Genomic DNA, 48,278 nt, shown 5'->3' on the forward strand with positions numbered 1-48,278 from the left:
CCAAGACTGCCTCCCAAAAAGAAGCCTTGAATCTGATTTGCGCCTAAAAGGGAATCCTTAGAGTCCACACCACCTAGGGCGCAGGCCGGGACCCATACGCCGTGACGTCAATGGCTTAAGCAAACTGCTTGTGGCCTGTCCTTCGCTTCACTAGAACCGCCTGTGGTTATGGGTCCCGGCTCAAGGCCGGGACGACAGCGAATTCGTGGTGATCACCTTGAACACAACCAACGCACTCAAAAACGTCCACGGCACCATCGCGCTCGCGGGCGCCGGCAAGATGGGCGGCGCGATGCTGACCGGCTGGCTGGCGCAGGGGCTCGATCCCCGGCGCGTCGTGGTGATCGAGCCGCATCCTTCCCAAGAGATCAACGCGCTGGCGGCGCAGGGCATTCGGCTCAATCCGACGGCCAAGGATGTCGGCGAGGTCGACACGCTGGTGGTCGCGGTGAAGCCGCAATCCTTTCGCGAGGCCGGTGCGGCGCTGAAGGCTTTCACGGGATCGTCGACGCTGGTGGTCTCGATCATGGCGGGCACGCCGATTGCTGTGCTCGAAGCGGTCGTCGGCGGCAGTGTGGTTCGCGCCATGCCGAACACGCCGGCCGCGATCGGCCGCGGCATCACGGTTGCGGTCGCGGCGAAAAAAGTCAGCGCCGCGCAGCGCGCGATCGCCGACGCGCTGCTGCGCGCGACGGGCTCGGTCGAATGGGTCGACAAGGAAAGCCTGATGGACGCGGTGACGGCGGTGTCCGGCTCGGGGCCGGCCTACGTGTTCCTGCTCGCCGAAGAACTCGCACGCGCCGGTGTCGCGGCTGGCCTGCCGGAGGAGCTTGCGACCAAGCTCGCCCGCGAAACCGTCGCCGGCTCCGGCGAGCTGCTGCATCGCTCGGACCTGTCGTCGGCGACCTTGCGCCAGAACGTCACCTCGCCCGGCGGCACCACCGCGGCCGCGCTCGAAGTGCTGATGGGTTCGGACGGAATGCAGAAGCTGATGACGCGCGCGGTGGCCGCGGCAACGCAGCGCTCGAAGGACCTGGCGAAGTAGTTTTTCGATCTCTCCGTCATCCTGAGGTGCTCGCCGGCTTCGGCGAGCCTCGAAGGATGATTACCGCCCGTGGCCCATCCTTCGAGGCTCGCTAACGCTCGCACCTCCAGCGACAATGGCGAAGCCATTGCGCGGGGATGACGGTTGAGTGCTTAGCTACTTCGCGCCCAAGCGTTTGTTAAACATCTCGACATTGACGAGGCCGCGGGCGTGGCGGCCGTCGCCGATCTTGCGCTCGCCCTCAAAGGCCTCGACCTCGAAGCGGATCACGCGGCGTTCCACCGCGACCACTTTTGCCGTGGTCCGCACGGTCGAGCCGACCAGCGAAGCGCCGATATGGCGGATATCGACCTCAGTGCCGACGGTGATCCAGCCCGGCTGAAGATGGTCCCGGACGGCATCACCCGATGCCATCTCCATTTCCAGGATCATCATCGGCGTCGCATAGACCATCGGCATATCAGGCACGAAATGCCCGACCGTGCGCTCCGGCGGCACCACCAGCGTGCGCTCGGCGCTCATACCGATTTTTATGATTCCGCGTGCGTCCATGGGTGGCCCCGCTAAAACAACAAGCCGTCGTCCCGGACAAGCGAAGCGCGATCCGGGACCCATAACCACCGAACGTTGTTGCTGCGGAAGGTGTCAGCCACCTTGCTCCAACCGAGAGCACAACGCGGTATGGGTCCCGGCCTTCGCCGGGACGACAGGCGCCCTACTTCTTCGCAGCAGCTGCGCGTTCGACAAACGTCTTGCCGCCCTTCATCTTGTGGGCGAGCGGCGCTTCGTTGATCTGGATCACGACCGCATCGGCATCGACGCCGAGGTTCTTGACCAGCGCCTGGGTGATGTCGCGCATCATGCCGGCCTTCTGCTCGTCGGTGCGGCCGGCGGCCATGCTCACGGTAATCTCGGGCATTTTTTCTTCTCCCTCTTTATTTTCGTCATGGCCGGGCTTCTCCCGATCATCCACGATCTTTTCCATCAAACAAGACGTGGATGCCCGGCACAAGGCCGGGCATGACGCCGGAAATGAATGGCTATCCCCACTTCACGTCATGGCGCGCCAACACTTCGCGTACGGCGTCGACGAGCTTGCTTGCATCGACCTCATATTGGGCCTCGGACTGCTTCTTCAGATATTCCTCGCGGTCCTTGATCTCGGTCAGGCCCGCTCCGAGGATGAGATCCTTGAGTTGAACCTTGCCGTTTGCCCGCTCGTCCGAGCCCTGGATGATCGCGCAGGGCGCGTTGCGGCGGTCGGCATATTTCATCTGTTGGCCGAGGCTGTGCTTCGGGTTTCCAAGATAGAGTTCCGCGCGGATACCGGCGTTGCGCAGCGTCGCGACCATTTTCTGGTAATCGGCGATTTCGCCGCCGAACACGGTGACGACAACAGGCCCGACGGCAGGCTTGGTATCGACCTTGCCGATCAGTGTCAGCGCCGCCTGCAGCCGAGACACGCCGATGGAGAAGCCGGTTGCAGGAACGGGTTCGCCGCGGAACCGTGAGACCAGCCCATCGTAACGTCCGCCGCCGCCGACCGAGCCGAAACGCACGGGACGGCCCTTTTCGTCTTTGGTCTCCAGCAGCAGCTCAACTTCGTAGACTGCACCGGTGTAATATTCGAGACCGCGGACAACGGAAGGATCGATACGGATGCGATCCGATGCGTAACCGGATGCTGTGACTAATTTGGCAATCTCTTCCAATTCGCTGACGCCGGCCTGACCCACGTCGCTCTTGGCGAGATAAACATCGGCGGCGGCAATTGCCTCTTTCCAGTCGTCGCGTTTTTGCGTGACGGCCAACACGATGTCGGCGTCCGCGGCGCTTAGGCCGGCTCCGTTTGTGAAGTCGCCCTTGCCTTCTTCGCCTCCATCCCATCGTCCGGGACCGAGCAACTTGCGAACTTCGTCGGCGGAAAATTTGTCGAGCTTGTCGATGGCGCGCAGCACCGTGAGCCGGCGTCCGGCATTCTCCTCGCCGCCGAGACCGATCGCCTCTAACGCCCCGTCGAGCACCTTGCGGTTGTTGACCTTCACCACATAGCTGCCGCGGGGAATGCCGAGCGCTTCCATGGTGTCTGCCGCCATCATGCACATCTCGGCATCGGCGGCCGGCGTCGGCGCGCCGACGGTGTCGGCGTCGAACTGCATGAATTGGCGGAAGCGCCCCGGACCCGGCTTCTCGTTACGGAACACCCACCCGAAACGATAGGAACGATAGGGCTTCGGCAACGAGTCAAAATTTTCCGCGACATAGCGCGCCAGCGGCGCGGTCAAATCGTAGCGCAGGCTGATCCACTGCTCGTCGTCGTCCTGGAACGAGAACACGCCTTCGTTCGGCCGGTCCTGGTCGGGCAGGAATTTGCCGAGCGCGTCGGTGTATTCCATCGCCGGGGTTTCCACCGGCTCAAAGCCGTAGCGCTCATAGACTTCGCGGATTTTCTCGACCATCTGCCGCGTCGCCGAGATCGCGGCGGGACCGCGATCCTCCAGCCCGCGCGGCAGGCGCGCCTTCAGCTTCTGGGGTTTCTTGGATTTGTCGGCCATGGGCGGCGTTGCAACTTGTGTAGGGTGGGCAAAGCCGCTTCGGGCGCCGCGCTCACCGGGAAAAACAGGGTGGGCTCGTTTCGCTCGGCCCATCCCACGCACTTAGCCCACCGGGCCGGTTTTGGCCAGAACGTCCTGCCCGGCGTCTAAGGGGTTTCCATCCTGGCGCGCAGCGCGTCGGCGTCGGCCTTCGACATCTTTTTCAGCATCGGCCGGATGGTCTCGCCGCCGACGATCTTGCCGTTCCGCAAGAACATCCAATCCGAGATGTCGGCCTCCCTGAACTCGGCCAGGTCGCCGGCCCGCTTGCCGGGTAAATGGCGCGGCGCATTGGCGAACCTGCCCGAATAGCGGCCGTCTCCAATCTTCTTCACCTCGGCCATCCAGATGTGTTCGCCGCTGTTGTTCGGATATGGAAAACGCGCCTTGAGAGAGTGACCGGTCTCCGACGGTTTTGGCGCGTCGTAGGAGGCCCAGAATTTCGGCAGCGTGGAACGCGCCTGCGCGATCGCGGCATTGATCTCCGGGTCGCCGTTGCGAAAGTCGATCACGGGGGAGCGGTCTTCGGCCCTGACACTCGTGGTGGGGGAGCCGAGAAGCGCAAGCGCCGCCGCGAAGGCGGCCGCCACGACGCATTTCGAGCATGTTGAGAGGGTTGAGGTCATTTTCACCATTCCACGAACCGCTATCCGCAAATCCGGGAATTGGTCGCGCAAGCGGGCGAAACAGTTCACTTCCCTTCTCCCCTTGTGGGAGAAGGTGGCATAGGCGGCCTTCGGCCGCCGTTCTTAGAGCGCCGATGCTTTGCATCGGCTATGGCGCCGGATGAGGGGCCTGTATCCCCGGCGTGAAATCTTACCGTGAGGAGAGAACCCCTCACCCGTCACGAACGCTTCGCGTTCGTGCCACCCTCTCCCACAAGGGGAGAGGGGAAGAGCTTACGCCGCGACGGCCTTGCTCTTGGGCTGCACTTCGGCCGTAAAGTCCGCCATCAGCTGTTCCGAAATCTTGCCGGGCGTGAACTTCCACTCGGCGATGTCAGCCACCGGGGTGATTTCGGCGGCGGTGCCGGTGATGAAGCACTCGGTGAAACCAGAGAGTTCGTCCGGCATGATGCGGCGTTCGATCACTTCGATGCCGCGACGCTGCGCGAGATCGATCGCGGTGGCGCGGGTGATGCCGGCGAGGAAGCAGTCGGCGATCGGGGTGTGGATCTTGCCATCGGCGATGAAGAAGATGTTGGCGCCGGTGCATTCGGCGACCCGCCCCTGCCAGTCCAGCATCATGGCGTCGGCATAGCCGGCACGCTCCGCTCTGTGCTTTGAGATGGTGCAGATCATGTAGAGACCGGAGGCCTTGGCCATCGCCGGAATCGTCATCGGATCGGGGCGCCTGTATTCGGCAAGGCACATGCGGATGCCCTTCATCTTGGTGGCCGGATCGAAATAGCTCGGCCAATCCCAGGCGGCGATCGCCAGATGAATGGTGTTTGATGACGCCGACACGCCCATCATCTCCGAACCGCGCCAGGCGATCGGGCGAAGATAAGCGTCAGGCAGATTGTTGCTGTCGATCACGAGTTGCTTGGCGGCATCGATCTCGGCGACCGAATATGGAATCTCGAAATCGAGGATGTTGGCCGAGTTCTTCAGCCGCTCGGAATGTTCCGTGCTCTTGAACACCCTGCCGCCATAGGCGCGCTCGCCCTCGAACACGCAACTCGCGTAATGCAGCCCGTGGGTCAGCACATGGACGTTGGCGTCAGCCCACGGCACGAGCTTGCCATCGTACCAGATGACGCCATCGATCTTGTCGAAGGAAATTCCCATGGCCTCTCTCCCAGTTTGACCGCGCACGCGCCGCGACTCCGCGAGGCGCGCGCGGCCCCGTGCTCAGGTCGAAAAAAAATTGCTTGTCTCAGAGGCGGCGGATTCCGCCGCCGGTTACAGGACCTTTCGGATCCACTCGTGCGGGTCTTCCGCACGGCCGTACTGGATGTCGACCAGCTTCTTGCGCATCCCCATCGCGACGGGGCCGGCAGCGCCGCCGCCGATGAGGAAATCGCCGCTCGCCGAACATACCTTGCCGATCGGCGAGATCACCGCCGCGGTGCCGCAGGCAAAGGCTTCTTTCAGCTTTCCGCTGGCGGCGTCGCTGCGCCATTGGTCGATCGTGTAGAGCTCCTCCCGCACGCGCGTGCCGGAATCCTTTGCCAGCGCAATGATCGAATCGCGGGTAATGCCGGGCAGAATGGTGCCGAGCGGCGGCGTCAGCAGCGAGCCGTCGTCAAACACGAAGAACACGTTCATGCCGCCCAGTTCCTCGATGTAGCGGCGTTCGACCGCATCGAGGAAAACCACCTGATCGCAGCCATGCTGGATCGCCTCAGCCTGCGCGCGCAGGCTGGCGGCGTAATTGCCGCCGCATTTGACGGCGCCGGTGCCGCCGATCGCGGCGCGCGTGTAGTTTTCCGACACCCAGATCGACACCGGGGCAGGTCCGCCCTTGAAATAGGAGCCGACCGGCGAGGCGATGACGGCGAAGATGTACTCGGAAGAAGGCTTGACGCCGAGGAAGGTCTCGCTCGCGATCATGAAGGGCCGCAAATAGAGACTGCCCTCGCCGCCGGGTATCCAGGCGCTGTCGATGCGCACCAGTTGTTCGACCGCTTCGATGAAGACGTCCTCAGGGATCGGCGCCATCGCCATGCGCTCGGCCGAATTCCTGAAGCGCCTCGCATTGGCGTCGGGGCGGAACAGGTTCACGCCGTTGTCGCGCTTGTAGGCCTTGAGGCCCTCGAAAATCTCCTGCGCGTAATGCAGGACGGCGGCGGCCGGATCGAGCGGAAAATTGGCGCGGGATTCGACCCGCGCGTCATGCCAGCCCTTGGCCTGATTGTAGCGGACGATCGCCATGTGGTCGGTGAAGACCCGGCCGAAGCCGGGGTCCACGAGCTGTGCCGCGCGCTCCTTTTCGGACGTCGGATTGGTCGCAGGCTGGATGTCGAATTTCAAACTCATGGTCTTGCTTCCCGCCCTTGCTTCCTGCTGTCGGAACCGGTGCATTTCCTGGCGCAGGCCTGTTTCGTCAAGCCTGCTTGCTTGATTGGTCCGGACTTCACCACCACCGGCCTTGCCGCTGGTTTCCATCGCTGGCAAGTCCCTTGAGGACACGCTTTTGCGGAGTGCCGAAGTCCAGTATGTTTGCGCAAATGCCGCTCGACAATCGCACGGTAGTCCAATTCGCGGCCGTTGCCGCCATCGCTGGCTTACTCCGGTCGCTCCTAACGTTGCCAAGGCCGAAACGACTTAAAGTTTCGTCGTGGCTGGCAGTTTTGTAACATTGAACCCAAGATATGTCAACATGACTGACATAAATTTCTCAAAGCCTGCCGGCGCCCCCGATTCGAAGGGGCCTGACGGCGTGTCCCCGCCCCCGCGCGCCGGCGAATTGCGCTGGGATATCATCGAGCTTCTGTTCTTCGCCTATCGCGACTTCGTCGGCGATGCCGACCATGAGCTCGAGGCGTTCGGGTTCGGCCGCGCCCATCACCGGGTGATGCATTTCGTCCACCGCTACCCCGGCCTCAAGGTCGCCGACCTCCTGGACGTATTGCGCATCACCAAGCAGTCGCTGGGCCGGGTGCTCAAGCAATTGCTGGACGAAGGCTATATCGTGCAGAAGACCGGCAATAACGACCGCAGGCAGCGCCTTCTTTACGCCACCCCGAAGGGCGAGGCCCTGGTGGCGAAGCTCGCCGGGCTGCAGACCGATCGCATCAACCGCGCCATGCAGGATATCGATCCCGCCGGCCAGGAAACGGTGCGGCAGTTCCTGCGCGCGATGATCGATCGCGACGACCCGGACAAGGTGCTGGAGACGATCTTCGGCAGCGGAAAGAAGCCAAGGGAGTGACTGTGGCCCAAGGAACCCCGAACGGAATTCCAAACGCAACTGCCAACCCAACCATCGCCGCAGCCTCCGCGCGGCCGCCGCGGCAAATGGCCGACGACGCCCCGCATCTGCTGCTGGTCGATGACGACCGCCGTATCCGCGACTTGCTGTCGCGCTTCCTGTCCGGCGAGGGCTATCGCGTCACGACCGCGGCGAGCGCCACCGACGCCCGCGCCAAGCTGCTCGGCCTGCATTTCGATCTTTTGATCCTCGACGTCATGATGCCCGGCGAAACCGGCTTCGATCTCGCCCGCTTCATCCGCACCTCCTCCTCGGTGCCGATCATCATGCTGACGGCGCGCCATGAGGCGGAAGCCCGCATCGAAGGCCTGCAGATCGGCGCCGACGATTATGTGGCCAAGCCGTTCGAGCCGCGCGAATTGGTCTTGCGGATAGGCAACATCCTGAAGCGCACCGCAACGCCTGCAGTGGAAGCGCTGGAGCAGATCGCATTCGGGCCCTACGTCTATCATCTCGAACGCGGCGAGCTGCGCGAGGGCGACGAGGTCATCCACCTGACGGACCGCGAACGCGAGATGCTGCGCATCCTGAGCTTAAGCCCCGGCGAGACGGTGCCGCGCGCGGCGCTGACCGGCGGCGGCACCGTCAACGAGCGCGCCGTCGACGTGCAGATCAACCGGCTGCGCCGCAAGATCGAAAAAGATCCGGCCAATCCGTTGTTCCTGCAGGCGGTGCGCGGCATCGGCTATCGCCTGGTGGCGTCGCCGTGAGCCAAACGAACCAAACGCGATGAGCACGCTCGACACCGGCCTCACGCTGATCCGCACCGCCGCAGGCCGGGTCTCCAAAGTCAATGGCTGGATGGGTAACGCGTTCAAGGGCTGGATGCCGACCGGCCTCTATGCCCGCGCGCTTTTGATCATGATCGTGCCGATGGTGGTGCTGCAGACCGTGGTCGCATTCGTGTTCATGGAGCGGCACTGGAACACGGTGACGCGGCGCCTGTCGGCTGCCGTGGTGCAAGATATCGCCAGCCTGATCGACGTCTACAAGGGTTATCCGCAGGACAAGGAACGCGCGCAGCTGCGCCGTATCGGGCAACGGCTGCAATTGGTGGTCGATTTTCTCCCCGTCGGCGACATGCCGCCGCCCGGGCCGAAACCGTTCTTCTCGCTGCTCGACCAGACGCTCTCGGTCCAGATCGGCCGCCAGATCGGCCGGCCGTTCTGGATCGATACCGTGGGCAAATCCAACCTCGTTGAAATCCGTATTCAGCTCGACGACGCGGTGATGCGCATCTTCGCGCAAAGAAGTGCGGCCTATGCCTCCAATTCTGAGATCTTCATCTTCTGGATGCTGGGAACGTCCTCGATCCTGTTGATCGTCGCGGTGCTGTTCCTGCGCAACCAGATCAGGCCGATCCTGCGGCTCGCCGACGCCGCCGAAAGTTTCGGCAAGGGCCGCGAGGCGCCGAACTTCCGTCCCCGCGGCGCGCGGGAAGTGCGGCGCGCGGCGCAGGCGTTCCTGGAGATGAAGGCGCGCATCGAGCGCTCGATCGAGCAACGCACCGCGATGCTTGCCGGCGTCAGCCACGATCTGCGCACCATCCTGACCCGCTTCAAGCTCGAACTCGCGCTGATCGGCGACAGCCCCGAGGTCGACGGCATGCGCAAGGACGTCGACGAGATGTCCGGCATGCTCGAGGCCTATCTCGCCTTTGCCCGCGGCGACAGCGGCGAGGTCGCGCAGCCGACCGACATGTCGATGGCGCTGGAGGAATTGCGCAGCGATGCCGAGCGCCACGGCCATACCGCGACGGTGGCGTTCCACGGCCTGCCGGTGGTGACCGTCAAACCGGCCTCGTTCAAGCGCTGCCTTGCCAACCTCGTCTCCAACGCCGCGCGGCACGCCAACACGATTTCGATCACCGGCCATCGCGACCACCGCTATCTGACGGTCACGATCGACGACGACGGACCGGGCATTCCGGCCAACATGCGTGAGGAAGTGTTCAAGCCGTTCCTGCGGCTCGACGACGCCCGCAACCAGGACGAAGGCGGCACCGGCCTCGGCCTTGCGATCGCCCGCGACATCGCCCGCTCGCATGGCGGCGACATCACGCTCGGCGACAGCCCGATGGGTGGATTGCGCGCGGCGGTCAGGGTGCCGGTGTAGGAACGAAAGAGCGTTGTCGTCCCTGCGAACGCAGGGACCCATAACCACCAGCGAATGTTGGTTTTATCCGGTGGTCGTTATCTGCGTTGTTCAACAATATCGGCCGCGGCGTATGGGTCCCTGCGTTCGCAGGGACGACAAGTTCTGCATCGTTACTTCCCCGGCTGCTTCGGCAGCAGGCCCTTCAGCTTTTCCATGTCCTTGAGATTTATCTTCATGCCGCCGGGCATGATGATATCGCCGGGCTTTTGATCGGCCTTGCAGGCGCCGAGCCACTTCGCCTCGATCGTGGTCGTGGAATCGCGCGGCACGCCGGCCGGAGCGCCCGTGGTGTTCGAGGTCGACTTCACGGTGTAGGCGGAGTTGAAATCGCCAGTGATCTCGGCACGCGATTTGACCGACATGCCGCCGGAGCCGCAGACGGAATCGGTGACGTAGCCGGTCGCGGTCTTCTGGGTATCGTTTTTCGAGCAGACGTCCTTGGCCATCGGCGAGAACGAGGTGCTCATATCCTTGTCGGTGGTCGCGTCGGTGCACTGCTGCATCGTCATCTCGGGCACCGGCGAGCCGGTCTGCACCACCTTCATTTCCCACAGGCCGGCCTTGCGCACCGGCAGCTCGACGGCGCCGGCATGGCTCGCAGGCCACACCGCGAGCAGGCCAAGCGCCAAACAAACGGAATCAAGCTGTCGCGCCATGCTTGCGCTCCCCTGGTCGTGGTTCAGGCGTTCAGGTCCGGCTCAGTAGAGCGTGCGCAGCGGCCGGGCGTGGGTCCCGTAGGGCACCCAGCGGCAGGCGAAGGAGACGTATCCGCCCTCATAGGGCTGCACCGCCAGGAATTTCACCACCTTGCCGTAACCGGCGCAGTGATCGACCGCGAGCTGGCGCGCATCCGCCTGTCTCGCCAGCGAATAGGCGATAATGCCGCCGGTATCATTGCCCTTGAACGGCGGCACCCAGTCGGCCTGCGCCGGCGCAGCCGACAGCAACCCGCACATCGCAACCAGGCACGCGGCCCCAATTCTTTGCATCGCAGACTCCATTCGCTGGGGCCACCATAGAGTGCGCCGGCGGCCGTGAAAAGAATGGGTTACGGCCGGACCTCGACTTGCCTGCAAGGTGTTGCCGCGCTGCACTTGACCTCGTCCGGGCTTCACGGCACGGTCTTGAGGGTTGGATGACCAGCGGAATTCCCATGCGCACCCTCTTCACATCGTTGAAAACCCTCGGCCTGGCCGCGTCGCTCGCCGTCCTGGCATTCGGCCAGTCGGCGCAGGCCGCCAATCCGCTCGAATTGAATTTCTGGCTGTCCGGTCCCCGGTATGACGGGCGCGTTGCGCCGTGCGAATCGGCGCTGCCGACCATCATTTCGCAGTTCCGCGAGAAGGAAAGCACCTTCTGGAATTCGCCCCTGACCATCACCTCTTACGGCCGGATCCACGAAACCACGTTCCGGCCCTGGCAATCCGACAACATTCCGCGCCGCTATTGCACCGGCGATGTGATGCTGAGCGACGGCAAGGTGCGCAACGTGCACTATTCGATCGTCGAGGATGGCGGCTTTGCCGGCTTCGGCCAGGGTGTCGAATGGTGCGTCACCGGGCTGGACCGCAACTGGGCCTATAACCCCGGCTGCAAGGCCGCACGGCCTTAAGCTTACCCCAAGCTCCCTGCCTGAGTTTTTCGATCGCGGTGGCCGGCGCCACCCGATTCGCGGCTAACGCCATTTTTGTTCTTGAAATGTTCCGGTTCCCTGCTACGCTCGGGTAATCGAGTACGTCATGCTTTGCGAGTAAGGGAGCGCTTGATGTTTCCATCGGTCATTGTTTCGCGGCTGCTGATTTCGCTGGCACTTGTCTTGTTCACCGCGGGCCACGCCGCCGCGCAGGACCGCCGGCAGAACGCCCCGGGCGAGTTCGATTTCTACGTGCTGGCCCTGTCGTGGTCGCCCTCCTTCTGCGAGGCCGCCTCTGAACGCGGCAATAGCGGCCGTTCTGCGCAGATCCAGTGCGAGCGCCCGTTTTCCTTCGTGGTCCACGGCCTGTGGCCGCAATATGAGCGCGGCTTTCCCGAATATTGCCAACGGCCGTCGCCCCGGCTCGACCGCAACGTCATGACGTCGATGCTGGACCTGATGCCGGCGCCCGGGCTGATCTTCAACGAATGGGACAAGCACGGCACCTGTTCCGGCCTTGGCGCGCGGGCCTATTTCGAGAACATCCGCAAAGCCCGCGCCGCGGTGAAGATCCCCGAGGAATTCCTGCAATTGTCGGAATCGAAGACGATCGCCCCCGAGGCGCTCGAGGCAGCCTTTATCAAGGTCAATCCCGGCCTGAGCAGCTCGGCGATTTCGGTGGTCTGCAGCAGCCGGCGCCTCAGCGAAGTCAGGGTCTGCATGAGCAAGGACCTGCAATTCCGCTCTTGCGAGGAAATCGACCGCCGCGCCTGCCGCCGCGACGAGGTCGTGATGCCGCCGGTGCGGGGGAGCTAGGATTACTCGTCCGCCGTCATTGCCTGCGACAAACGCGAAGCGTCTGCGCAAGGGAGCCAACGGGTCGCGCGAATGCGCGCCCGATGACAGGCTCCGCGACGAAGCAATCCAGTTTTGTTTTGCCGCGCTATGGATTGCTTCGCTACGCTCGCAATGACGTGGTAACCCCTGTGCCATGAACTACCGACACGCCTTTCATGCCGGCGGCTTTGCCGATGTCATCAAGCACATCGTGCTGGTGCGGATGCTGACCTATCTGCAGGAAAAGCCCGCCGCCTTTCGCGTCATCGACACCCATGCCGGCGCCGGGCGCTACGATCTGTCCGGTGATGAGGCCCGCCGCAGCGGCGAATGGCTGACCGGCATCGCGCGGGTGATGCAGGCGCGGTTCTCGGAAAATGCGTTGCCGCTGGTGGCGCCCTATCTCGACATCGTCGGGGCCTTCAACGCGCAAGCCGAGCTGAAAGCCTATCCCGGATCGCCCTTGATCGCGCGCGCGTTGCTGCGGCCGCAGGACCGCCTCACGGCCTGCGAGATCGAGCCGAAAGCCCACAAGCAATTGATCGATGCGCTGCGCCGCGACACCCAGGCCCGGGTCGTCGACCTCGACGGCTGGACGGCGTTGCCGGCCTTCGTGCCGCCGAACGAGCGGCGCGGCCTCGTGCTGATCGACCCTTCATTCGAGCAGAAGGACGAGTTCGAAAAGCTCGCCGACGGCTTTGCGGAGGCCTATGCGAAGTGGCCGACCGGCAGCTATCTGCTGTGGTATCCGGTCAAAAGCCGGCGCATCACCGACGGCCTGGCGCGGCATGTCGCCGCTGTGGCTGAGACCGGCAAGCCGGCCGGGAAATGTCTGCGGCTCGAATTCAGCGTCGCACCGCAGCAGGCCGGCGGTCCCCTCACCTCAACCGGGCTTCTGATCGTCAACCCGCCGTGGACGCTGGCGGGCGAGCTGAAGACCATTTTACCCGAACTGGAAAAACCGCTCGGCCAGGGCGGCGCCGGCCGGTTCAGGCTTGAGACGCCCAAACCCTGAAGGCTCGCCTTGAATGCAAGCCTTGAATGCAAACCTTTGGGGGTAAGCCTTCAAGGCAGTGCATCGGGCTGAAAAGTGCGATTGAGCCATAGTCAATTTGCGCGGAACCGTATTATGCTCGGCCGTTATGACTGGCTTTACGTTCCGCTTCCGCGAATGGTTGCGGCGGAGTGATCAAGGCCTAAAAAAATCCAGACTGATCGGTGCGTGACCCGATCGGTTCAGGTGGCCAAGCTTCCGGCAGCGAATGTCCGGTCGGCCGATACGCGAATTGCGCGTAGCGGCAAAGCAATACGGGGAGGAGTTTTCCCGATGGCCATGACTGGTACAGTCAAGTTCTTCAATGGAGAACGTGGCTACGGCTTCATCAAGCCTGATGACGGCGGTCGCGACGTGTTCGTTCACATCACTGCCGTCGAGCGGGCCGGATTGAAGGATTTGACTGAAGGACAGCGCATTACATTCGAGGTCGAACCAGACAAGAAGGGCAAAGGCCCCAAGGCGGTCAACCTGGTGATTTCATCGTAAGCTGACGCGTGAGCTGAAGCTTGGCGGTGAAAGCGGACTGAAGTTTTGCCTGCACCAAATCCCGCTGAGCGCGAGGCGCGCCTCAGAACGTGGAGGCGTGCATGATGTGGCCGCCACGCGCCGGTGCGGTACGTTCGCTCTCGGGGAAGAAGCGCGCCGCGATCCTGTCAGGGCCGACATCATCGACATGCCGGAAGCCGGTCGCGCTCATGCGGGCGCAAAGCGATGCGGTATCGAAATAGCTCTGAAGGCTTTCGCCAACCGCGGCCACCCGCTCGGCAAGCGCTTGATGCGCGGCGCGGCCGGCTGGTGCGACCGAGCTTGCGGGATTGACATAGTCGAACACCACTTCAGCACCGCCTTCGAGCCGCGCGATATAGCCGAGCGTCGAGAACACCGCCGTCTCGGTCAGATAAGGCACCACGCCGAGCCAGCTGAAGAAGCTGCGTTCGGCGGCGACAAAGCCTGCGGCGTCCAGCGCTTCGGCCAATGTCTGCCGTTCGAAATCTATCGCGACATAGGTCAGCGTGTCCGGCACGGCGATCGTCGCGGCGGCCAGCATGTCGCGCTTGCATGCTTGCGTGGCGGGAAAATCGACCTCGAAAATTCGCAGGCCACCCGCGAGCGGCGTCCGGTAGGCGAGCGTATCGAGCCCTGCGCCGAGCACCACGAACTGCGTCGCCCCATTATTCACCGCTTCCGTCAGCGCTTCTTCCGAGATGCGCGAGCGCGCGGCGATGAACCAGCGCAAGCGTGGCCCGGACGTGTGGGCCCGGGCATGGTCGAGCGAGACCTGGATATCGTCGCCGAGAATGCGCAGCGCCAGCGGATCACAAAGGATCGATGCGTTATCCAGCACCTGATGCGCCGCGCGCAAACGGGCGGCGCCCAAGGCGGTCAGACTTGGCTGCCCCGGCTGCATCGACGAATTTTAGGCGTGCCGCCGCGCACTGTCCACGAGACAAAAAAATCCCGGCGGCTTGGCGCCGCCGGGAGGCTGCAACAGATGGTTTCTTTGCGTTTTCTTGCGTTTTCTTGCGTTCTCTTGTTCTCAGAAGCGATAATTCACGCCGGCGCGGATCAGCCCGAAGCTGTAGCCGTTCGATACTCCGGTGATGACAAAATTGGTGTTGGAGAGGTCGACATAGAGATATTCGACCTTGGCGCTCCAGTTCGGCGCAAAGCCCATTTCAGCGCCGACGCCCGCGGTCCAGCCCGCGGTGGTGTGGGATTCCGACAGGCCGAACGTGGTGGCGCGCAGTTCGCCGAAGGCAAGACCGCCGGTGCCGTAGAACATCACGTTGTTGAACGCGTAGCCGACCCGGCCGCGCAGCGTGCCGAACCAGGGGTTGGAGAATTTCCACGGCGCGAAGGTGTCCCCCGCGCCGCTCGCGTTGATATCGCCCTCGACGCCGAACACCCACGGCCCGTTCTGAAAGTTGTAGCCGGCCTGCACGCCGCCCGCGAAGCCCGACGGCTTGGTCGGGTTGTTGGCGACCGAACCCCAGGCATAGCCGAGATTGCCGCCGAGATAGGGACCGGCCCAGCTATAGGCGTTGAGCGGCTGATTGACGGTATAGGGCGCGCGCGACCCGTAATTGATATCGGCCGCCTGCGCCGACATCGTCCAGGCTGCAGCAGCAACCACCGCCAGCGCCCGCAAAACAAAGCTGCCCATCACTCAACTCCACCACGCAACTGCCGTGCCCCTCCGGCCGAGGCCGGTTTGGTTACGGAATTCCACTTTTTTCCTGTAAGATTTATCGAGAGTTTTAAGTTAAAGGGTTGTTAAGCCCTCTTACCGCCCGATCATCAGTCTTAAGAATGTGTTACCCGGCGTGGCCTCGGTCGCCGCCGGCACGCTGGCGATGCCGGCCAGCAGCGCTTAATTTAGGCCCATGGATCACGATTCTACCGACCATCCGAAAGCCCCAGGCAAGCCGCGGCCAGGTTCCCAGCCGGATTTGCTCCCAAAGGACCTTGCAAAGGACCCCGCGCAGGAGCTTGGCTCTGCCGATCTCGATCCGGCGACGTCTGCGGCCGAGGACGAGGAAGAGGCCCGCCTGCCGGAACCCGCGGAGGAAACCGCCGAGGACGCCACGGAGGCCTTGGCCGAAGGCCCGCTCGCGGTCGGCCATGCCGCGATCGAAAACGCCGTGCGCCTGGCGCCGACCTCGCCCGGTGTCTACCGCATGCTCAACACCGGCAATGACGTGCTTTACGTCGGCAAGGCGAAGAACGTCCGCAAGCGGCTTGCCTCCTACGCCCGCGTCAACGCGCCGCTGCCGGCGCGAATCCTGCGCATGATTGCGGCCACCGTTGCGGTCGAGATCATCTCGACCACGACGGAGACCGAGGCGCTGCTGCTCGAGGCCAACCTGATCAAGCAGCTGCGGCCGCGCTTCAATGTGCAACTGCGCGACGACAAGTCATTTCCCTATATCCTGATCACCGGCGACCACTGGGCGCCGCAGATCCTCAAACATCGCGGCGCGCAGTCGCGGCCCGGACGGTATTTCGGGCCGTTCGCCAACGCCGGCGCCGTCAACCGCACCATCACGGCGCTGCAGCGCGCGTTTTTGATCCGCTCCTGCACCGACGGTTTCTTCGAGAGCCGCACCCGGCCCTGCCTGCTCTACCAAATCCGCCGCTGCTCCGGCCCCTGCACCCGCGAGATCGATTTCCCCGGCTATACCGAGCTGGTGCGCGAGGCGGGCGACTTCCTGTCCGGCCGCAGCCATCTGGTCAAAAAAGAACTGGCCGGCGAGATGGAAAAGGCGTCCGTCGAACTCGAATTCGAGACTGCCGCACTCTACCGCGACCGCCTCGCCGCACTGTCGGCGATCCAGTCGCAGCAGGGCATCAATCCGCGCACCGTGGAAGAGGCCGACGTGTTCGCCATCCATCAGGAGGGCGGCTATTCCTGCGTCGAGGTGTTCTTCTTCCGCACCGGCCAGAACTGGGGCAACCGCGCCTATTTCCCGCGCGCGGAGAAATCCTTCACGCCGGAGGAAGTGCTGGCCTCGTTCCTGGCGCAATTCTACGACGACAAACCGCCGCCGAAACTGATCCTGCTGTCGCACGAGATCGAGGAAAGCGCGCTGCTGGCGGACGCCCTCGCCGTCAAGGCCGGCTTCAAGGTCGAAGTCTCGACGCCGAAGCGCGGCGAGAAAAAGGAATTGATCGCGCATGCGCTGACCAACGCCCGCGAGGCGCTCGGCCGCAAGCTCAGCGATACCGCGACCCAAGGCCGCCTGCTGGAGGGCATGGTCACTACGCTCGGGCTGCCGCATGCGCCCAAGCGCATCGAGGTCTACGACAACAGCCACATCCAGGGCACCAACGCCGTCGGCGCGATGATCGTGGCGGGACCCGACGGATTCATCAAGAACCAGTACCGCAAGTTCAACATCAAGTCGGAAGGCCTGACGCCGGGCGACGATTACGCAATGATGCGCGAGGTGCTGGAGCGGCGCTTCAAGCGGCTGTTGAAACCGCCGGAAGACGATACCGCCAAAGCAAAAGCCGAGATCAAGGCCGACGACGATTCGTTTCCGCAATGGCCCGATCTGGTGATTATCGACGGCGGCCGCGGCCAGCTCAACGCGGCAAGGCAGATCTTCGAGACCCTGGGACTGACGCAAGTCACGCTGCTGGCCGTGGCCAAGGGGCCGGACCGCGACGCCGGCCGGGAAACGCTGTTCATGCCGGACCGCGAGGCGATCAAGCTCGAACCGCGCGACCCCGTGCTGTATTTCATCCAGCGGCTGCGCGACGAGGCGCATCGTTTCGTGATCGGATCGCACCGCAAACTGCGCAAAAAGGACATCCGCGAAGCGGGTTTGCAGGAGATTCCGGGCATCGGCCCGTCACGCAAACGTGCCTTGCTGCATCACTTTGGAACGCTGAAGGAAATCGAGCGGGCCTCGATCGCCGACCTTGGTAAGGTTCCAGGGGTCAGCGCCGAAAGCGCCCGCAAGATTTTCGAGTTTTTCCATGCGCAACCGGGTTAAAGGGAGCCGATTCACATGAGGTTCACCTGGGCGTTTCATTTGGCCGTCGCCTGCGACAGATCATCTGGGCCTGCACGGTTGACCTTCACGCCTGAGCGGTATTGGTAAGACGGATGAACATCGCAACCACCAAGGGCCAGTCCAAGAGCCTGTCCCTCCCGAATATCCTGACCTATGCCCGCATCGCCGCCATCCCGGTGGTGGTCGGCTGCGTCTATGCCCAATCCATCATGGACGGCCCGCTCTGGCTGCGCTGGGTGGCGCTGGCGCTCTTTATCGCCGCCGCCGTGACCGACGTTCTCGATGGCTATTATGCACGGATGTGGGACCAGCAATCCGCCTTCGGCCGCATGCTCGATCCGATCGCCGACAAATTGCTGGTGGCGTCCTGCCTGTTGATGCTGGCCGCCGACAACAGCATCCATGGCTGGACGCTGTGGGCCGCCATCGTGATCCTGTGCCGCGAAATCCTGGTATCGGGCTTGCGGGAATATCTCGCGGCGCTCCGGGTCAGCGTGCCCGTGACCAGGCTCGCGAAATGGAAGACCACCGTCCAGCTGGTCGCGATCGGCTTTTTGATCGCCGGCGAAGCGGGCGAACAGATTTTTTCCCCCACCACCATGATCGGGATATTCCTGTTGTGGACGTCCGCGATTTTCACGATCTACACCGGCTGGGACTATTTCCGCGCCGGCATCCATCACCTCATCAAGGAGGATGAGGGATGAAGGTCAAGTATTTCGCCTGGGTGCGCGAACGGATCGGCATTTCGGAGGAAATGGTCGAGCCGCCGGCCGCCGTGCGCACGGTGGACGATTTGATCGGCTGGCTCTCCAAGCGCGGCGAGACCTATGCCTACGCATTCGAGAAGCCGAAGGTGATCCGCGCCGCGATCGACCATACCCATGTCAAGCCGGATGCGATGATATCAGGCGCCCGCGAGATCGCGTTCTTTCCGCCGATGACCGGCGGTTGATTAGCATAGCGTTTTCGAGCGAAGTAGGCTCCGGTTCGCGTCAAGAAAACGCGTCAAAAGAAGAAAGCTTCATGACCGCGACCATCCGCATCCAGCAAGCCGATTTCGACATCGCGCAGGAGATTGCGGCGCTGACCAAGGGCCGCAACGATGTCGGCGCGGTCGTGACCTTCAGCGGCATCTGCCGCGGCAGCGAGAAGGGCGAACCGATCGCGGCACTGACGCTCGAGCACTATCCCGGCATGGCGGAGGCCGAAATCAAGCGGCACACCGACGAAGCGATGTCGCGCTGGCCGTTGACCGGCCTCACCGTGGTGCATCGCGTCGGGCGCATCACGCCGGGCGAGAACATCGTGCTGGTGCTGGCGGCGTCGGCGCACCGCCAGGCGGCGTTTCAGGCGGCGGAGTTCCTGATGGATTATCTGAAGGCCAATGCGCCGTTCTGGAAGCGCGAAGAAAGCGCGAAAGGAACCAGCTGGATCGAGGCGCGCGGCCATGACGACGACGCCGCGGCGCGCTGGACCAAATCCTGATGGCCAAACAGAGCAAGGCGCCCGTCAAACGCGGTCTGCCGAAACACACCAAGCCGAAATTTCCCAAAGTCCGCGCCGGCGAATTGCTGACGCTCTTGGATTTCGTTCGCTTTGCGGTGAGCCGCTTTATCGAAGCCGACCTGGTATTCGCGCATGGCACCACCGATCCGGTCGCCGAGGCCGCGTTTCTGGTCTGCGAATCGCTGCGTCTTCACCCCGACCAGTTCGAAGCGTTTGCCACCGCGCGGGTCACCGCGGCCGAAGGCAAGGCGATCATCAGCCTGATCGAGCGCCGCGTCGTCACGCGGACGCCGACCGCCTATCTCGTCAACAAGATCTACATGCGCGGCCTGCCGTTCTTTGTCGACGAGCGCACCATCGTGCCGCGCTCCTTCATCGGCGAATTGCTGGATTCGCATTTCGGCGGTGACGACGACGTCACCGGCGGTTCGCTGATCGCGGACCCGGCGGCGGTGGAAAATGTGCTCGACCTCTGCACCGGCTCGGGCTGCCTGGCCATCCTGGCGAGCCGGAGTTTTCCCAACGCCGAAATCGACGCGGTGGATATTTCAAGGGATGCGCTGGATGTCGCTGCGCACAATGTTGCCGATTACGGGCTGCAACATCGCCTTAACCTGCACCGCGGCGACCTGTTCAAGCCACTGGGCGACAAGCGCTACGACCTCATCATTTCAAACCCGCCCTATGTCGATTCGCAAGGCATGGCGGCCCTGCCGCGCGAATGCCGCGCCGAACCGAAACTCGCGTTCGATGGCGGCGCTGATGGGCTCGACATCGTCAGGCGCATCCTCGACGAGGCCAAACAGCATCTGACGCCGGATGGCGGACTGCTCTGCGAGATCGGCCGTTGCCGGCCCGCGCTTGAAGCGGCCTATCCGCAATTACCGCTGATGTGGCTCGACACCGAGGATTCGGAAGCCGAAGTTTTCTACATTACGGCCGACGATCTTTAGGCGCTGGCGTAAGTCACTTTCCGGAACATTCGAAAACAAGCCGCGTTCACTCCCGGCAGAGACAATTGTGTCTCTGCCGACGGAGGAAATGCTGACATGCCCGGGCCTTCGAGCGGCTTGTTGCGCGCTGGCATTGGACTGAAGCTCAACCAGGTCAAGCGCGCGACGCAATCCTATCTGCGCGACCGGACCGACCAGGCCACCGGCACGGTCACCTCCTACGCCATCGCCGCCGGCCTCTTCGCGGCCGCCGGAGTTTTTCTGACCGCGGCGCTCCTCGTCGGCACAGCAGCGCTGTTTCGCTGGGTTGAAATCAACTACGGACAGTTTTGGGCGTTCGGCGCCGTCGGCGGCCTGCTCGCGATCATCGCCTGCATCTGCGCCGCCGTGGCGGCCATCAAACTCAAGCGCCCGCCGCCGCAGTTCCCGTCGCTCACCAGCCGCTTGCGGGTGGCGATCAAGGCCAGCCCGATGAAGCCCGACCAGATCGAGGCCGTCAGGGACACGGCCGCGGCGATCCTGCAAGCCCCCGCGGCGCCGGTGGAACATCGGCGGCGGCGAAACCGGCCGGGGCACGGCAATAGAAACGCGAATATCGGCTTGATCCTGATGGCAAGCTTGCTGGGCTACGCGGCGGTGCGGCGGCGGCAGCAGCAGGCACGACACGCGGGAATCTGATGTCCCGCGCCCGCTCCGACCATACGGATAATCTGATCCTGATTGCGGCCACCACCCTCGTGATCCTGACCGCGCAGCGCTATTTCCAGACGTCCGTGCCTGAACACGCCAATCCAACGACCGATCCAGCGGCCACCAAAGGCAGCGACTTTACCCGCGAGCTTTCCCAACGCGGCCGCGGGCGGCGCGCGCGCAGCCCGTTCAGCATTCCCTGGGCGGGATGGAAAGATATTCTCTGGCGCACCTATGAGGAGTTCAACGACGACCGTCTGCTCGCCACTGCGGCCGGCGTCGTGTTCTTCGGCCTGCTCGCGGTGTTTCCGGCCGTAACCGCGCTGGTTTCCTCATACGGGCTGTTCGCCGACCCCTCGACCATCGGCGCCAATCTGCAGACGCTGGCGGTGATGCTGCCGGAAGGCTCCTTCCAGATCGTGCAGGAGCAGATTGCACGGGTGCTAGACAAGGGCAGCACCGCGCTGGGCTGGACCTTCCTGTTCGGCCTCGGACTTGCCCTCTGGAGTGCCAATGCAGGCGTCAAGGCAGTGATCGATGCGCTCAACGTGGTCTATGACGAACGAGAGAAGCGCAGCTTCATCGGATTGAACCTGCTTTCGCTGTCCTTCACCGTCGGTGGGATCGCCGCCCTGATGGTTATGGTCGGCGCCGTGGTGGCGTTTCCGCTGGCGCTCGACCATCTCGGCCTGCCCCCGGACAGCCTGTTCCTCGTGAGCCTTGCGCGGTGGCCGCTGCTGTTCGCGGCGCTGCTGACGGCGCTGGCATTGCTCTACCGGTTCGGACCGAGCCGCCGCGCACCGCAATGGGAATGGTTGAGCATCGGCACGCTGCTTGCCGCTCTGCTGTGGATCGCAGGCTCCTCGGCGTTGTCCTGGTATCTGTCGAACTTCGGCGATTACAACGCGACCTATGGTTCGCTCGGGGCCGCGATCGGCCTTATGATGTGGATGTGGATGTCGGCCATTGTCGTGCTGTTCGGGGCGGAACTGAACTCGGAAATCGAGCACCAGACCGCAGTCGATACCACTGTGGGCCATCGAAAGCCGCTGGGCACCCGCGGCGCCACCATGGCCGATACGCTGGGACCGGCGGTTCCAACCTCTTGAAGAACACTAGACCTGCGAATCAACATTGATGCTAAGGTCATTGCGCCTGGGGGAAGCGCAAACCGGACGATGCCTGAAAATTTCCGCGTTTTCCCGGGTGGGGCAGTTCGGACCTGAGAGCGTAGCGCGCGACATGATTCGCATTTCGACGATTTTTATCGCCATCTGCATGGTGCTGGTCGCAGCCTCGCTTGGCCTGGTCCTGCATGCGGTCGCCGGCATCAGCGGAACCGAATCCGCGATCGTGGCGCTGACGGCGCTGACCTTCCTGATCCTCTACAACGCGGTTTCGATGCGGCTGCGCGATCGCTCCGATGTCGGCAGCCAGATCGCGGACCTGTCCCGCGGCACCGCCGACCTTGCCCGCCAGGTCGCCGAATTCGGCCGCCGGCTCGCGGCCGTCGAGGGCCGCGTGGTGTCGGCGAATTCCGCCAGCAGCGACCGCATCCAGGCCGTGGTCGGCGAGATCAACGAACTCGGCGTGCTGGTCAAGCAGCTCGCGGGATCCGTCGCCAGCCATGAGGATTTGATTGCCTCGGGCGCGGCGGCAGCGCCACCGGAACCGGCACCGGCCGCAATCGTGGCTGCGCCTGTCGCCGAGCCGCGAACCTCACCGCCACCATCCACCGAATCCGCAGCGCCGCCCGTCGTCGCCAGGCCGGCACCGGTCGCCGCGCCAGCGCCTGCCGTCGCCGAAGCCGCCGCGCGCAGCCAGCCGCAGCTTCTCGCCGCGGTGAAGACCGCCATCGAGGAGAACCGGCTCGACATCTATCTGCAGCCGATGGTGACGCTGCCGCAGCGCAAGGTGCGCTTCTACGAGGCGGTGACGCGGCTGCGCGACGACAACGACCAGATTCTTGCCGCCGACGATTTCATCGCCACCGCCGAAGCCGGCGGCCTGATGGGGCGCATCGACCACATGGTGATGTTGCGCTGTGTGCAGGTGCTGCGCCGCCTGATGGTGCGAAACAAGGATGTCGGCGTGTTCTGCAACGTTTCGGCGGCGACGCTGGCCAATCCCACCACCTTCGCGCAATGCCTCGACTTCCTCGAAGCCAATCGCGCGCTGGCGCCGTCCTTCGTGCTCGAGTTCAAGCAGGCCACGTTCCGCAACCTCGGTCCGACCGAGACCGAGCATCTGGCGGCGCTGTCGCAGCGCGGCTACCGTTTCTCGATCGACCATGTCAGCGACCTCCGGGTCGAGCCGCGGGAACTCGCCGACCGCGGCGTCCGCTTCATCAAGGTTCCAGCGGCGCTGCTGCTCGATCCCAGGCAAAGCTCGACGTCGGACATTCACCCCTCTGACTTGTCGGATCTGCTCGGCCGCTTCGGCATCGACCTGATTGCCGAAAAGATCGAGGGCGAGCGCGCGGTGGTCGATCTGCTGGATTTCGACGTGCGGTTCGGCCAGGGCTTCCTGTTCGCGCCGCCCCGGCCGTTGCGGCCCGAGGGGGCATCTGCTACCGGCGGGACGACTTCGAACAGCACCAATGGTTCCAATGGCCCCAGCACCCCTGCTCCCGTCGCCAGCCCGGCGCTCGAACCTTCGACGCGGGCGACCGGCAATGCCGCGCTGGCGCGCCGCGCCGCCGGACCGGGCTAACCGGCGTCCTATGTCATGACCACACTTCGGTTCGTCGAAAACCTGAGCGACCTCGTCGATGGCGTGGAAGTCATCCTCTCCGATATTTGGGGCGTGGTGCACAACGGGCTCGAGGCATTTCCGGTCGCCTGCGCGGCGCTGCACACGTTCCGCCAGCGCGGCGGCACCGTCATCCTCATTACCAACGCGCCACGGCCCGCCGATTCGGTGCAGCGGCAATTGCGCAAGCTCGGCGTCGCCGACGAGACCTATGACGCGATCGTCTCGTCCGGCGACCTGACCCGGCTGTTTGTCGCCGACCATCCGGGGCAGAAAGTTTTCTGGCTCGGTCCGGAGCGCGACAATTCGATCTACCGCGGCCTCGATCCGGTGATGGCTCCGCTCGAACAGGCTGATTACATCGTCTGCACCGGACCGTTCGACGACGAAACCGAATCGGCCGAAGACTATCGTGCGATGATGCTGCAGGCGCGCGAACGCAAGCTGCCGCTGATCTGCGCCAACCCTGATATCGTCGTCGAACGCGGCGACCGGCTGGTCTATTGTGCCGGCGCGATCGCCGAGCTCTATCGCGAACTCGGCGGCGAGGTGATCTTCTACGGCAAGCCGCACCGGCCGATTTATGAACGCGCGATGGCGCTCGCCGCCGAGCACCGCGGCCATGCCGCCCCGCTCGACCGGGTGCTGGCGATCGGCGATTCCGTCCGCACCGATCTCACCGGGGCGTTAGGTTTCGGCATCGATTGCCTGTTCGTGACCCGCGGCATCCATTCCGAGGAATTCGAAGGCATCGACCAGCTGGACCCGGCCTCGGTCAGGGAATTGTTCGGCCATCCGCCAAAGGCGCTGATGCGGGAGCTGAAGTGGTAGCGGTTCAACCGCGGCAGCCGTCATCCTGAGGTGCGAGCCTCTTCGGCGAGCCTCGAAGGATGAGGAAAGATCGGAGCCTCCAGCCATCCTTCGAGGCGCGCAAGAGCGCGCACCTCAGGATGACGGTTGAGCAAGCGGGAAGAGGTCAAGAGACCGCGCGCAAGAGCGAGCCTTACGCCGTCGCCATGTCCGGGAAGACCGCTTCGATCTTGGTCTTCAGCGTCGCCGCGTTGAACGGCTTGACGATGTAATTGTTCACACCGGCCTTCTTGGCCGCGATCACGTTCTCGGTCTTGGATTCCGCCGTGATCATGATGAAGGGCGTGGTGGCGAGGTTAGGATCGGCACGGACTTCCTTGAGCAGGTCGTAGCCGGTCATCGGCTCCATGTTCCAGTCGGAAATCACGAGCCCGTATTTCTTGCCGCGCATCTTGTTCAGCGCTTCCGAACCGTCGCTGGCATCGTCGATATTCTCAAAGCCGAGCTGCTTCAAAAGATTTCGGATGATCCGGATCATGGTGTTGTAGTCATCGACCACCAGAACCGACATCGACAAATCAACCGCCATCTCTTCCCCCACTAACGCTTACGCCACTAAATATCGGCAGGCCTGCGCGACCCGCAGTCCTCGCCCCACCCCTAGCATCAAGGCGTTAAACAGCGCGTTAATCGGGCGCGGGTGGATTGCCTCGGTTTTGAACCAAAGCCGTCCGGCTTGACTTCGCCCGCGCCCCCACGTCACGGTCCGGCCGCGCGCATCGCGGCCCAATGCCTTTTTAATCCGCAAGAATCCTGCAAGAATCCGTCACATGACAACTGGTTTTACCGTTATTCGAGACACCACCCCCGCCGCCGACATCCCCAAGGGGGCGGTGGTCGCCATGGGCAATTTCGACGGCGTCCATCTCGGTCACCGGGCCGTGATTGCCGCTGCGCTGAACATGGGGCGCGCCCATGGAAAACCCGCTTTTGCGGTAACTTTCGAGCCGCATCCGCGCAGCTTTTTCAGCCCGAACAGCCCGCAATTCCGCCTCACGGACGAGACCAACAAGCTACGGCTGCTGGCCGGCACCGGGCTCGCCGGCGCCGTGGTGATGACCTTCGACAAGGGCCGCGCCGGAACGTCAGCGCAAGATTTCATTCACCATGACCTGATCGGCCGGCTCGGCATCAGCGGCATAGCGGTCGGCTACGACTTCCATTTCGGCAAGGGCCGCGTCGGCTCGCCGAGCCTCCTGGTCAGCGAGGCGCCGCGGCTCGGGATCGAGGTCGACGTTCAGGCCCATGTCGACATCGCCGAGCGGCCGGTGTCGTCCAGCGCCATCCGCATGGCGCTGGCGGAGGGCCAGATCGACGACGCCACCGCGATGCTGGGCGGACCGTGGTTTGCGACCGGCGAGGTGATCCATGGCGAGAAGCGCGGCCGCGATCTCGGCTATCCCACCGCCAACATCCGCCTCGACAAGAATTGCGCGCTCAAGCACGGCATCTATGCGGTGCGGGTCGGGCGCGGACAAGGAAAAGATCAGGTGCGGCTCAACGGCGTGGCGAGCTACGGCCGTCGCCCGACCTTCGACAATGGCGCGCCGCTGCTGGAAGTGTTCCTGTTCGACTTCAAGGGCGATCTCTATGGCTCGGTGCTCGACGTCGCCTTCATCGCCTTCATCCGCGATGAACTTAAATTCGACGGCATCGAGGCGTTGATCCGCCAGATGGACGATGACAGCGCCCGGGCCCGGGCGGCCCTCGCAGCCGCGCCCGATGCGTTTCCGAAGCTTGGAGCGATCGATTGAGCAGAAGCGAAAAGCAAAAGATGCTCGCGGGGGAATTGTATCGCCCCGACGCCGAACTCGGCGCCGAACAGGCGGTCAACAAGGCCTGGCTGGTGCGCTACAATGCGGCACTGGCACAGCCGGTGTCGGAACGGCACGCGCTGCTCTGCGAACGCCTCGGCCATGTCGGCAAGGGTGCCGTGATCCGGCCGCCGTTCTTCTGCGATTTCGGCTACAATATCCGCATCGGCGACGGCGTGTTCATGAACTTCAACTGCGTCATCCTCGATGTCGTCGAGGTCTCAATCGGCGACCGCACCCAGATCGGGCCCGCCGTGCAGATTTACGCGGCTGACCACCCCCGCGACGCCAAGACACGGCGCGAAGGCCTCGAATTCGGGCGCCCGGTCCGGATCGGCAGCGACGTCTGGATCGGCGGCGGTGCCATTATCCTGCCCGGCGTCAGTATCGGCGACGGTGCGGTGATCGGCGCCGGCAGCGTGGTCACGCGCGACGTCGGCGCTGAAGTGACCGTCACCGGAAACCCGGCAAGGCCGAAACGGTCGTCCTGAGATGCGGGCCCTGCGGGCCTTTGCGATTTCCGCTTCCGGCTGCTATGGAAAGCCCATGTTTGCGCGGCGCACCATCCCCATTAGCGGCCCGGCTTCCGCCTGAGCTTTGGCTCGGCGCAAGACCGGGATTTCCCCGTTTACCCCGCGAATGACCAGCGTATCTCGCGCCTTTTCAGCCAAACCAGAGCATTCATGTCCGAAAAACCGCAAAAGTCCGATAAGTCCGAAGGACCAGACTATTCCAAGACCCTGTTCCTGCCGCTGACGGAATTCCCGATGCGCGCCGGCCTGCCCAAGCTCGAGCCTGAGATCCTCAACCACTGGAACAAGATCGGTCTCTACGAGAAGCTGCGCGAGGCGGCCGACGGGCGACCGAAATTCGTGCTGCATGACGGCCCGCCCTACGCCAACGGCAACATCCATATCGGCCACGCGCTGAACAAGATCCTCAAGGACGTCGTGACCAAGAGCCAGCAGATGCTCGGCTTCGACTCCAACTATGTGCCGGGCTGGGACTGCCACGGCCTGCCGATCGAATGGAAGATCGAGGAAGAGAACTACCGCTCCAAGGGCAAGCCGAAGCCCGACTTCCGCGACTCCACGGCGATGGTGGCGTTCCGCAAGGAATGCCGCGCCTATGCGACGCACTGGCTCAACGTGCAGCGCGAGGAGTTCAAGCGGCTCGGCATCATCGGCGACTGGGATCATCCCTACGCCACCATGAGCTATCCCGCCGAAGCCCAGATCGCGCGCGAACTGATGAAGTTCGCCGCCAACGGCACGCTCTATCGCGGCTCCAAGCCCGTGATGTGGAGCGTGGTGGAGAAGACCGCGCTCGCCGAGGCCGAGGTCGAATATGAGGATTACACCTCGGATACGGTGTGGGTGAAGTTTCCGGTGACCTCGCCGGCGCATGGCGCGCTGGCCAACGCGTCCGTCGTGATCTGGACCACGACGCCATGGACGCTGCCCGGCAACCGCGCCATCAGCTTCTCGCCGAAGATCGCCTACGGTCTGTTTGAGGTCACCGACGCGCCCGCGGACAATTGGGCCAGGAACGGCGACCTCCTGATCCTCGCCGACGCGCTCGCCGAGAGCGTGTTCAAGCAGGCGCGTGTTGCGGCCTACAAGAAGGTGCGCGAGCTGCCGGCCGACACGCTCGACGCGGTGGAATGCGCCCATCCGCTGAAAGGCTTCAGCGGCGGATACGAATTCACCGTGCCGCTGCTGCCCGGCGACCACGTCACCGACGACACCGGTACCGGCTTCGTGCACACCGCGCCCGGCCACGGCCGCGAAGACTTCGATGCCTGGATGGCGAATGCGCGCGAACTCGACAGCCGCGGCATCAACACCGCGATCCCCTATACCGTCGACGAGAACGGCGCCTTCACCGACCACGCCCCGGGCTTCACCGGCAAGCGCGTGATCAACGACAAGGGCGAAAAGGGCGACGCCAACGAGGCCGTGATCAAGGTTCTGGTCGAGCACGGCAAGCTTCTGGCACGCGGCCGCCTCAAACATCAGTATCCGCATTCCTGGCGTTCGAAGAAGCCGGTGATCTTCCGCAATACGCCGCAATGGTTCATCGCGATGGACAAGGACATCGCTGATAACGGCAAGGCCAAGCCCGGCGATACGCTGCGCGCCCGCGCGCTGCATGCGATCTCGGTGACGCAATGGGTGCCGCCCGCCGGGCAAAACCGCATCAACGGCATGATCGCCGGCCGCCCCGACTGGGTGATCTCGCGCCAGCGCGCCTGGGGCGTGCCGATCGCGGTGTTCGTGCGCGAGAAGGGCGACGGCTCGGCTGAAATCCTGCAGGACGAAATCGTCAACCAGCGCATCGCCGAGGCCTTCATGGAGGAAGGCGCCGACGCCTGGTACATGGACGGCGCCCGCGAACGCTTTCTCGGATCCCGCGCGAACGAAGACTGGAAGAAGGTCGACGACATCTGCGACGTCTGGTTCGATTCCGGCTCGACGCATGCTTTCGTGCTGGAAGACCGCCAGAATTTTCCCACGCTCGGCAACATCGTCCGCAAGGTCGATGGCGGCGAGGATACCGTGATGTATCTGGAAGGCAGCGACCAGCATCGCGGCTGGTTTCATTCCTCGCTGCTGGAAAGCTGCGGCACCCGCGGCCGCGCGCCGTACGACGTGGTGCTGACGCACGGCTTCACGCTGGACGAGAACGGCCGCAAGATGTCGAAATCGCTCGGCAACACCGTCGAGCCGCAGAAGGTGATGAAGGATTCCGGCGCCGATATCCTGCGGCTCTGGGTCTGTTCGACCGACTATGCCGACGACCAGCGCATCGGGCCGGAAATCCTGAAAAATACCATCGAGACCTACAAGAAGCTGCGCAACTCGATCCGCTGGATGCTCGGCACGCTGCACCACTTCAACCCCGATGACGCGGTCGCGCATGAGGAGATGCCGGAACTCGAGCGGCTGATGCTGCATCAACTGGCGGGACAAGCCGCGATCGTGCGGCAGGCCTATGCCGAGTTCGATTACAAGACGGTTGTCGCCAGCCTGTCGGCGTTCATGAACACCGAATTGTCGGCGTTCTATTTCGACATCCGGAAAGACGCGCTGTATTGCGATGCGCCGTCCTCGCCGGTGCGCAAGGCGGCGCTGACCGCGATCGACATCATCTGCGACGCGATCCTGAAATGGCTGGCGCCGGTGTTGAGCTTCACGACCGACGAAGCCTGGCGGATGTACCGGCCGGGCGCCGCGCCGTCGGTGCACCTGACACTGTTCCCGACGGATCTGGGTTCATTCCGTGACGATGCTCTGGCCGCGAAATGGGAAACCATCCGCGACGTCAGACGCGTCGTCACCGGCGCACTCGAACTCGAACGCGCCGCCAAGAACATCGGCTCGTCGCTGGAAGCTTCGCCCCTGGTCTATGTGTCGGACAAGGCGATCTTCAACACGCTGTTCGACGTCGATCTGGCCGAAGTGTGTATCACCTCGAACGCGATGGTGACCAACGACGACGCGCCAGCCGCGGCCTTCACCCTCGCCGACGTTCCCGGCGTCGCGGTCGTTGTCGAAAAGGCCGTCGGCACCAAATGCGCGCGGTCGTGGAAGATCCTGCCGACCGTGGGCGAGGACGCCGAATATCCCGATGTCTCGCCGCGCGACGCGCAGGCGCTGCGGGAGTGGAAAGCGCTGGGAGTGGCGGTGTAAACTCTATCGTCGTCCCTGCGAACGCAGGGACCCATAACCACCGACGTCCGTAGTAGACAAAGGAAGATGACTAGCAATCTTTCCGACCCGAAACTTCCCGGCGTATGGGTCCCCGCGTTCGCGGGGACGACACCGATTCCTATCGCGGCCGTTGTGCCATGAGCCCTCACCTCCGCCCCGGGATCATCGCCGCCGTCGCAGCCCTGGTGCTCGACCAGGCCTCGAAACTCTGGCTGCTGTTCGTGTTCGATATCGGCCGGAGGGGAGCGGTGAAAGTGACGCCGTTTTTCGATCTGGTGCTGGCCTGGAATGTCGGGATCAGCTTCGGCTGGTTCCAGAACGACGGCTTCCTGGCCCAGGCCATCCTGACCGCGATCAAGGCGGTGGCCGTGGTCGTTCTGGCGGTCTGGATGGCGCACTCGCGCAATTGGCTGGCCACCGTGGCGCTCGGCCTGATCATCGGCGGGGCTATTGGCAACGCCATCGACCGGATCGCCTATGGCGCCGTGTTCGATTTTGCTCTTTTCCACGTCCAGATCGGGGGAAATACCTTCAATTGGTATGTGTTTAACCTTGCGGATGTGGCCATTGTTGCCGGGGTAGCAGCCCTATTGTATGATTCCTTCCTGGGGGTAACCGCCGCAAAAGCGCCCTGATCCCGGTCGATACGGGCCGTTGGCGGCTCCTTGGCGGTAATATTGCCGTGCAAACTCGGGATTGCGTCGCAAGGCCAGCCCGGCAAGTTTTGCGGAAATTTGAATGGGAACGAGCGCAATGCGCGAGACCGAAGCCAGCTTCTGGATGGTGCAGACAACCTCGCTGACGCGGGCGATGCGGTTCGCCGCCATTGCCCTGGGCGTCGGCCTCGTGATGGCCGCCGGTCCGGTGCGCGCGGCCGATGACGATGACGAAGACGACAGGACCTTCGAGGAAAAGATCATCGGCAACATCATGAGCGGCCTCGGCGGCACGAACATGGAAAACAGGGGCATCGAATACCGCGAGCGTTCCCCGCTGGTGGTGCCCCCGAAACTCGATCTGCCGCAGCCGGCCGGCTCCTCGGCCGCAGCGAACGCGCCGAACTGGCCAAAGGATCCGGACGAGGCGCGCCGCAAGGCTGCGATCGCGGCCCGCAAGAAAGACAACAAGGATCCTGCCCTGTCGGCCCGTGCCCTGACGCCATCCGAACTCAATGTCGGCAGGACCAGCGCGCCCGTCCGCACCAACAACGATCCGGTTCAGCCGGGCACCAACCAAAACAACCCACTGCTGAGCCCATCGCAGCTCGGCTATGAAGGCGGCTTGTTTGGCATGTTCAAAGGCAACAAGTCCGAGACGGCGGAGTTCAAGGGCGAGCCGCCGCGGCAGTCGCTGGTCGAGCCTCCGGCTGGGTACCAGACGCCCTCGCCGAACTATGCCTACGGCACCGGGCCCAAGGAATCGCTGAACAAGAACTACGACGTCATGACGGGCAAGGAACGCTGACGCCAATTTCGGCTCCGCGCCCTCACCGGTGAGGACCGCTGTTGGTACCGTCAGGCGCTTTGCTCTCTGCATCGTGACATCAGGCGTGGTACCCGCGGTATACGATGCCGCGGCTTTGTCCCGAACGCTTGGGTTCGGGCTTCCAGATAGGTCATGATGTCCCCACATCGCTTTGCCGTTTCGCTCGCTGCCGTTTTGATTTCGACAATCGCCTTTTCCAGCAGCGGCGCGCGGGCCCAGACCACGGTGACGTCGGAGCGACCCGCCAGCTTCACGCTCGGCAACGGCCTGCAGGTGGTGGTAATCCCCGATCACCGCACCCCCGTCGTGACGCAGATGATCTGGTACAAGGTCGGCTCCGCCGACGAGACGCCGGGCAAATCGGGACTGGCGCATTTCCTCGAGCATTTGATGTTCAAGGGCACCGCCAAGCATCCCGCCGGTGAATTCTCCGAAACCGTGCGCCGGATCGGCGGCAACGAAAACGCCTTCACCTCGGTCGACTATACCGGCTATTTCCAGCGCGTGCCGCGCGACCAGCTCGGCCGGATGATGGAATTCGAGGCCGACCGCATGACCGGCCTCATTCTGAAGGACGAAAATGTTCTGCCCGAGCGCGACGTCGTGCTCGAGGAATACAACATGCGGGTCGCCAACAACCCGGACGCGCGGCTGAACGAACAGATGATGGCCGCGCTGTATCTCAACCATCCCTATGGCCGCCCCGTGATCGGGTGGCGACAGGAGATCGAGAAGCTCGACCGCGAGGACGCGCTGGCGTTCTACAAGCGCTTCTACGCGCCGAACAACGCCACCCTCGTAATCGCCGGCGATGTCGACGCCAAGGAGGTCCGCCCGATGGTGGAGCACGCCTATGGCGCGGTGCCTGCACAGCCGGCGATTCCCGCGCAGCGCATTCGTCCGCAGGAGCCGGCACCCGCCGCACCGCGCACCGTGACGCTGTCCGATCCGCGCGTCGAACAGCCCGGCCTGCGGCGCTATTACCTCGTTCCCTCCTCGACGACCGCGGCCGCCGGCGAAAGCCCGGCGCTCGACGTGCTTGCGCAACTGATGGGCGGCGGCTCCAACTCCTATCTCTACCGCGCGCTGGTGATCGACCGCCCGCTCGCGATCAACGCCGGTGCCGGCTATCAGGGCACCTCGCTCGATCCGTCGCAATTCTCGATCTCGGTCTCGCCGAAACCCGGCGTGGAGTTCTCGGCAGTCGAGCAGGCGATCGACGACGTGATAACGGACGTCATCCAAAATCCCGCCCGCGCCGAGGATATCGAACGGGTCAAGACCCAGCTGATCGCGGAGGCGATCTACGCGCAGGACAATCAGGCGACGCTGGCGCGCTGGTATGGCGGCGCGCTCACCACGGGCCTGAGCATCGAGGACATCCGCAGCTGGCCTGATCGCATCCGCGCCGTTACCGCCGAACAGGTCCGTGACGCCGCCCATAAATGGCTCGACAAGAAGCGTTCGGTGACGGGTTACCTGATCAAGGACCCCACGCCGAAACGCGAGGAGAAGCGCTCGTGATCCATTTTTCGATTGGCGCTCGGCGCTTCACGTCAACCATCGCCGCCCTCGCGACACTGCTGTTGCTGACCCCGGCACCATCGCACGCCGCCGCGAAAATCCAGCGCCTGGTGTCACCCGGCGGCATTGAAGCCTGGTTCGTGCAGGACGCCACCGTGCCCCTGATCGCGATGGAATATGCCTTCCGCGGCGGCTCGAGCCAGGACCCGGCCGATAAGCCCGGCACCGGCAATCTGGTCGCCGGTCTGCTCGACGAAGGTGCTGCCGACCTCGACTCCAAGACCTTTCACGAGCGGCTTGACCGGCGCGCCATCGAGCTCAGCTTCTCATCGACGCGGGATTATTTCCGCGGCTCGCTGCGCATGCTCAAGGACAACAAGGACGAAGCCTTCAACCTGCTGCAGCTGGCATTGACCTCGGCGCGTTTCGACGCCGCCGACGTCGAGCGCATCCGCGCGCAGGTGATCTCCAGTCTGCGGCGCGAGACCACCAACCCCTCCTCGCTGGCGAGCCGCAAGTTCCTGGAAGTCGCGTTCGGCGATCATCCCTATGGCCGCCCGTCCAACGGCACGCTGGACAGCGTGCCCAAGATCGACGTGTCAGACATGAAGGCCTATGCTGGCCGCATCATCGCCAAAGACACATTGCGGATATCCGTGGTCGGCGATGTCGACGCCGACACGCTCGGCAAACTCCTGGACAAGACGTTCGGCGGATTGCCGGCCAAAGCAAGCCTGACGCCGGTCGCCGAAATCCAGGCTGCCCAGCCGCCGCAGCGCGCCTTCGTTCCGCTCGACGTGCCGCAGACCGTGGTCATGTTCGGCGGCCCCGGCATCCGCCGCCACGATCCGGATTTCATGGCCGGCTATGTCGTGAACCACATCCTCGGTGGCGGATCATCGTCGCGGCTTTACCGGGAAGTCCGCGAAAAACGCGGGCTGGCTTATTCGATTTCTGAATCCCTGCTCTGGATGGACCGCTCCGCCTTGTTCGTAGGCAATACCGGCACCCGCGCCGACCGCGCCGGTGAAACCGTCGACGCCATTGAAAAGGAGATCCGCCGTATCGCCGAGGACGGCCCGACCCAGAAGGAACTGGACGAGGCCAAGTCCTATCTGAAGGGCTCGCAGATGCTGGCGCTCGACACCTCCTCGAAGCTCGCCGCGGCGCTGCTGCAATACCAGCTCGACAAGCTTCCGATCGATTACATCGAGCGGCGCAACGCCCTCGTCGACGCCGTGACGCTCGACGACGCCAAAAAGGCCGCACAGCTGCTGTGGGGCAAGGGCCTGCTCACCGTGATCGTCGGCCGCGCCCCGCAAGCCGCCGCCCAGCCGGCCGTTGCTGCGCCGCCGCCGAAAGCGAACTAGAGCCTGCCTCACACAGAGATTCCTGTCCCGGACGCGGTTGGGTCGAAACAGCCGGTAGGCGTCTGTTTGGAGGTAGGTGGACAGGCTCCGCAGGTATAGGGTCGCTGCGGCATCGGTGCCTATGCGGCGACCGATTCCAGGGAGCGAACATCATGACAATTCGTTGGATCGGACCGCTGCTATGCGGCAGCTTGCTCATGCTCGTCACAACCACGGCCGGCTTCGCGGTGGAAAAGAAGGGGCCGACGACATCGCAAGAGCCGGTCGCGCGGGCAACCACTGTCAAGAGCAGCAAGTCGAACACCAGCGACCGCATGGGCGGGGGCGGAGGCGCGAAGGGTGGCGGCACCCAATCCATAACCGGCCAACCGGGCGGGACCAAAAGATAAGGCACTTCCGCCGTTGGCGATGAAGAATTGACGCCGCCTCGGTTAGCCGAGGCGGCACCCCAGGGCAGCGAACGCATCTTCCTTCAGCGCCGCGCGCAAAACCGCTATCTTGTGCCCACCGATTCCCTCTTCCTTCCCGGTGACGCCATGCTGCGGATTTCCCGCGACCTCACGATCGACGAAAACGACATCGAGATCGTCTTCGTCCGCGCTTCGGGTCCGGGCGGGCAGAATGTCAACAAGCTCTCGACCGCCGCGCAATTGCGTTTCGACACGCGCAAGATCACGCTGCCGGAAGACGCCGCTCTACGGCTCAACCGGCTCGCCGGCCAGCGCATGACCAAGGAAGGCGTGATCGTGATCCACGCCCAGCGCTTCCGCACCCAGGAGCGCAACCGCGCCGACGCCATCGACCGCCTGCTCGAACTGTTGCGCGAAGCCATGGTGAGGCCGGTGCCGCGGCGCGCGACCAAGCCCACCTTCGGCTCGAAGCAGCGGCGGCTGGAAGGCAAGAAGAGCCGCAGCGACGTCAAGTCGAAGCGCGGCGCGGTGCGGTTCGACGACTGACGCGCGCTACAAAACTCCGGCCGCCGCGCGACCGGAGTTTCCAAATTGTAGTCTGCTGAAGGGCGCGCGCTGCTAGTAGCGCTTGCCGCCGGTCGCGGTATCGCCGGCTGCACCGCCAGCGCCCTTGGCCGCACCGCTGCCGGCGCCGACCGTGCCCTTCGCACCGGTCTTCGCGGCCTTCTGTCCGGCCGCGCTCGGCTGTGCATTGAGTTCCTCGTCGTCGGTGGCCGACGTCCCGCCCTGCATCTGGCTCTTGCCCTGCACGCCGCCGCGGATCTTGCTATCGGACGGGGCACCCTGCGCCAGCACGGGACCGGCCACCATGGCCGAGATGGCAAGCGCGATCGCCGAGGTTTTCACTAACTTCATTCAGTTCTCCTGGGTTTGATTCGCGATGAGCGGTTCTGCTGTTCCATGCGCCATCCGTCCGGAGCTGCTCATCGCGTTGATCAATTTGTCACGAACGGCGCACGCGCCAGACAATCCGCGCCGTGTGGTCTTCGTTTAGGGATTTCGGGGCAATTTCGCGAAAACTTGGCCACGGATCGACCCAATATGCGGCATGTGGAACTGTTGTTGCGTCAGTCGCGAATCAAATATTCCCGGATCATGATCCGCGCGCGATGAATGCGCGCCTTGACGCTTTCGCGGGTCAGGCTGAGTACGCTGGCAATCTCGTCGATCGACAATTCCTCGATGTCGCGCAGCAGGATCACTTCGCGATAATGCTCGGGCAGCGACTGGATGGCGCGCGAAAGATCGATGCGAAGGTCTTCGGGACGCCAATGCGCCAGACGCGTTTCAGTGTCTTCCGCCGTCGCGTCGGTCATTCCGATCGACCGGCGCAAGAGCCGCAGACAGGCGCGCCGCGCGACCGCGAACAGCCACGCCGAGAACGACGTCACCGCCCGCAGTGTTCCGACGCGCCGGTACAGCAGCAGCAGCGTTTCCTGAACCGCATCGTCGATGTCGGCTGCGCGGCAATTGCGCGCCGCGTAGCGACGGATATCGGGCTGCGCCGCTGATATCAGCGACACCAGCGCATCGGCGTCCCCGCCCCGCGCCGCCTCGATCAGTCCGGGATCGCAGCGGCTGGTTCGGACAAGCGCTTTCATGGCGAGGGCAGCCGGCGGCCGACCATGGCGCACATCGGGCAGAATCCGAAGAATCCGGTCGTGATCGCAACGGCTCCGGCGCCGGCGATCAAATAGCCTGATGTCGCGCCTGACATCGCCAGCAGCCCGTACGCGATCATCATGATGCCCCCGGCGGTCCGCATGGCCCGCTCCCAGCCCGGCAGATTCTTGCGATAGAACATTCTAGCTCCTTTGATTTCACGAGAGAACTCATGCGTTCTCGTGTCATAGAGCCGCCCCGCCGGGCTTTCGGTTCGCCGACCGGCAAGTTTTTTTAGCGCCCCGATCTCGCCCGTTGCTGGAACCCGACCCGCAGCATGGCCGCTTTTGTTCTGCCGTGAAACAGCCCGCTACTACCACCGCTTCCGGACAGCGACCTAAATTCTATGGACGCGAACGGCCATCATCGCCTGCCCAAAGGAGCTGAACTGAATGGCAAAACCCGTTCATTCGATGATCCGCGTGCTCGACGAGGCGAAGTCGCTGGACTTTTACGCGCGCGCCTTCGGGCTCGAAGTCGCCGATCATCTCAAGTTTCCGGATTTTGCGCTGATCTATCTGCGCCATCCCTCCTCGCCCTTCGAGGTCGAACTGACCGTCAATTACGATCGCAAGGAGCCCTACTCCCTCGGCGATGGCTACGGCCATCTCGCCGTTGTCGTCGACGACGTCGATGCCGAACACGTCAGGTTTGAACGAGAGAAATTATCTCCCGGACCGTTGCGCGACTTCAAGCATGACGGCCGGACGCTGGCGCGCTTCTTCTTCGTCGCCGACCCCGACGGTTACAAAATCGAAGTGATCCAGCGGGGTGGCCGCTTCGGTTAGTCGCAATCAATAAACGTTCAATGGAGGAACCCATGAGAGAAGTCGATCGTCGAAGCAAATACAATCGCCGCATCTTTCTCCAAGGCGCGGCAACTGCGGTACCAGCCGTTGCGATTGCGACCAGCACGGGTCTCGGCATTGGGGAAGCCTGGGCCGACGACGCCACGTCGTTGACCCCTGCGACACTCAAGACGCTGGTCAAGATGGCGCGCGATATCTATCCGCACGATTTTCTCGGCGACAGCTATTACATCACCGCGATCAAGCCATGGGACGGCAAGGCGGCGAAGGACCCGGCGGTGAAGTCGCTGATCAATGACGGCGTCACGAGGCTGGATCAGGACGCCAACGACCGACACAAGGTTGCCTATGCCCAGGTGCCCTGGGAAGCGGACCGCGTGGTGTTGCTGCAGCGGATCGAGCAGACCGCATTCTTCCAGAAGATTCGTGGCGACCTCGTCGTCTCGCTCTACAACCAAAAAGAGCTGTGGCCGAAGTTCGGTTACGAAGGTTCCTCCGCGGAGCACGGCGGCTACATCAAACGTGGCTTCGCCGACATCGACTGGCTGCCGAAGGTCTAGGCCCAGGCAACTCAACAAACAGCGGTGAGGAGGAAATCCAAATGGCAAAATTCGATCTGAATGACAGCGGCGTGGTGGTGATCGTGGGCTCAGGCGCCGGCGGCGGAACGCTGGGCAATGAACTTGCACAGAAGGGAGTCAAGGTCGTGATCCTCGAAGCCGGCGCCCGCATCGAGAACCATGACTTCGTCAACGACGAATGGGAGAGCTTTACCCAGCTCGCATGGACCGACATGCGCACCACGTCGGGAAGCTGGCGGGTCGCCAAGGACTTCACCAACCTGCCGGCCTGGATCGTCAAGGCCGTCGGTGGCTCGACGACCCATTGGGCCGGGGCGTCGCTGCGTTTCGACGAGCACGAATTCAAGGTGAAGACGACCTATGGCGGATTGCCCGGCGCGAACCTGCTGGATTGGCCGATCACGCTCGCCGAAATGGAGCCATGGTACGCCAAGGCCGAAGACAAGATGGGCGTGACGCGCACCAACGGCATTCCCGGCCTGCCCGGCAACAATAATTTCAGGGTACTCGAGGCCGGCGCCAGGAAGCTCGGCTACAAGACCGTGCATACGGGCAACATGGCCATCAACAGCGAGCCCCGCGATGGGCGCGCCGCCTGCCAGCAGATCGGATTCTGCTTCCAGGGCTGCAAGTCCGGTGCGAAGTGGTCGACGCTCTATACCGAGATTCCAAAGGGTGAAGACACCGGGAATCTCGAGGTGCGGCCCAACAGCATGGCGATCAAGATCGAGCACGATGCGTCGGGCAAGGTGACCGGCGTCGTCTATGCCGACGCGTCAGGCGCGATGCAACGCCAGAAGGCGCGCGTGGTGGCGGTTGCCGGCAACTCGATCGAGAGCCCGCGTCTGTTGCTCAACAGCGCATCGACCATGTTCCCCGACGGTCTTGCCAATTCGTCCGGCCAGGTCGGCCGCAACTACATGCGGCACATGACCGGCAGCGTCTACGCGGCGTTCGAGAAGTCGGTGCATATGTATCGCGGCACCACGATGGCCGGCATCATCCGGGATGAGGCTACCAACAATCCAAAGCGTGGGTTCGTCGGCGGTTACGAGATGGAAACGCTGTCGATCGGTGTGCCCTTCATGGCGGCGTTCCTCAATCCGGGCGCGTGGGGACGGCCGTTCTCAGCCGCGATGGAGGCCTATCCGCGCATGGCCGGCATGTGGCTGGTCGGCGAGGACATGCCGCAGGAAACCAACCGCATCACGCTGGATCCCAAGGCCAAGGACAAGTTCGGCATGGCGGTGGCGAGTGTGCATTTCGACGACCATCCCAACGACATCGCGATGCGCAATCACGCCTACAAGCAGGGCGCCGCCGTCTACGAGGCGATCGGCGCCACGGTGACCTACCCGACGCCGCCCTATCCCAGCACCCACAATCTGGGCACCAACCGGATGAGCGAGAAGCCAAGGGATGGCGTGGTCAACAAGTTCGGCCGGACGCACGACATCAAGAATCTGTTCATTTCCGACGGCAGCCAGTTCACCAGCGGAGCTGCCTGCAATCCGACGCTGACGATCGTCTCATTGGCGATCCGGCAGGCGGATCACATCGCAGGCGCGATGCAACGCAAGGAAATCTAGCTGCGCGAATAACAATGCGGCCCTGTCCCGGACAGGGCCGCATTCCATTTGAAGTGCGTGAACTCTACTCGGCCGCGTCGAGAATGACGGGCGCGTTGCCGCCAAACTCCGCGATCGCCGCGGCACTCACCGCCACCGCACTTCTGGAGCGATAGATCAGACACGAGCACCGCAGCAGCGACGCAAAATTATTGACCTCGCCATGGTGGTCGAGGACTTCGTTGTGCAGCTTGGTAAGGAATTTCGCGAGGCTCATTCCCTCCTTCGCCGCGATCTCCTCCAGCGTGTCCCAGAACGACATTTCCAGCCGGATCGAGGTGCAATGGCCACCGATCCGCAGCGATCGGGTCTGCGATTCGTAGTCGCGTTGCGGCTGGTGCGCGAACAGCTGGCACATGGCAGTCCTCCCGTCAGTTTATAACTTTTCTAAACGATATACCTGCGCAGGCGACCTCACAATCCCACGTCGTGGACAGCGAAAGCTCTCGCGAGCTCCGCGTTGCGGCGCCGAACATCAGCATCTTCAATGTGATAGTCAGTGCTCATCCCCAGCGGGAACCGATTCGGTCGTCGTCCAATGCATTTGCCGTCACGGCAGCCTAGAATGCGGCAAGCCCAGAATCGGTCCCTGAACGAAGCCCATGCCCGTCCGCCAGCTCCCAGAACAGGTCGTCAACCGCATCGCCGCCGGCGAGGTGGTGGAACGGCCTGCAAGCGTGGTCAAGGAACTGGTCGAGAACGCCATCGACGCCGGTGCCTCCAGGGTCGATATCTTCACCGACGGCGGCGGCCGGCGGCGGATCGGCATCACCGACGACGGCAGCGGCATGACCCATGCCGACCTGGCGCTGGCGGTCGATCGCCACGCCACCTCCAAGCTCGACGACGAGGATCTGTTGCGGATTCGTACGCTGGGATTCCGCGGCGAGGCGCTGCCCTCGATCGGCGCGGTGGCAAGGCTCGGCATCACGACGCGGCACGCAGGCGAGCCGCATGCCTGGTCGCTATCGGTCGAAGGCGGCGCGAAGTCGCCGATCATGCCGGCGGCGCTGAGCCAGGGCACCCGCGTCGAGGTCAGCGATCTCTTTTTTGCGACGCCGGCGCGGCTGAAATTCCTCAAGACCGACCGCACCGAAGCCGAAGCGATCCGCGAAGTGGTGCGAAGGCTGGCAATGGCGCGGCCCGACATCGCCTTTACGCTGGCCGGAGAAGAGCGCGCGCCGGTGACCTGGGCCGCAGCACTGCCCGGTGCTCCGGGTCGGCTGACGCGACTGGGCGATATCCTCGGCGCGGATTTCCGTTCCAGCGCGATCGAAGTGCGCAGCGAGCGCGACGGCGTGGTGGTCGAAGGCTTTGCCGCCGCCCCCTCGCTGACGCGGGCCAATGCGCTCGGACAGTATCTGTTCGTCAACGGCCGTCCGGTGCGCGACAAGCTGATCCTCGGCGCGGTGCGCGCGGCCTATTCCGACTATCTGCCGCGCGACCGCCATCCGGTCGTGGCGCTGTTCGTGACGCTGGAGCCGCAGGAAGTCGATGCCAACGTGCATCCCGCCAAGACCGAGGTCAGGTTCCGCAACGCCGGCCTGGTCCGTGCGCTGATCGTTCATGCACTCAAGGACGGCCTCGCGCGCGAAGGCCGGCGCACGGCTGCGAACACCGATGGCGCTGCGCTCGCCTCGTTCCGCCCATCCTTCGCGCCGCGCCCGAGCAATTGGGACTGGCGAAGCTCGCCTTCCTATCCGACAGGACCGATGCCCTCCTTCGCCGGTTCGGCGGCGCCGGCCTTCACCGAGCCGGGACAGGCCGCATTCGATGTCGGCACGCCGACGGCCGATGTGCGCTTCGAGGCGCAACCCGCCGCCGACATGCTCGATCGCCCGCTGGGTGCGGCACGCACGCAGATCCACGAGACCTATATCGTGTCGCAGACCCGCGATGGACTGATCGTCGTGGACCAGCACGCCGCCCATGAGCGCATCGTCTACGAGAAGCTCAAGGCCTCACTGGCGAAGAACGGCGTGCAGCGGCAGATCTTGCTGATTCCCGAGATCGTCGAACTCGACGAGGCCACGGTCGAGAAGCTGCTCGATCGTTCTCTGGAACTGGCGACGTTCGGGCTGGCGATCGATTCCTTTGGCCCTGGCGCGGTTGCGGTGCGCGAGACGCCGTCGCTGCTCGGCAAGGCGAATGCCGCGGGCCTGTTGCGTGATCTCGCCGAGCACATAGCGGAATGGGATGAGGCGTTACCTCTGGAGCGCCGGCTGATGCATGTCGCCGCCACCATGGCCTGTCACGGCTCGGTCCGCGCCGGCCGCCGCCTCAAGCCGGAAGAGATGAACGCGCTGCTCCGCGAGATGGAAGACACGCCGAACTCCGGCCAGTGCAATCACGGTCGCCCGACCTATGTGGAATTGAAGCTGTCGGATATCGAGAAGCTGTTCGGGCGACGGTGACGTCATCCTGAGGTGCGAGCCTCTTCGGCGAGCCTCGAAGGATGGCTAACGGCGGTGCTTGCCGCTCACCCTTCGAGGCGCGCAAGACCGCGCACCTCAGGATGACGCTTCGTCACACGGCCTTCAGGAACACGAACTCCGTATCGTCATAGGCCCGCCGCTCAAGTTCCTTGAATCCCTCGGGTGCCGCGAACGCCGCCGCTTTCGCCTCTTCCACCACCAGCAGCGCGCCCGGCGTCAGCCAGCCGCCCTCGCGCAGCGAGGCCAGCGCATTTTCCGCGAGTCCCTTGCCGTAAGGCGGATCGAGGAACACCAGCGAGAACGGCTCCATCGGATGAACAGGGCCGAGATTGGTGGCGTCGCGGCGATAGACTTTTGTGACGCCGCCAAGACCGAGCGCCTCGACATTGTTGCGCAAGAGCGCCCGCGCCTCGGCGCCATTGTCGACGAACAGCGTGAATGATGCGCCACGCGAGGTCGCCTCGATGCCGAGCGCGCCGGTGCCCGCGAACAGGTCGAGCACGCGCGCGCCCTCGATCGGATCGTCATAGGCGTGGACGAGGATGTTGAACACGGATTCGCGCAAGCGATCCGCGGTGGGGCGGATCTCGCGCGATGAGGGCGAGGCCAGATTACGACCCTTCAACCGTCCGCCGACGACACGCATAGCCCAACTACTCGTCCCGCGGCTTCAGATCGCGCTTGCCGTGATAGCCACGCTGCGGACGGCGCGGCGGGCCGTAGCCATTGGCCTCTTCCTCGTTGCGCGCGCGGGCTTCCTCGCTGCCGGTGCGCTGCACCAGCACGCGGCGACCCTTGCGGTCGGCGATCACGCCTCGCTGGGTCACGGGCTTGGGAGGCGTTGGCTCCTTGTCGCCCGGCATCGGCCGGTTGAAGTCAGCGCCTGCCAACTCAGCGATCTTCTCGCCGAGCTGCTCGCGCAGCACGCGGGTTTTGACTTCCTCGACCTGGCCCTCGGCGAGTTCGCCGAGCTGGAACGGCCCGTAGGAGACGCGGATCAGCCGGTTCACTTCGAGGCCGAGATGCGCCATCACGTTGCGCACTTCGCGGTTCTTGCCTTCGCGGATCGCAAACACCAGCCAGACATTGGCGCCCTGGTCGCGCTCCAGCGTCGCGTCGATCGAGCCGTATTTGACGCCGTCGACCTCGACGCCCTTCTTCAGCTCATCAAGCTGCGCCTGCGTGACTTCGCCATGGGCGCGGACGCGATAGCGCCGCAGCCAGCCGGTGTCGGGCAGTTCGAGCGCGCGTGCCAGCCCGCCATCATTGGTCAGCAGCAGCAGGCCCTCGGTATTGAAATCGAGCCGCCCGATCGAGATCAGCCGCGGCAGGCCTTCGGGCAGATTGTCGAATACCGTCGGCCGCCCTTCGGGATCGGCATGCGTCGTCATCAGGCCGCGCGGCTTGTGAAACATGAAGAGGCGCGTGCGCTCGCGCGGCGGCAACGGCTTGCCATCGACGGTGATTACATCATTGGCGGTGACGTCGAGCGCCGGCGAATTGATGACGCGGCCGTTGACGCTGACGCGGCCCTGCGTGATCCATTCCTCGGCGTCGCGGCGCGAGGCAAGGCCGGCGCGCGACACCACCTTGGCGATGCGCTCACCTGACTTCTTGACCTTCGGCGGCTGCGGCCCGCGCTTTTCGAATTCGGTCTTGCGCTCACGATAAGCGCCACGGCCACCGAACGCCGGACGTTTTGCAAAAATCCTGCTGTCGTCCTCGTTCTCGCGGCGCGGACGTTCGTCACCCGGCTCGCTGCGCGGATGCTCCTGCCAGTCGGTGCGGCCCTCGGGCCGTTGACGCGGCCGGTCGAACTTCGGACGATCACCGGCGGGACGATCCTCGCGCGAACGCGAGAAGCGCGGACGCTCGTCACCGCCGCGGTCGTCGCGGGAACGGTCGAAGCGCGGCTTGTCGAAACTGCGCGCGCCGTCGCGGGCGGGACGCGCATCGCGCTCGCCACGATCCTCGCGCTTCTGCCACGGCTTGGAATCGCCGCGATCGCCCGCATCGCGATCCCGGCCACCAGCTGGGCGGCTGCCGAAGCTCTTGCGCGGGCCGCGGTCGGGCGCGCCACGCGAGGAGAATTTCTTGTCGCCGCCAAATTTGCGCTCCGGACGATCGCCGCGGGGACGGTCGCCGTCCTTGCGGAAACCTTCGCCACGCGGCGTATACGGCCGCTTCTCGCCGGCGCCTTCGCCACGCGGAGTGTAGGGACGCTTCTCGCCGAATTTCTTTTCGCCGAATCGCGCCGCCGGACGCGCATCGTCACGGTCCCGAGGGCCGCCCTCGCGGTCCCGGCGCGGCGGACGGTCGTCGCGATTGAAGTTCGGGCGATCGCCGCGCGGCGTGTAGGGGCGCTTCTCACCACCGCGATCCTCGCGCGGCTTGAACGAACGCTTTTCGCCGTCGTCACCACGGGACGGACGGCTGGAAAACGGCCGGTCGCCACGGGGACGGTCATCCTGGTTGAAACGCTGCGGACGATCGCCGCCCTCGCTGCGATCGCGGAACGGCCGGTCGCCACGCGGCGGGCGCGGCGCGTCGAAATCGCGGCGCGGCGGACGATCGCCGTCGCGCTTGCCGGCGTAGGGCTTAGCCCCGCCGGCATAAGGCTTCTTGTCGAACGATCGCGCGCCGTCTGGCTTGCCGGCATAGGGACGCCGCTCGCCGTCGCGCTTGTCACCGTCACCCTTGCCGGCAAAACCGCGCTTGGCGAATTTCTTCTCCGGTCCCCTGGCCGCGCCCGAACGGCCCTTGCCGCCGGCGCGGCCCTTGCCGTCGCCTGAGGGGCGCCCGCTGCCGGGGCGATCACGCCGGCCGCGGGAATCGTTGTCTTTGTCGTTGTCGCGGGGCATGAATAGTCTCTCGTTCGTAGCTGAAATGGCGATCAGGCGGATGTGGATCGGCTGTCATAGCGGTAACGCGCGCGCACTTGGCTCAAGGCGCAATCTCACGCAAAACCGGTATCCACGTTTGCTGAAGGCGCTTCTAGTAGCAGGTTTCTTCCGATGATACGAGGGATGACTGCCCCTTCTTTCATGGATTTGGCGCTCAAAACGGCCAAAAATGCCGCCAAGGCGGGCGAAGTTCCGATCGGATGCGTCATTGTCCGGGGTTATGAGGTCATCGCCACCGCCGGCAACCGGACCCTGACCGACCGCGATCCGACCGCCCATGCCGAGGTTTTGGCGATCCGGCAGGCCGCGGAGGCCATCGGGACCGAACGGCTGGTCGATTGCGACCTCTATGTCACGCTCGAGCCCTGCACGATGTGCGCCGGCGCGATCTCGTTTGCGCGGATCCGGCGGCTGTATTACGGCGCCGCCGACCCGAAGGGCGGTGCGGTCGATTCCGGGGTGCGGTTCTTTGCGCAGCCGACCTGCCATCACGTGCCGGAGGTGTATTCGTCGGTCGGCGAGACCGAGGCGGCGACGCTGCTGAAGGATTTTTTCAGGGTGAGAAGGTAGGTTGAACACCGTCATTCCGGGATGGTCCGAAGGACCAGACCCGGAATCTCGAGATTCCGGGTTCGCTTCGCGCCCCGGAATGACGGGTCACAATTTTGGGTCCAGAAAAAACTCCTTCAACAACCTCGCCGTCACATCCGGATTCTCCTCCGGCAAAAAATGTCCGCTGTCGACCGGCGCGCCCCGCACATTGGTCGCCCACTTCTTCCAGGTATCCAGCGGGGTGGTCGCGGCGCTGGCGACGCCGGCATCGCCCCACAGCGCGAGCATCGGAATCGTGATCTTCTTGCCCGCGTCGAAATCGGCCTTGTCGATCTCATAGTCGGCATAAGCGCCGGCGCGGTAGTCCTCGCACATCGCATGCACGCGGGCGGGATCGCGGAACGGCGCCAGGTAATGCTCCAGCGCGCGCGGGTCGATGGCGTCAAGCGTCTGGCTCTTGGTCTGGCTCGCCATCTTCTGCCGGAGGAAGAATTCGCCATGGCCGTCGATCAGCGTTTCCGGCAGCGGATGCGGCTGCGCAAGAAACGCCCAATGATAAATTTTCAGCGCGGAGAGCCGGTTCAGCTTCTCCCAATAGTCATAGGTCGGCGCGATATCGAGCACGGCGAGTTTCGACAGCCGGCCGGGATGATCGAGCGCGAGCCGATACGACACCCGCCCGCCGCGGTCGTGGCCGGCGAGCGCGAAATGCACATGGCCGAGCTGCTCCATCGCCTCCACCATCACCTTCGCCATCGCGCGCTTGGTGTAGGGCGTGTGGTGTTCGTCGCTGCGCGGCATGTCCGACCAGCCATAGCCCGGCAGGTCGGCGATGATCAGCGTGAACTTATCAGCCAGCTGTGATGCTACCGGATGCCACATCACATGCGTGGACGAAAATCCGTGCAGCAGCAACAGCGGCGGCCCCTTGCCGCCGACGCGGGCGAAAATGCGGCCCGCTGACGTGTTGATCCATTCGGAAGCATAGCCGGGAAACAGGTCGGCAAGATCAGGCATGGTGAGCGCTCCCTTTGCGGCGGGCCGCTGCTTTAAACATTGTTTGGCGTTGCCGCTGGCACGTCCCGGGTTTATGCCATTCATCAAGTCTGCCCAACAAGAACCAAAAAGCGAGGAAGTGCCATGTCGATCGATTTCGAGATTCCGGCCGAAGCCAAGGCGATCCGCGAGAAGGTCCGTAAATGGGTGCAGGACGAGTGCATCCCCGCGGAAAAGGAACTCGATACCAAGCCGCTCGCTGAAGTGCTCGGGCCGCTGCGCAAGAAGGCCCGCGCGCGCGGCCTGTGGTGCCCGTGGGTGCCGAAGGAATATGGCGGCATGGGCTTAGGCCCCCTCGCCAACGCGCTGGTGCAGATGGAGCTCGGCGAAAGCATGCTCGGCGCGCTGTCAATGAACACGCAGGGCCCCGACGACGCCTCGATGATGACGATATTGGCCCACGGCACGGAATATCAGAAGGAGAAGTTCCTTAAACCCCTGCTCAACGGCGACAAGCGCATCTGCTTCTCGATGACCGAGAAGGCCGCCGGCGCCGACGCCACCGGCATGCAGACCACGGCGGTGAAGGACGGCAACGAGAACTACATCCTCAACGGCGAGAAATGGTTTTCGTCCTCGGCCAGCGTCGCCGACATGGCGCTGGTGGTCGCCAGAACCGATCCGAACGCGCCGCGTCACAAGCAGCACTCGACTTTCATCGTCGAACTGCCGAACCCCGGCTACAAGATCAAGCGCAACGTCGCCAACATGGCGATCGAGGGACCGCATGCCGACGCGATCCATGGCGGCCACGCCGAGATCGAGATCAGGGATTTGAAAGTGCCGGCCGACAACCTGCTCGGCGGCGAAGGCAACGGTTTCAATATGGGCCAGCATCGGCTGGCCTATGGCCGCCTGCGTCACGGCATGCACAACGTCGCCAAGGCGCAGCGCGCGCTCGACATGGCCGTCGGCCACATCACCAAGCGCTCGACCTTCGGTCAGCTGCTCGCCGACCGGCAGGCCGTGCAGTTCATGCTCGCCGACTGCGCCGAGCAACTCTATATCGGCCGGCTCATGCTCCTCCATATCGCCTACAAGGCGGAGAAGGGCCTCGATATCCGGCAGGAGAACTCGATCGCCAAGGTCTACCATGCGCACATGGTGCACAAGGTGATCGACACCGCGATCCAGCTCCACGGCGCGCTCGGCTTCAGCCAGGATACGCCGCTCGCCAAATGGTACACGCAGGTGCGCTCGCAGCGGCTGGTCGACGGTCCGGACGAGGTGCACCGGTGGAAGATCGGCAAGAACGTCATCAAGGCGTTCCGCGAGCATGGCACGACGGCGAGTGCTGTGGGCGGGGATCTGCTGTAAGCGTCGCATAGTTACAGGTGTCGTCCCGGCGAACGCCGGGACCCATAACCCCGGTCATCTGTTGTTGAAAAAAGCCGTCGACTATCGTGCGAAACAACAACCGCCGCGGCGTATGGGTCCCGGCCTTCGCCGGGACGACGGCGGTGTTTGTTGTTGCAGCGTGGTCTAAACGCAGTTTCGCATTCTCGCGACGCACAGCGCCCGAGCTTTGCCAGAAATTCCTTGCCCTCTCATCAAGAGGGCGCAGGGAAGACCGGGTGCGCGCTGCACCCGCGGTCCCGTGTGCGGTTTGCACTAAGTAGGCTGCACACGAGCATACAGGGCAGCGGAGAACACCCGGCCTTCCCTGCGCAATGGCTTTACGGCTTATGCCGTGATCTCCCCGGAGACGAGTTCTTGGTTGACTC

The 48,278-nt window shown here is 63.9% G+C and carries 49 protein-coding genes; 31 read left to right on the forward strand and 18 right to left on the reverse strand.

Features of this window, described 5'->3' with window-relative positions; translation table 11 throughout:
• Window positions 1-280: 280 nt before the first annotated feature.
• Window positions 281-1,045, forward strand: coding sequence for a pyrroline-5-carboxylate reductase (proC, locus tag JQ629_RS30705; protein ID WP_249135391.1), 765 nt, complete (start codon window positions 281-283; stop codon window positions 1,043-1,045).
• A 156-nt stretch (window positions 1,046-1,201) separates the two neighbouring features.
• On the opposite strand, the gene JQ629_RS30710 is transcribed toward proC, so the two are convergent.
• The 6 genes from JQ629_RS30710 to JQ629_RS30735 all read right to left on the reverse strand — a co-directional run bounded on the left by JQ629_RS30710 (window position 1,202) and on the right by JQ629_RS30735 (window position 6,620).
• Window positions 1,202-1,597, reverse strand: a complete 396-nt coding sequence (locus JQ629_RS30710; protein ID WP_212415795.1) for a thioesterase family protein — start codon at window positions 1,595-1,597, stop codon at window positions 1,202-1,204.
• Between the two features lie 163 nt (window positions 1,598-1,760).
• Window positions 1,761-1,964: a tautomerase family protein gene (locus JQ629_RS30715; RefSeq protein ID WP_025590867.1), complete on the reverse strand. Its 204-nt coding sequence runs from the start codon at window positions 1,962-1,964 to the stop codon at window positions 1,761-1,763.
• Between the two features lie 121 nt (window positions 1,965-2,085).
• Window positions 2,086-3,600 (reverse strand): histidine--tRNA ligase, encoded by a 1,515-nt coding sequence (hisS, locus tag JQ629_RS30720; RefSeq protein WP_212415796.1) that lies wholly within the window; start codon window positions 3,598-3,600, stop codon window positions 2,086-2,088.
• A 146-nt stretch (window positions 3,601-3,746) separates the two neighbouring features.
• Entirely contained in the window at window positions 3,747-4,265 is a 519-nt protein-coding gene (locus JQ629_RS30725) for a YegJ family protein (protein ID WP_212415797.1), read from the reverse strand.
• A gap of 273 nt (window positions 4,266-4,538) precedes the next feature.
• On the reverse strand, window positions 4,539-5,429 hold the full coding sequence (locus JQ629_RS30730; protein WP_212415798.1) for a branched-chain amino acid aminotransferase: 891 nt from the start codon (window positions 5,427-5,429) through the stop codon (window positions 4,539-4,541).
• Between the two features lie 114 nt (window positions 5,430-5,543).
• Window positions 5,544-6,620 (reverse strand): branched-chain amino acid aminotransferase, encoded by a 1,077-nt coding sequence (locus JQ629_RS30735; protein ID WP_212415799.1) that lies wholly within the window; start codon window positions 6,618-6,620, stop codon window positions 5,544-5,546.
• A gap of 343 nt (window positions 6,621-6,963) precedes the next feature.
• Between JQ629_RS30735 and JQ629_RS30740 the strand changes: the two genes are divergently transcribed.
• The 3 genes from JQ629_RS30740 to JQ629_RS30750 all read left to right on the forward strand — a co-directional run bounded on the left by JQ629_RS30740 (window position 6,964) and on the right by JQ629_RS30750 (window position 9,690).
• Window positions 6,964-7,515 (forward strand): MarR family winged helix-turn-helix transcriptional regulator, encoded by a 552-nt coding sequence (locus tag JQ629_RS30740; protein WP_212415800.1) that lies wholly within the window; start codon window positions 6,964-6,966, stop codon window positions 7,513-7,515.
• An 86-nt stretch (window positions 7,516-7,601) separates the two neighbouring features.
• Window positions 7,602-8,285: a response regulator gene (locus tag JQ629_RS30745; RefSeq protein WP_212415801.1), complete on the forward strand. Its 684-nt coding sequence runs from the start codon at window positions 7,602-7,604 to the stop codon at window positions 8,283-8,285.
• Between the two features lie 19 nt (window positions 8,286-8,304).
• Entirely contained in the window at window positions 8,305-9,690 is a 1,386-nt protein-coding gene (locus JQ629_RS30750; RefSeq protein ID WP_212415802.1) for an ATP-binding protein, read from the forward strand.
• A 152-nt stretch (window positions 9,691-9,842) separates the two neighbouring features.
• Here JQ629_RS30750 and JQ629_RS30755 read toward each other — a convergent pair whose 3' ends face one another.
• Window positions 9,843-10,388, reverse strand: a complete 546-nt coding sequence (locus JQ629_RS30755; RefSeq protein WP_212415803.1) for a DUF3617 domain-containing protein — start codon at window positions 10,386-10,388, stop codon at window positions 9,843-9,845.
• A 42-nt stretch (window positions 10,389-10,430) separates the two neighbouring features.
• Window positions 10,431-10,721, reverse strand: a complete 291-nt coding sequence (locus JQ629_RS30760) for a hypothetical protein (RefSeq protein WP_212415804.1) — start codon at window positions 10,719-10,721, stop codon at window positions 10,431-10,433.
• A 164-nt stretch (window positions 10,722-10,885) separates the two neighbouring features.
• Here JQ629_RS30760 and JQ629_RS30765 point away from each other — a divergent pair, with 164 nt between their 5' ends.
• From JQ629_RS30765 to JQ629_RS30780, 4 genes are all read left to right on the forward strand, one after another.
• Entirely contained in the window at window positions 10,886-11,344 is a 459-nt protein-coding gene (locus JQ629_RS30765) for a hypothetical protein (protein WP_212269328.1), read from the forward strand.
• 153 nt (window positions 11,345-11,497) lie between these two features.
• A complete protein-coding gene (locus JQ629_RS30770; RefSeq protein WP_212415805.1) occupies window positions 11,498-12,181 on the forward strand; it encodes a ribonuclease T2 family protein in 684 nt (227 codons plus the stop codon).
• A gap of 175 nt (window positions 12,182-12,356) precedes the next feature.
• Window positions 12,357-13,217: a 23S rRNA (adenine(2030)-N(6))-methyltransferase RlmJ gene (locus JQ629_RS30775; protein WP_212415806.1), complete on the forward strand. Its 861-nt coding sequence runs from the start codon at window positions 12,357-12,359 to the stop codon at window positions 13,215-13,217.
• A 312-nt stretch (window positions 13,218-13,529) separates the two neighbouring features.
• The gene (locus JQ629_RS30780) at window positions 13,530-13,745 is read left to right on the forward strand and encodes a cold-shock protein (protein ID WP_028350729.1); all 216 of its coding nucleotides are present in this window, start codon (window positions 13,530-13,532) and stop codon (window positions 13,743-13,745) included.
• 82 nt (window positions 13,746-13,827) lie between these two features.
• Here the strand turns inward: JQ629_RS30780 and JQ629_RS30785 are convergent, their stop codons facing one another.
• The gene (locus JQ629_RS30785; RefSeq protein WP_283815968.1) at window positions 13,828-14,667 is read right to left on the reverse strand and encodes a class I SAM-dependent methyltransferase; all 840 of its coding nucleotides are present in this window, start codon (window positions 14,665-14,667) and stop codon (window positions 13,828-13,830) included.
• A 129-nt stretch (window positions 14,668-14,796) separates the two neighbouring features.
• A complete protein-coding gene (locus JQ629_RS30790; RefSeq protein WP_212415808.1) occupies window positions 14,797-15,423 on the reverse strand; it encodes an outer membrane protein in 627 nt (208 codons plus the stop codon).
• A gap of 220 nt (window positions 15,424-15,643) precedes the next feature.
• Between JQ629_RS30790 and uvrC the strand changes: the two genes are divergently transcribed.
• The 9 genes from uvrC (at window position 15,644) to JQ629_RS30835 (ending at window position 24,513) form a co-directional block, all read left to right on the forward strand.
• Window positions 15,644-17,758, forward strand: coding sequence for an excinuclease ABC subunit UvrC (gene uvrC, locus JQ629_RS30795; RefSeq protein WP_212415809.1), 2,115 nt, complete (start codon window positions 15,644-15,646; stop codon window positions 17,756-17,758).
• Between the two features lie 113 nt (window positions 17,759-17,871).
• Entirely contained in the window at window positions 17,872-18,486 is a 615-nt protein-coding gene (gene pgsA / locus JQ629_RS30800) for a CDP-diacylglycerol--glycerol-3-phosphate 3-phosphatidyltransferase (protein WP_212415810.1), read from the forward strand.
• Window positions 18,483-18,734, forward strand: a complete 252-nt coding sequence (moaD, locus tag JQ629_RS30805) for a molybdopterin converting factor subunit 1 (protein ID WP_192738827.1) — start codon at window positions 18,483-18,485, stop codon at window positions 18,732-18,734. Before pgsA ends, moaD begins: the two co-directional genes overlap by 4 nt.
• A gap of 71 nt (window positions 18,735-18,805) precedes the next feature.
• Complete coding sequence (locus JQ629_RS30810) at window positions 18,806-19,267, forward strand: molybdenum cofactor biosynthesis protein MoaE (RefSeq protein ID WP_212415811.1); 462 nt, start codon at window positions 18,806-18,808, stop codon at window positions 19,265-19,267.
• Window positions 19,267-20,241: a 50S ribosomal protein L3 N(5)-glutamine methyltransferase gene (gene prmB / locus JQ629_RS30815; RefSeq protein ID WP_212415812.1), complete on the forward strand. Its 975-nt coding sequence runs from the start codon at window positions 19,267-19,269 to the stop codon at window positions 20,239-20,241. Before JQ629_RS30810 ends, prmB begins: the two co-directional genes overlap by 1 nt.
• Before the next feature lie 96 nt (window positions 20,242-20,337).
• On the forward strand, window positions 20,338-20,919 hold the full coding sequence (locus tag JQ629_RS30820; protein WP_212415813.1) for a phage holin family protein: 582 nt from the start codon (window positions 20,338-20,340) through the stop codon (window positions 20,917-20,919).
• Complete coding sequence (locus JQ629_RS30825) at window positions 20,919-22,040, forward strand: YihY/virulence factor BrkB family protein (protein WP_212415814.1); 1,122 nt, start codon at window positions 20,919-20,921, stop codon at window positions 22,038-22,040. Before JQ629_RS30820 ends, JQ629_RS30825 begins: the two co-directional genes overlap by 1 nt.
• 133 nt (window positions 22,041-22,173) lie before the next feature.
• Window positions 22,174-23,643: an EAL domain-containing protein gene (locus tag JQ629_RS30830; protein WP_212415815.1), complete on the forward strand. Its 1,470-nt coding sequence runs from the start codon at window positions 22,174-22,176 to the stop codon at window positions 23,641-23,643.
• 15 nt (window positions 23,644-23,658) lie between these two features.
• Window positions 23,659-24,513 carry a TIGR01459 family HAD-type hydrolase gene (locus tag JQ629_RS30835; protein ID WP_212415816.1) on the forward strand — a complete coding sequence of 285 codons (855 nt, stop codon included), beginning with the start codon at window positions 23,659-23,661 and terminating at the stop codon, window positions 24,511-24,513.
• Window positions 24,514-24,685: 172 nt separating this feature from the next.
• Here the strand turns inward: JQ629_RS30835 and JQ629_RS30840 are convergent, their stop codons facing one another.
• Window positions 24,686-25,081, reverse strand: coding sequence for a response regulator (locus JQ629_RS30840; RefSeq protein ID WP_192738834.1), 396 nt, complete (start codon window positions 25,079-25,081; stop codon window positions 24,686-24,688).
• Between the two features lie 241 nt (window positions 25,082-25,322).
• Here JQ629_RS30840 and JQ629_RS30845 point away from each other — a divergent pair, with 241 nt between their 5' ends.
• The 8 genes from JQ629_RS30845 (at window position 25,323) to arfB (ending at window position 35,414) form a co-directional block, all read left to right on the forward strand.
• Window positions 25,323-26,306: a bifunctional riboflavin kinase/FAD synthetase gene (locus JQ629_RS30845; RefSeq protein WP_212415817.1), complete on the forward strand. Its 984-nt coding sequence runs from the start codon at window positions 25,323-25,325 to the stop codon at window positions 26,304-26,306.
• Complete coding sequence (locus JQ629_RS30850; protein ID WP_212415818.1) at window positions 26,303-26,857, forward strand: sugar O-acetyltransferase; 555 nt, start codon at window positions 26,303-26,305, stop codon at window positions 26,855-26,857. The genes JQ629_RS30845 and JQ629_RS30850 overlap by 4 nt, the downstream gene beginning before the upstream one ends.
• 192 nt (window positions 26,858-27,049) lie before the next feature.
• Window positions 27,050-30,058 (forward strand): isoleucine--tRNA ligase, encoded by a 3,009-nt coding sequence (ileS, locus tag JQ629_RS30855; RefSeq protein ID WP_212415819.1) that lies wholly within the window; start codon window positions 27,050-27,052, stop codon window positions 30,056-30,058.
• Between the two features lie 158 nt (window positions 30,059-30,216).
• Window positions 30,217-30,714, forward strand: coding sequence for a signal peptidase II (gene lspA / locus JQ629_RS30860; protein WP_212415820.1), 498 nt, complete (start codon window positions 30,217-30,219; stop codon window positions 30,712-30,714).
• Between the two features lie 118 nt (window positions 30,715-30,832).
• The gene (locus JQ629_RS30865; RefSeq protein WP_212415834.1) at window positions 30,833-31,543 is read left to right on the forward strand and encodes a hypothetical protein; all 711 of its coding nucleotides are present in this window, start codon (window positions 30,833-30,835) and stop codon (window positions 31,541-31,543) included.
• A 153-nt stretch (window positions 31,544-31,696) separates the two neighbouring features.
• The gene (locus JQ629_RS30870; protein ID WP_502753507.1) at window positions 31,697-33,088 is read left to right on the forward strand and encodes a M16 family metallopeptidase; all 1,392 of its coding nucleotides are present in this window, start codon (window positions 31,697-31,699) and stop codon (window positions 33,086-33,088) included.
• Window positions 33,085-34,458: a M16 family metallopeptidase gene (locus JQ629_RS30875; RefSeq protein WP_349631351.1), complete on the forward strand. Its 1,374-nt coding sequence runs from the start codon at window positions 33,085-33,087 to the stop codon at window positions 34,456-34,458. The genes JQ629_RS30870 and JQ629_RS30875 overlap by 4 nt, the downstream gene beginning before the upstream one ends.
• Window positions 34,459-34,994: 536 nt before the next feature.
• Entirely contained in the window at window positions 34,995-35,414 is a 420-nt protein-coding gene (gene arfB, locus JQ629_RS30880; protein WP_212415823.1) for an alternative ribosome rescue aminoacyl-tRNA hydrolase ArfB, read from the forward strand.
• 72 nt (window positions 35,415-35,486) lie between these two features.
• Here arfB and JQ629_RS30885 read toward each other — a convergent pair whose 3' ends face one another.
• The 3 genes from JQ629_RS30885 to JQ629_RS30895 all read right to left on the reverse strand — a co-directional run bounded on the left by JQ629_RS30885 (window position 35,487) and on the right by JQ629_RS30895 (window position 36,732).
• Window positions 35,487-35,783 carry a hypothetical protein gene (locus JQ629_RS30885; RefSeq protein ID WP_212415824.1) on the reverse strand — a complete coding sequence of 99 codons (297 nt, stop codon included), beginning with the start codon at window positions 35,781-35,783 and terminating at the stop codon, window positions 35,487-35,489.
• Between the two features lie 212 nt (window positions 35,784-35,995).
• Window positions 35,996-36,529 carry an RNA polymerase sigma factor gene (locus tag JQ629_RS30890; RefSeq protein ID WP_212415825.1) on the reverse strand — a complete coding sequence of 178 codons (534 nt, stop codon included), beginning with the start codon at window positions 36,527-36,529 and terminating at the stop codon, window positions 35,996-35,998.
• A complete protein-coding gene (locus JQ629_RS30895; RefSeq protein ID WP_212415826.1) occupies window positions 36,526-36,732 on the reverse strand; it encodes a YgaP family membrane protein in 207 nt (68 codons plus the stop codon). The genes JQ629_RS30890 and JQ629_RS30895 overlap by 4 nt, the downstream gene beginning before the upstream one ends.
• A 250-nt stretch (window positions 36,733-36,982) precedes the next feature.
• Here JQ629_RS30895 and JQ629_RS30900 point away from each other — a divergent pair, with 250 nt between their 5' ends.
• From JQ629_RS30900 to JQ629_RS30910, 3 genes are read left to right on the forward strand one after another with little or no spacing between them, the layout of a single operon-like run.
• The gene (locus JQ629_RS30900) at window positions 36,983-37,378 is read left to right on the forward strand and encodes a VOC family protein (RefSeq protein WP_212415827.1); all 396 of its coding nucleotides are present in this window, start codon (window positions 36,983-36,985) and stop codon (window positions 37,376-37,378) included.
• Between the two features lie 32 nt (window positions 37,379-37,410).
• On the forward strand, window positions 37,411-37,959 hold the full coding sequence (locus JQ629_RS30905) for a gluconate 2-dehydrogenase subunit 3 family protein (protein ID WP_211998546.1): 549 nt from the start codon (window positions 37,411-37,413) through the stop codon (window positions 37,957-37,959).
• Window positions 37,960-38,000: 41 nt separating this feature from the next.
• Window positions 38,001-39,569 (forward strand): GMC family oxidoreductase, encoded by a 1,569-nt coding sequence (locus JQ629_RS30910; RefSeq protein ID WP_212415828.1) that lies wholly within the window; start codon window positions 38,001-38,003, stop codon window positions 39,567-39,569.
• A 64-nt stretch (window positions 39,570-39,633) separates the two neighbouring features.
• Here the strand turns inward: JQ629_RS30910 and JQ629_RS30915 are convergent, their stop codons facing one another.
• Entirely contained in the window at window positions 39,634-39,966 is a 333-nt protein-coding gene (locus JQ629_RS30915; RefSeq protein WP_211998548.1) for a ribbon-helix-helix domain-containing protein, read from the reverse strand.
• A gap of 244 nt (window positions 39,967-40,210) precedes the next feature.
• On the opposite strand from JQ629_RS30915, the gene mutL reads away from it, so the two are divergent.
• Window positions 40,211-42,022 carry a DNA mismatch repair endonuclease MutL gene (gene mutL, locus JQ629_RS30920; RefSeq protein WP_212415829.1) on the forward strand — a complete coding sequence of 604 codons (1,812 nt, stop codon included), beginning with the start codon at window positions 40,211-40,213 and terminating at the stop codon, window positions 42,020-42,022.
• A 112-nt stretch (window positions 42,023-42,134) separates the two neighbouring features.
• On the opposite strand, the gene rsmD is transcribed toward mutL, so the two are convergent.
• Entirely contained in the window at window positions 42,135-42,689 is a 555-nt protein-coding gene (gene rsmD / locus JQ629_RS30925) for a 16S rRNA (guanine(966)-N(2))-methyltransferase RsmD (RefSeq protein ID WP_212415830.1), read from the reverse strand.
• Between the two features lie 7 nt (window positions 42,690-42,696).
• Window positions 42,697-44,904: a pseudouridine synthase gene (locus JQ629_RS30930; RefSeq protein WP_212415831.1), complete on the reverse strand. Its 2,208-nt coding sequence runs from the start codon at window positions 44,902-44,904 to the stop codon at window positions 42,697-42,699.
• Between the two features lie 153 nt (window positions 44,905-45,057).
• Here JQ629_RS30930 and JQ629_RS30935 point away from each other — a divergent pair, with 153 nt between their 5' ends.
• Complete coding sequence (locus JQ629_RS30935) at window positions 45,058-45,516, forward strand: nucleoside deaminase (protein ID WP_212269354.1); 459 nt, start codon at window positions 45,058-45,060, stop codon at window positions 45,514-45,516.
• Between the two features lie 87 nt (window positions 45,517-45,603).
• On the opposite strand, the gene JQ629_RS30940 is transcribed toward JQ629_RS30935, so the two are convergent.
• Window positions 45,604-46,515 carry an alpha/beta fold hydrolase gene (locus JQ629_RS30940; protein WP_212415832.1) on the reverse strand — a complete coding sequence of 304 codons (912 nt, stop codon included), beginning with the start codon at window positions 46,513-46,515 and terminating at the stop codon, window positions 45,604-45,606.
• A 123-nt stretch (window positions 46,516-46,638) separates the two neighbouring features.
• Between JQ629_RS30940 and JQ629_RS30945 the strand changes: the two genes are divergently transcribed.
• Entirely contained in the window at window positions 46,639-47,871 is a 1,233-nt protein-coding gene (locus tag JQ629_RS30945; protein WP_212415833.1) for an acyl-CoA dehydrogenase family protein, read from the forward strand.
• Window positions 47,872-48,278 lie beyond the last annotated feature (407 nt).

This window comes from Bradyrhizobium sp. AUGA SZCCT0222 (assembly GCF_018130205.1).
GTDB lineage: Bacteria > Pseudomonadota > Alphaproteobacteria > Rhizobiales > Xanthobacteraceae > Bradyrhizobium.

Bases quoted from the DNA above. Each gene is read 5' to 3' on its own strand.
- JQ629_RS30935 (WP_212269354.1), top strand. From the start codon at position 45,058: ATGATACGAGGGATGACTGCCCCTTCTTTCATGGATTTGGCGCTCAAA.
- uvrC (WP_212415809.1), top strand. From the start codon at position 15,644: ATGGATCACGATTCTACCGACCATCCGAAAGCCCCAGGCAAGCCGCGG.
- prmB (WP_212415812.1), top strand. From the start codon at position 19,267: ATGGCCAAACAGAGCAAGGCGCCCGTCAAACGCGGTCTGCCGAAACAC.
- JQ629_RS30835 (WP_212415816.1), top strand. From the start codon at position 23,659: ATGACCACACTTCGGTTCGTCGAAAACCTGAGCGACCTCGTCGATGGC.
- JQ629_RS30785 (WP_283815968.1), bottom strand. From the start codon at position 14,667: ATGCAGCCGGGGCAGCCAAGTCTGACCGCCTTGGGCGCCGCCCGTTTG.
- JQ629_RS30820 (WP_212415813.1), top strand. From the start codon at position 20,338: ATGCCCGGGCCTTCGAGCGGCTTGTTGCGCGCTGGCATTGGACTGAAG.
- rsmD (WP_212415830.1), bottom strand. From the start codon at position 42,689: ATGCGTGTCGTCGGCGGACGGTTGAAGGGTCGTAATCTGGCCTCGCCC.
- JQ629_RS30915 (WP_211998548.1), bottom strand. From the start codon at position 39,966: ATGTGCCAGCTGTTCGCGCACCAGCCGCAACGCGACTACGAATCGCAG.
- JQ629_RS30740 (WP_212415800.1), top strand. From the start codon at position 6,964: ATGACTGACATAAATTTCTCAAAGCCTGCCGGCGCCCCCGATTCGAAG.
- JQ629_RS30810 (WP_212415811.1), top strand. From the start codon at position 18,806: ATGACCGCGACCATCCGCATCCAGCAAGCCGATTTCGACATCGCGCAG.
- JQ629_RS30890 (WP_212415825.1), bottom strand. From the start codon at position 36,529: ATGAAAGCGCTTGTCCGAACCAGCCGCTGCGATCCCGGACTGATCGAG.
- JQ629_RS30760 (WP_212415804.1), bottom strand. From the start codon at position 10,721: ATGCAAAGAATTGGGGCCGCGTGCCTGGTTGCGATGTGCGGGTTGCTG.
- JQ629_RS30940 (WP_212415832.1), bottom strand. From the start codon at position 46,515: ATGCCTGATCTTGCCGACCTGTTTCCCGGCTATGCTTCCGAATGGATC.
- JQ629_RS30840 (WP_192738834.1), bottom strand. From the start codon at position 25,081: ATGGCGGTTGATTTGTCGATGTCGGTTCTGGTGGTCGATGACTACAAC.
- JQ629_RS30745 (WP_212415801.1), top strand. From the start codon at position 7,602: ATGGCCGACGACGCCCCGCATCTGCTGCTGGTCGATGACGACCGCCGT.
- JQ629_RS30945 (WP_212415833.1), top strand. From the start codon at position 46,639: ATGTCGATCGATTTCGAGATTCCGGCCGAAGCCAAGGCGATCCGCGAG.
- JQ629_RS30825 (WP_212415814.1), top strand. From the start codon at position 20,919: ATGTCCCGCGCCCGCTCCGACCATACGGATAATCTGATCCTGATTGCG.
- ileS (WP_212415819.1), top strand. From the start codon at position 27,050: ATGTCCGAAAAACCGCAAAAGTCCGATAAGTCCGAAGGACCAGACTAT.
- lspA (WP_212415820.1), top strand. From the start codon at position 30,217: ATGAGCCCTCACCTCCGCCCCGGGATCATCGCCGCCGTCGCAGCCCTG.
- JQ629_RS30865 (WP_212415834.1), top strand. From the start codon at position 30,833: ATGCGCGAGACCGAAGCCAGCTTCTGGATGGTGCAGACAACCTCGCTG.
- mutL (WP_212415829.1), top strand. From the start codon at position 40,211: ATGCCCGTCCGCCAGCTCCCAGAACAGGTCGTCAACCGCATCGCCGCC.
- pgsA (WP_212415810.1), top strand. From the start codon at position 17,872: ATGAACATCGCAACCACCAAGGGCCAGTCCAAGAGCCTGTCCCTCCCG.
- JQ629_RS30710 (WP_212415795.1), bottom strand. From the start codon at position 1,597: ATGGACGCACGCGGAATCATAAAAATCGGTATGAGCGCCGAGCGCACG.
- JQ629_RS30900 (WP_212415827.1), top strand. From the start codon at position 36,983: ATGGCAAAACCCGTTCATTCGATGATCCGCGTGCTCGACGAGGCGAAG.
- JQ629_RS30755 (WP_212415803.1), bottom strand. From the start codon at position 10,388: ATGGCGCGACAGCTTGATTCCGTTTGTTTGGCGCTTGGCCTGCTCGCG.
- JQ629_RS30910 (WP_212415828.1), top strand. From the start codon at position 38,001: ATGGCAAAATTCGATCTGAATGACAGCGGCGTGGTGGTGATCGTGGGC.
- JQ629_RS30905 (WP_211998546.1), top strand. From the start codon at position 37,411: ATGAGAGAAGTCGATCGTCGAAGCAAATACAATCGCCGCATCTTTCTC.
- JQ629_RS30930 (WP_212415831.1), bottom strand. From the start codon at position 44,904: ATGCCCCGCGACAACGACAAAGACAACGATTCCCGCGGCCGGCGTGAT.
- JQ629_RS30790 (WP_212415808.1), bottom strand. From the start codon at position 15,423: ATGGGCAGCTTTGTTTTGCGGGCGCTGGCGGTGGTTGCTGCTGCAGCC.
- arfB (WP_212415823.1), top strand. From the start codon at position 34,995: ATGCTGCGGATTTCCCGCGACCTCACGATCGACGAAAACGACATCGAG.
- JQ629_RS30885 (WP_212415824.1), bottom strand. From the start codon at position 35,783: ATGAAGTTAGTGAAAACCTCGGCGATCGCGCTTGCCATCTCGGCCATG.
- JQ629_RS30770 (WP_212415805.1), top strand. From the start codon at position 11,498: ATGTTTCCATCGGTCATTGTTTCGCGGCTGCTGATTTCGCTGGCACTT.
- JQ629_RS30735 (WP_212415799.1), bottom strand. From the start codon at position 6,620: ATGAGTTTGAAATTCGACATCCAGCCTGCGACCAATCCGACGTCCGAA.
- JQ629_RS30730 (WP_212415798.1), bottom strand. From the start codon at position 5,429: ATGGGAATTTCCTTCGACAAGATCGATGGCGTCATCTGGTACGATGGC.
- JQ629_RS30845 (WP_212415817.1), top strand. From the start codon at position 25,323: ATGACAACTGGTTTTACCGTTATTCGAGACACCACCCCCGCCGCCGAC.
- JQ629_RS30870 (WP_502753507.1), top strand. From the start codon at position 31,697: ATGATGTCCCCACATCGCTTTGCCGTTTCGCTCGCTGCCGTTTTGATT.
- moaD (WP_192738827.1), top strand. From the start codon at position 18,483: ATGAAGGTCAAGTATTTCGCCTGGGTGCGCGAACGGATCGGCATTTCG.
- JQ629_RS30830 (WP_212415815.1), top strand. From the start codon at position 22,174: ATGATTCGCATTTCGACGATTTTTATCGCCATCTGCATGGTGCTGGTC.
- hisS (WP_212415796.1), bottom strand. From the start codon at position 3,600: ATGGCCGACAAATCCAAGAAACCCCAGAAGCTGAAGGCGCGCCTGCCG.
- JQ629_RS30750 (WP_212415802.1), top strand. From the start codon at position 8,305: ATGAGCACGCTCGACACCGGCCTCACGCTGATCCGCACCGCCGCAGGC.
- JQ629_RS30895 (WP_212415826.1), bottom strand. From the start codon at position 36,732: ATGTTCTATCGCAAGAATCTGCCGGGCTGGGAGCGGGCCATGCGGACC.
- JQ629_RS30765 (WP_212269328.1), top strand. From the start codon at position 10,886: ATGCGCACCCTCTTCACATCGTTGAAAACCCTCGGCCTGGCCGCGTCG.
- JQ629_RS30775 (WP_212415806.1), top strand. From the start codon at position 12,357: ATGAACTACCGACACGCCTTTCATGCCGGCGGCTTTGCCGATGTCATC.
- proC (WP_249135391.1), top strand. From the start codon at position 281: ATGGGCGGCGCGATGCTGACCGGCTGGCTGGCGCAGGGGCTCGATCCC.
- JQ629_RS30715 (WP_025590867.1), bottom strand. From the start codon at position 1,964: ATGCCCGAGATTACCGTGAGCATGGCCGCCGGCCGCACCGACGAGCAG.
- JQ629_RS30725 (WP_212415797.1), bottom strand. From the start codon at position 4,265: ATGACCTCAACCCTCTCAACATGCTCGAAATGCGTCGTGGCGGCCGCC.
- JQ629_RS30780 (WP_028350729.1), top strand. From the start codon at position 13,530: ATGGCCATGACTGGTACAGTCAAGTTCTTCAATGGAGAACGTGGCTAC.